Annotated in this window: 63 protein-coding genes and 4 tRNA genes (1 of these 67 only partly in view); 41 read left to right on the top strand and 26 right to left on the bottom strand. The window is 67.9% G+C overall.

The features are described from left to right. The 4 genes from P1K88_RS09070 to P1K88_RS09085 all read left to right on the top strand — a co-directional run. Window positions 1-424, top strand: the 3' portion of a protein-coding gene (locus tag P1K88_RS09070; protein ID WP_276409866.1) for a tRNA-dihydrouridine synthase. 323 nt of this gene lie to the left of the window's left edge; the window shows 424 of its 747 coding nt (coding positions 324-747); the start codon falls outside the window, past its left edge; its stop codon occupies window positions 422-424. Continuing rightward, the gene (locus tag P1K88_RS09075) at window positions 424-1,260 is read left to right on the top strand and encodes a triphosphoribosyl-dephospho-CoA synthase (RefSeq protein ID WP_276409867.1); all 837 of its coding nucleotides are present in this window, start codon (window positions 424-426) and stop codon (window positions 1,258-1,260) included. The genes P1K88_RS09070 and P1K88_RS09075 overlap by 1 nt, the downstream gene beginning before the upstream one ends. Then, a complete protein-coding gene (locus tag P1K88_RS09080) occupies window positions 1,257-1,859 on the top strand; it encodes a DUF447 domain-containing protein (RefSeq protein WP_276409868.1) in 603 nt (200 codons plus the stop codon). The genes P1K88_RS09075 and P1K88_RS09080 overlap by 4 nt, the downstream gene beginning before the upstream one ends. A 212-nt stretch (window positions 1,860-2,071) precedes the next feature. After that, complete coding sequence (locus P1K88_RS09085; RefSeq protein WP_276409869.1) at window positions 2,072-2,263, top strand: 30S ribosomal protein S17e; 192 nt, start codon at window positions 2,072-2,074, stop codon at window positions 2,261-2,263. Window positions 2,264-2,296: 33 nt separating this feature from the next. Here P1K88_RS09085 and P1K88_RS09090 read toward each other — a convergent pair whose 3' ends face one another. Together P1K88_RS09090 and P1K88_RS09095 are read right to left on the bottom strand one after the other, a co-directional pair. Further along, window positions 2,297-3,364: an Mrp/NBP35 family ATP-binding protein gene (locus tag P1K88_RS09090; RefSeq protein WP_276409870.1), complete on the bottom strand. Its 1,068-nt coding sequence runs from the start codon at window positions 3,362-3,364 to the stop codon at window positions 2,297-2,299. 63 nt (window positions 3,365-3,427) lie between these two features. Then, on the bottom strand, window positions 3,428-3,742 hold the full coding sequence (locus P1K88_RS09095; protein ID WP_276409871.1) for a hypothetical protein: 315 nt from the start codon (window positions 3,740-3,742) through the stop codon (window positions 3,428-3,430). 214 nt (window positions 3,743-3,956) lie between these two features. Between P1K88_RS09095 and P1K88_RS09100 the strand changes: the two genes are divergently transcribed. From P1K88_RS09100 to P1K88_RS09240, 29 genes are all read left to right on the top strand, one after another. After that, a tRNA-Ser gene (locus tag P1K88_RS09100) sits at window positions 3,957-4,041 on the top strand. Window positions 4,042-4,063: 22 nt separating this feature from the next. Continuing rightward, window positions 4,064-4,594, top strand: a complete 531-nt coding sequence (locus tag P1K88_RS09105; protein ID WP_276409872.1) for a 30S ribosomal protein S13 — start codon at window positions 4,064-4,066, stop codon at window positions 4,592-4,594. Beyond that, a complete protein-coding gene (locus tag P1K88_RS09110) occupies window positions 4,594-5,109 on the top strand; it encodes a 30S ribosomal protein S4 (protein WP_276409873.1) in 516 nt (171 codons plus the stop codon). Before P1K88_RS09105 ends, P1K88_RS09110 begins: the two co-directional genes overlap by 1 nt. After that, entirely contained in the window at window positions 5,106-5,495 is a 390-nt protein-coding gene (locus P1K88_RS09115) for a 30S ribosomal protein S11 (protein ID WP_276277066.1), read from the top strand. The genes P1K88_RS09110 and P1K88_RS09115 overlap by 4 nt, the downstream gene beginning before the upstream one ends. A 3-nt stretch (window positions 5,496-5,498) precedes the next feature. Beyond that, window positions 5,499-6,278, top strand: a complete 780-nt coding sequence (locus P1K88_RS09120; RefSeq protein ID WP_276409874.1) for a DNA-directed RNA polymerase subunit D — start codon at window positions 5,499-5,501, stop codon at window positions 6,276-6,278. Window positions 6,279-6,381: 103 nt separating this feature from the next. Next, window positions 6,382-6,466: transfer RNA gene (locus P1K88_RS09125), tRNA-Leu, on the top strand. Window positions 6,467-6,490: 24 nt separating this feature from the next. After that, entirely contained in the window at window positions 6,491-6,841 is a 351-nt protein-coding gene (locus tag P1K88_RS09130; protein ID WP_276277068.1) for a 50S ribosomal protein L18e, read from the top strand. Then, the gene (locus P1K88_RS09135; RefSeq protein WP_276409875.1) at window positions 6,838-7,275 is read left to right on the top strand and encodes a 50S ribosomal protein L13; all 438 of its coding nucleotides are present in this window, start codon (window positions 6,838-6,840) and stop codon (window positions 7,273-7,275) included. Before P1K88_RS09130 ends, P1K88_RS09135 begins: the two co-directional genes overlap by 4 nt. Next, window positions 7,269-7,667 carry a 30S ribosomal protein S9 gene (locus tag P1K88_RS09140; RefSeq protein ID WP_276277070.1) on the top strand — a complete coding sequence of 133 codons (399 nt, stop codon included), beginning with the start codon at window positions 7,269-7,271 and terminating at the stop codon, window positions 7,665-7,667. Before P1K88_RS09135 ends, P1K88_RS09140 begins: the two co-directional genes overlap by 7 nt. A gap of 12 nt (window positions 7,668-7,679) precedes the next feature. Next, window positions 7,680-7,880: a DNA-directed RNA polymerase subunit N gene (locus tag P1K88_RS09145; protein ID WP_276277071.1), complete on the top strand. Its 201-nt coding sequence runs from the start codon at window positions 7,680-7,682 to the stop codon at window positions 7,878-7,880. Then, a complete protein-coding gene (locus P1K88_RS09150) occupies window positions 7,877-8,056 on the top strand; it encodes a DNA-directed RNA polymerase subunit K (RefSeq protein WP_220618565.1) in 180 nt (59 codons plus the stop codon). Before P1K88_RS09145 ends, P1K88_RS09150 begins: the two co-directional genes overlap by 4 nt. After that, window positions 8,053-9,258 carry a phosphopyruvate hydratase gene (gene eno, locus P1K88_RS09155; RefSeq protein ID WP_276409876.1) on the top strand — a complete coding sequence of 402 codons (1,206 nt, stop codon included), beginning with the start codon at window positions 8,053-8,055 and terminating at the stop codon, window positions 9,256-9,258. The genes P1K88_RS09150 and eno overlap by 4 nt, the downstream gene beginning before the upstream one ends. Beyond that, on the top strand, window positions 9,255-10,055 hold the full coding sequence (gene rpsB, locus P1K88_RS09160; protein ID WP_276409877.1) for a 30S ribosomal protein S2: 801 nt from the start codon (window positions 9,255-9,257) through the stop codon (window positions 10,053-10,055). The genes eno and rpsB overlap by 4 nt, the downstream gene beginning before the upstream one ends. Window positions 10,056-10,155: 100 nt before the next feature. After that, window positions 10,156-10,536 carry a DUF5518 domain-containing protein gene (locus P1K88_RS09165; protein WP_276409878.1) on the top strand — a complete coding sequence of 127 codons (381 nt, stop codon included), beginning with the start codon at window positions 10,156-10,158 and terminating at the stop codon, window positions 10,534-10,536. A 53-nt stretch (window positions 10,537-10,589) separates the two neighbouring features. Beyond that, complete coding sequence (locus P1K88_RS09170; RefSeq protein ID WP_276409879.1) at window positions 10,590-10,970, top strand: DUF5518 domain-containing protein; 381 nt, start codon at window positions 10,590-10,592, stop codon at window positions 10,968-10,970. A 59-nt stretch (window positions 10,971-11,029) separates the two neighbouring features. Then, the gene (locus P1K88_RS09175; RefSeq protein WP_276409880.1) at window positions 11,030-12,367 is read left to right on the top strand and encodes a cytochrome P450; all 1,338 of its coding nucleotides are present in this window, start codon (window positions 11,030-11,032) and stop codon (window positions 12,365-12,367) included. Window positions 12,368-12,415: 48 nt separating this feature from the next. Further along, on the top strand, window positions 12,416-13,399 hold the full coding sequence (gene mvk / locus P1K88_RS09180; protein ID WP_276409881.1) for a mevalonate kinase: 984 nt from the start codon (window positions 12,416-12,418) through the stop codon (window positions 13,397-13,399). Continuing rightward, window positions 13,396-14,154, top strand: a complete 759-nt coding sequence (locus P1K88_RS09185) for an isopentenyl phosphate kinase (RefSeq protein ID WP_276409882.1) — start codon at window positions 13,396-13,398, stop codon at window positions 14,152-14,154. The genes mvk and P1K88_RS09185 overlap by 4 nt, the downstream gene beginning before the upstream one ends. Window positions 14,155-14,197: 43 nt before the next feature. Then, window positions 14,198-15,394, top strand: a complete 1,197-nt coding sequence (locus P1K88_RS09190) for a hypothetical protein (protein ID WP_276409883.1) — start codon at window positions 14,198-14,200, stop codon at window positions 15,392-15,394. Window positions 15,395-15,657: 263 nt separating this feature from the next. After that, on the top strand, window positions 15,658-17,004 hold the full coding sequence (locus P1K88_RS09195) for a ribonuclease J (protein ID WP_276409884.1): 1,347 nt from the start codon (window positions 15,658-15,660) through the stop codon (window positions 17,002-17,004). A gap of 4 nt (window positions 17,005-17,008) precedes the next feature. Beyond that, complete coding sequence (gene idsA3 / locus P1K88_RS09200) at window positions 17,009-18,049, top strand: geranylfarnesyl diphosphate synthase (protein WP_276409885.1); 1,041 nt, start codon at window positions 17,009-17,011, stop codon at window positions 18,047-18,049. A gap of 252 nt (window positions 18,050-18,301) precedes the next feature. Continuing rightward, window positions 18,302-20,035 carry a glutamate--tRNA ligase gene (locus tag P1K88_RS09205; RefSeq protein ID WP_276409886.1) on the top strand — a complete coding sequence of 578 codons (1,734 nt, stop codon included), beginning with the start codon at window positions 18,302-18,304 and terminating at the stop codon, window positions 20,033-20,035. Between the two features lie 73 nt (window positions 20,036-20,108). Next, a complete protein-coding gene (locus tag P1K88_RS09210) occupies window positions 20,109-20,990 on the top strand; it encodes an alpha/beta hydrolase (RefSeq protein ID WP_276409887.1) in 882 nt (293 codons plus the stop codon). A gap of 44 nt (window positions 20,991-21,034) precedes the next feature. Then, window positions 21,035-21,364 carry a 4Fe-4S dicluster domain-containing protein gene (locus P1K88_RS09215; protein WP_276409888.1) on the top strand — a complete coding sequence of 110 codons (330 nt, stop codon included), beginning with the start codon at window positions 21,035-21,037 and terminating at the stop codon, window positions 21,362-21,364. Window positions 21,365-21,568: 204 nt separating this feature from the next. Beyond that, window positions 21,569-22,423, top strand: coding sequence for an electron transfer flavoprotein subunit beta/FixA family protein (locus P1K88_RS09220; RefSeq protein WP_276409889.1), 855 nt, complete (start codon window positions 21,569-21,571; stop codon window positions 22,421-22,423). Window positions 22,424-22,425: 2 nt separating this feature from the next. Beyond that, window positions 22,426-24,084 (top strand): electron transfer flavoprotein subunit alpha/FixB family protein, encoded by a 1,659-nt coding sequence (locus P1K88_RS09225; RefSeq protein ID WP_276409890.1) that lies wholly within the window; start codon window positions 22,426-22,428, stop codon window positions 24,082-24,084. Continuing rightward, window positions 24,077-25,735: an FAD-dependent monooxygenase gene (locus P1K88_RS09230; RefSeq protein WP_276409891.1), complete on the top strand. Its 1,659-nt coding sequence runs from the start codon at window positions 24,077-24,079 to the stop codon at window positions 25,733-25,735. Before P1K88_RS09225 ends, P1K88_RS09230 begins: the two co-directional genes overlap by 8 nt. 12 nt (window positions 25,736-25,747) lie before the next feature. Further along, window positions 25,748-26,107 carry a DUF8055 family protein gene (locus P1K88_RS09235; protein ID WP_276409892.1) on the top strand — a complete coding sequence of 120 codons (360 nt, stop codon included), beginning with the start codon at window positions 25,748-25,750 and terminating at the stop codon, window positions 26,105-26,107. A gap of 80 nt (window positions 26,108-26,187) precedes the next feature. After that, window positions 26,188-26,919 carry a GNAT family N-acetyltransferase gene (locus tag P1K88_RS09240; RefSeq protein WP_276409893.1) on the top strand — a complete coding sequence of 244 codons (732 nt, stop codon included), beginning with the start codon at window positions 26,188-26,190 and terminating at the stop codon, window positions 26,917-26,919. Window position 26,920: 1 nt separating this feature from the next. On the opposite strand, the gene P1K88_RS09245 is transcribed toward P1K88_RS09240, so the two are convergent. The 3 genes from P1K88_RS09245 to tmcA are packed head-to-tail and all read right to left on the bottom strand — an operon-like array spanning window position 26,921 to window position 29,810. Beyond that, window positions 26,921-27,085, bottom strand: coding sequence for a DUF8014 family protein (locus P1K88_RS09245; RefSeq protein ID WP_276409894.1), 165 nt, complete (start codon window positions 27,083-27,085; stop codon window positions 26,921-26,923). Then, a complete protein-coding gene (locus P1K88_RS09250) occupies window positions 27,082-27,573 on the bottom strand; it encodes a DUF456 domain-containing protein (RefSeq protein ID WP_276409895.1) in 492 nt (163 codons plus the stop codon). The genes P1K88_RS09245 and P1K88_RS09250 overlap by 4 nt, the downstream gene beginning before the upstream one ends. After that, on the bottom strand, window positions 27,570-29,810 hold the full coding sequence (tmcA, locus tag P1K88_RS09255; RefSeq protein ID WP_276414136.1) for a tRNA(Met) cytidine acetyltransferase TmcA: 2,241 nt from the start codon (window positions 29,808-29,810) through the stop codon (window positions 27,570-27,572). The genes P1K88_RS09250 and tmcA overlap by 4 nt, the downstream gene beginning before the upstream one ends. Window positions 29,811-30,077: 267 nt before the next feature. Between tmcA and rpl7ae the strand changes: the two genes are divergently transcribed. The 5 genes from rpl7ae to P1K88_RS09280 are packed head-to-tail and all read left to right on the top strand — an operon-like array spanning window position 30,078 to window position 31,814. Beyond that, window positions 30,078-30,440, top strand: coding sequence for a 50S ribosomal protein L7Ae (gene rpl7ae, locus P1K88_RS09260; protein ID WP_276409896.1), 363 nt, complete (start codon window positions 30,078-30,080; stop codon window positions 30,438-30,440). 11 nt (window positions 30,441-30,451) lie between these two features. Further along, the gene (locus P1K88_RS09265; protein WP_276277095.1) at window positions 30,452-30,679 is read left to right on the top strand and encodes a 30S ribosomal protein S28e; all 228 of its coding nucleotides are present in this window, start codon (window positions 30,452-30,454) and stop codon (window positions 30,677-30,679) included. Window positions 30,680-30,682: 3 nt separating this feature from the next. After that, complete coding sequence (locus P1K88_RS09270; protein WP_276409897.1) at window positions 30,683-31,051, top strand: 50S ribosomal protein L24e; 369 nt, start codon at window positions 30,683-30,685, stop codon at window positions 31,049-31,051. Further along, window positions 31,051-31,515, top strand: coding sequence for a nucleoside-diphosphate kinase (gene ndk / locus P1K88_RS09275; protein WP_276277097.1), 465 nt, complete (start codon window positions 31,051-31,053; stop codon window positions 31,513-31,515). Before P1K88_RS09270 ends, ndk begins: the two co-directional genes overlap by 1 nt. A 59-nt stretch (window positions 31,516-31,574) precedes the next feature. Then, window positions 31,575-31,814, top strand: a complete 240-nt coding sequence (locus tag P1K88_RS09280; protein ID WP_276409898.1) for a glutaredoxin family protein — start codon at window positions 31,575-31,577, stop codon at window positions 31,812-31,814. On the opposite strand, the gene P1K88_RS09285 is transcribed toward P1K88_RS09280, so the two are convergent. From P1K88_RS09285 to P1K88_RS09380, 20 genes are all read right to left on the bottom strand, one after another. Further along, a complete protein-coding gene (locus tag P1K88_RS09285) occupies window positions 31,805-32,545 on the bottom strand; it encodes a DUF7978 family protein (RefSeq protein WP_276409899.1) in 741 nt (246 codons plus the stop codon). The two genes, P1K88_RS09280 and P1K88_RS09285, sit on opposite strands and share 10 nt — an antisense overlap. Before the next feature lie 86 nt (window positions 32,546-32,631). Further along, window positions 32,632-33,042 (bottom strand): peptide-methionine (R)-S-oxide reductase MsrB, encoded by a 411-nt coding sequence (gene msrB, locus P1K88_RS09290; protein WP_276409900.1) that lies wholly within the window; start codon window positions 33,040-33,042, stop codon window positions 32,632-32,634. Window positions 33,043-33,139: 97 nt separating this feature from the next. Continuing rightward, window positions 33,140-34,456: an ABC transporter ATP-binding protein gene (locus P1K88_RS09295; protein ID WP_276409901.1), complete on the bottom strand. Its 1,317-nt coding sequence runs from the start codon at window positions 34,454-34,456 to the stop codon at window positions 33,140-33,142. Beyond that, window positions 34,449-35,504 (bottom strand): ABC transporter ATP-binding protein, encoded by a 1,056-nt coding sequence (locus P1K88_RS09300; RefSeq protein WP_276409902.1) that lies wholly within the window; start codon window positions 35,502-35,504, stop codon window positions 34,449-34,451. Before P1K88_RS09300 ends, P1K88_RS09295 begins: the two co-directional genes overlap by 8 nt. Then, a complete protein-coding gene (locus P1K88_RS09305) occupies window positions 35,501-36,676 on the bottom strand; it encodes an ABC transporter permease (protein WP_276409903.1) in 1,176 nt (391 codons plus the stop codon). Before P1K88_RS09305 ends, P1K88_RS09300 begins: the two co-directional genes overlap by 4 nt. Next, window positions 36,676-37,644 (bottom strand): ABC transporter permease, encoded by a 969-nt coding sequence (locus P1K88_RS09310; protein ID WP_276409904.1) that lies wholly within the window; start codon window positions 37,642-37,644, stop codon window positions 36,676-36,678. Before P1K88_RS09310 ends, P1K88_RS09305 begins: the two co-directional genes overlap by 1 nt. Beyond that, window positions 37,641-39,533 carry an ABC transporter substrate-binding protein gene (locus tag P1K88_RS09315; RefSeq protein ID WP_276409905.1) on the bottom strand — a complete coding sequence of 631 codons (1,893 nt, stop codon included), beginning with the start codon at window positions 39,531-39,533 and terminating at the stop codon, window positions 37,641-37,643. Before P1K88_RS09315 ends, P1K88_RS09310 begins: the two co-directional genes overlap by 4 nt. Window positions 39,534-39,641: 108 nt before the next feature. Further along, on the bottom strand, window positions 39,642-40,742 hold the full coding sequence (locus P1K88_RS09320) for an AI-2E family transporter (protein ID WP_276409906.1): 1,101 nt from the start codon (window positions 40,740-40,742) through the stop codon (window positions 39,642-39,644). Window positions 40,743-40,888: 146 nt separating this feature from the next. Further along, a complete protein-coding gene (locus tag P1K88_RS09325; protein ID WP_276409907.1) occupies window positions 40,889-42,406 on the bottom strand; it encodes a methyl-accepting chemotaxis protein in 1,518 nt (505 codons plus the stop codon). Between the two features lie 51 nt (window positions 42,407-42,457). Next, complete coding sequence (locus tag P1K88_RS09330; protein WP_276409908.1) at window positions 42,458-42,928, bottom strand: bacteriohemerythrin; 471 nt, start codon at window positions 42,926-42,928, stop codon at window positions 42,458-42,460. Between the two features lie 625 nt (window positions 42,929-43,553). Beyond that, window positions 43,554-43,627: transfer RNA gene (locus P1K88_RS09335), tRNA-Thr, on the bottom strand. Window positions 43,628-43,659: 32 nt separating this feature from the next. After that, the gene (locus tag P1K88_RS09340) at window positions 43,660-44,127 is read right to left on the bottom strand and encodes a GNAT family N-acetyltransferase (protein WP_276409909.1); all 468 of its coding nucleotides are present in this window, start codon (window positions 44,125-44,127) and stop codon (window positions 43,660-43,662) included. 49 nt (window positions 44,128-44,176) lie between these two features. Beyond that, window positions 44,177-44,752 (bottom strand): CBS domain-containing protein, encoded by a 576-nt coding sequence (locus P1K88_RS09345; protein ID WP_276409910.1) that lies wholly within the window; start codon window positions 44,750-44,752, stop codon window positions 44,177-44,179. A 79-nt stretch (window positions 44,753-44,831) separates the two neighbouring features. Further along, a complete protein-coding gene (locus P1K88_RS09350) occupies window positions 44,832-45,593 on the bottom strand; it encodes a GTP cyclohydrolase III (protein WP_276277112.1) in 762 nt (253 codons plus the stop codon). Window positions 45,594-45,620: 27 nt separating this feature from the next. Then, window positions 45,621-45,974 (bottom strand): DUF7344 domain-containing protein, encoded by a 354-nt coding sequence (locus P1K88_RS09355; RefSeq protein WP_276409911.1) that lies wholly within the window; start codon window positions 45,972-45,974, stop codon window positions 45,621-45,623. Window positions 45,975-46,034: 60 nt separating this feature from the next. Next, on the bottom strand, window positions 46,035-46,547 hold the full coding sequence (locus P1K88_RS09360) for a hypothetical protein (protein ID WP_276409912.1): 513 nt from the start codon (window positions 46,545-46,547) through the stop codon (window positions 46,035-46,037). 100 nt (window positions 46,548-46,647) lie between these two features. Continuing rightward, entirely contained in the window at window positions 46,648-46,947 is a 300-nt protein-coding gene (locus P1K88_RS09365; RefSeq protein ID WP_276409913.1) for a DUF5785 family protein, read from the bottom strand. A 52-nt stretch (window positions 46,948-46,999) separates the two neighbouring features. Next, window positions 47,000-48,385: a PGF-pre-PGF domain-containing protein gene (locus P1K88_RS09370; RefSeq protein WP_276409914.1), complete on the bottom strand. Its 1,386-nt coding sequence runs from the start codon at window positions 48,383-48,385 to the stop codon at window positions 47,000-47,002. Window positions 48,386-48,756: 371 nt separating this feature from the next. Then, window positions 48,757-48,840, bottom strand: a tRNA-Ser gene (locus P1K88_RS09375). A 26-nt stretch (window positions 48,841-48,866) separates the two neighbouring features. Continuing rightward, window positions 48,867-49,619 carry a glycosyltransferase family protein gene (locus tag P1K88_RS09380; protein ID WP_276409915.1) on the bottom strand — a complete coding sequence of 251 codons (753 nt, stop codon included), beginning with the start codon at window positions 49,617-49,619 and terminating at the stop codon, window positions 48,867-48,869. Between the two features lie 80 nt (window positions 49,620-49,699). Between P1K88_RS09380 and P1K88_RS09385 the strand changes: the two genes are divergently transcribed. Both P1K88_RS09385 and dinB read left to right on the top strand, forming a co-directional pair. Further along, complete coding sequence (locus P1K88_RS09385; protein WP_276409916.1) at window positions 49,700-50,128, top strand: CBS domain-containing protein; 429 nt, start codon at window positions 49,700-49,702, stop codon at window positions 50,126-50,128. A gap of 264 nt (window positions 50,129-50,392) precedes the next feature. Continuing rightward, window positions 50,393-51,721 (top strand): DNA polymerase IV, encoded by a 1,329-nt coding sequence (gene dinB, locus P1K88_RS09390; protein WP_276409917.1) that lies wholly within the window; start codon window positions 50,393-50,395, stop codon window positions 51,719-51,721. Window positions 51,722-51,737: 16 nt separating this feature from the next. Here dinB and P1K88_RS09395 read toward each other — a convergent pair whose 3' ends face one another. Then, window positions 51,738-52,085, bottom strand: coding sequence for a hypothetical protein (locus tag P1K88_RS09395; RefSeq protein WP_276409918.1), 348 nt, complete (start codon window positions 52,083-52,085; stop codon window positions 51,738-51,740). Between the two features lie 147 nt (window positions 52,086-52,232). On the opposite strand from P1K88_RS09395, the gene P1K88_RS09400 reads away from it, so the two are divergent. Further along, the gene (locus tag P1K88_RS09400) at window positions 52,233-54,026 is read left to right on the top strand and encodes a helicase HerA domain-containing protein (RefSeq protein ID WP_276409919.1); all 1,794 of its coding nucleotides are present in this window, start codon (window positions 52,233-52,235) and stop codon (window positions 54,024-54,026) included. The last annotated feature ends 24 nt before the right edge of the window (window positions 54,027-54,050 follow it).

Below are 54,050 nucleotides of genomic sequence, written 5' to 3' on the forward strand. Positions count from 1 at the left end.
CGCCCACTGCCGACAGGACGAGATGTGTGCCGCCGGCGCCGGCGAGGCACTGTTGCGACGGCCAGACCGACTGGCCGACCACGTTCGTGCGGCCAGCGACACGGGGGCTGCCGTCTCGGTGAAGGTCCGGGCCGAAGTCGACGGCGTCGACCTCCCGGCCGTGGCCGCGGCCGTCGACGACGCGGGTGGCGCCGCCATCCACGTCGACGCGATGGACGCGGAACCGGTCGTGGCCGACGTGGCCGACGCCGCCTCGCTGTTCGTCGTCGCCAACAACGGCGTGCGCGGCCGACCCTCTGCCCGGGAGTACTTCGAGTACGGGGCCGACGCGGTCAGCGTCGGCCGGGCAAGCGACGACGTGGGGGTCCTCCGGGCGGTCAGGGCCGAGGCCGAGGAGTGGGTCGGCCGGGAGGTCACCCGGTGATGGCTCGGGACGTCGCCCAGAACGCCGAGCTGGCGCTCCTGCTCGAGGTCACCGGGACGCCCAAGCCGGGCAACGTCGACCGCGAGCGCGAGTACGACGACCTCCGGTTCGAGCACTTCATGGCCGGCGCCGTGGGCGCACGGCCGGGGCTCGAACGCGCGGCGGACGGCGAGCGGGTCGGGCACGCCTTCGAACGGGCCGTCGCCGGGATGGCCCAGCAGTCGGCCGGCAACACGCAGTTCGGCGCGCTGTTGCTGCTGGCGCCGCTGGTCGCCGCCGCGAGCGACGACGCACTCTCGCCGGCGGGTGCCGACGCCGTGGTCCGGGCGACGACGGTGGCCGACGCCGCGGACTTCTACCGGGCGTTCGAGCACGTCGACGTCGCGGTCGAGGACCCGCCCGAGGGGCTGGAACCGCTCGACGTCCGGCGCGGGAGCGACGCGGTTCCCGCGCTCGAAGCGCGCGACCTCACGCTGTTCGACGTGATGGAGCGCAGCGCCCCGGTCGACGGTGTCGCTGCCGAGTGGGTCGGGGAGTTCGAGCGTGTGTTCGACGCGGCCGCGTCGGTTCTCGACGGTGACGGGCCGGTCCCGGACCGCGCCGCTCGCGCGTTCCTGGAACTGCTGGCCGACGAACCCGACACGTTCGTGGTCAAGCGCCAGGACCGGGCGACGGCCGAGGAGGTCCAGCGACGCGCGCAGGCGGTCCTCGACGGCGAGGAGGACGCGACGGACCTGGCCGATGCGTTGGTCGCGCGCGACGTCAACCCGGGGACGACGGCCGATCTGATCGCCGGGGCGCTGTTCGTCGCGCTCGAACGGGGGCTGGTCGTGTGAGCGACGACGTGCCCGACGACGCGGCGCCGTGGCCGGCCGCCCTGGCCGGCGTCACCGAGACCGTCGTGACGACTCTGGGACCGAACGACCGCTGGAACGCCGCGGCGCTCGGCGTACACGAACCCGCCGACGACGGCGTAGCGACGGCGACGACGTGGGGCCGGACCCGGACCTGGCGGAACTTCTCGGAGCGCGGCGAGGGCTACGTGCAGTTCACCCGTGACCCGGTCGACTTCGTGGAGGCCGCTCTCTCCGTGCGCGAGGAGACTGAGCCGGTGCTCGACAGCGCGGACGCGTGGGCCAGAGTGACGGTCAGCGAGCGCGAGGACGGGACCGACGCGGGCACCCAGTGGGTGACGTGGGCGCTCCGGCCCGTCGAGTCCGCAGTGTGCCGTCGCGTCGTCCCGACGACCAACCGCGGGCACGCGGCCGTCGTCGAGGCGACGGTGGCGGCGTCGCGACTCGACGTCGCTGCCTACGACCGCGAGGCGCTGCTGGACCGGTTGCGCTACTTGGAGTCCGTGGTGGAGACGGCCGGGAGCGAGCGCGAACGGACCGCATTCGAGCGACTCGAGACCCTCGTGGACGCGGAGTGGTAGTGAACAGGCGACACGACCGGCAGGCGACGTGCTGTGTCGCGCGACCGCGGAACACGCCGCCTCGGGAGGTCAGGACATGGCCCGTGCTTGCCCCGGTTTCAGTCTTGAATCTTCGCCCGTGCGGGCGAGGAACCGTAACTGGTTCCAGACCGAGAACTGGCGTCGGAAGACGTTTCGAACCCTTTTTGAGTGCCACCAAGCAAGGAACGCGCATGGCAATCAAACCCGCCTACGTCAAGAAGACAGGGCGACTGCTGATGGAACGATACCCGGACGCCTTCGGCGCCGACTTCGAGCACAACAAGGACGTCGTCGAGGAGCTGACCAACATCGAGTCCAAGGGCGTCCGCAACCGCATCGCAGGCTACGTCACCAGCAAGCAGAACGCCGCCGTCGAAGCGTAACCCGTCTCTTCTCCGCTACTCGCGCCCCGGTAGTCACTGCTCCGTCTCGGCCGCGGCCTGGGCCGCCTCGGACTGGTTTCGCCGGTGGACGATGCCCTGCATGTTGGCGACGCGACCGGCGATGTCCCGGAAGGCGCCGCCGGTCTCGCTGTCCTCGTCGAGGACGATGGGCCGGCCGCCGTCGCCGCCCTCGCGCACGGACGGGTCCAGGGGCACCTCCCCGAGGAAGGGCATGTCGGTCTCCGCGGCGAACTCGCGGCCGCCGCCGCTCCCGAAGATGTCGTGGTCGCCCCCACAGTCCGGACAGACGAACGTCGACATGTTCTCGACGATGCCGAGCACCGGCGTCTCGTGGCGGCCGAACATGCGCAGTCCCTTGCGGGCGTCGTCCAGCGCCACCTCCTGTGGCGTCGTGACGATGACCGCCCCCGAGACGGGCACGCGCTGGAGCATCGTCAGCTGCGTGTCGCCGGTACCCGGGGGCAGGTCGACGATCATGTAATCTAAGTGGCCCCAGCGGACGTCGTTCCACAGCTGGGTGAGCACGTTGTCGACCATCGGCCCCCGGAAGATGACCGGGTCGTCTTTCCCGACGAGGAAGTCCATGCTCATCAGGCGGAGGCCGTGCTTCTCGACGGGGAGGATCTCCTCGTCCTCGGTTGCCTGCGGGGACTCGTCGGCGCCGAGCATCCGCGGGACGTTCGGCCCGTAGACGTCGGCGTCGAAGAGGCCCACGCGCGCGCCCAGCTGCGAGAGGCCGGCCGCGAGATTCACGGCGACGGTGGACTTCCCGACGCCGCCTTTCCCGGAGGCGACGGCGATGATGTTCTTGACCGTCGGGAGCGGGTCGCCCTCCTCCGGGACGCCCCGGTCGACGCTCGCCGAGAGGTCGACCGTCCGGTCGAGGTCCGACAGCGCCTCGCGGACCTCGCTGGCGATGGCAGTCTCCGTCGGGGAATAGGGCGCCCCCAGTGCGAGGTCGACCCGGACCTCGTCGTCGGTGACGTCGATGCTGTTTACCAGTCCCAGGGTGACCAGGTCGTCGCCGAGGTCCGGGTCGTCCACGGTACGGAGTCGCTCCCGGACGTCGTCTTCGTTCATGCATGCGGGTAGGCCACGGAGGAGCGATAAGGATTGTGACACCCGGAGCGGTGACTGGCGCCGTCAGGGGCGGCGGAACACGTACGTGGTTGTCCCGTTGGGCCCCAGCGCGTGGGTCACCCGGAGTTCGCCGTCCTCGTGGTCGAACTCGAGTCGGTCGGCGGGGCCGCGGAAGGCGTGCAGCGGCATCTCCGCTTCGACGCTGCCGTCGGCGGTCACGGTGACCCGCGTGCGCCCGCCGAAGGTCGCCTGGAGGTGACCCTCGCCGGTCGCCTCGACGGCCGATTCCCCGGCGAAGCGCTCCAGCTGGCGCCGGACGGCCACGCGGTCCGCCGGATCGACGACGGTCCCGCCGTCTGTGCGTGTACGTTCGTCCATACCGGACACGTTGTCACTGGAGCGGCAAGTCGGTTCTGGGCCCGTCGGACACCTGTCCCCGTGTGAGTGCGCTACAGGGTGTCTGTGGCCCTGTCACGTGTGGCGCTTGCTTCGTTGCGTTTAAATACAACCCCGGAATATGGACAGGTACACTCGTGTAGGGGGAGCGCCCCCGAGTCCGTGCGACGCGGGCGCGAGTTTCCAGACAGCGCGTGTCGTGGTAGCCAAGCCTGGCCCAAGGCGCAGGGTTGCTAACTCTGTGGCGTACAGCCTCCTGGGTTCGAATCCCAGCCACGACGCTCACCCAACGATTACCCACATATGAGTGCAGAAGACCCCACCCCGGACGAGGACGCGGATGCCGAAGAGGAGGACATCCGCTACTTCGTCCGCATCGGACAGACCGACCTCGACGGGACCAAGTCCGTCGAGCGAGCGCTGACAGAACTGAACGGCATCGGCCACCGCGCCGCTCGCGTCATCGCCCAGACGGCGGGCGTCGACCGGCGGGCGGTCTTCGGTAAACTCGACGACGACGTCATCGACGACGTGGTCGAGGCCGTCGAGAACTACGCCGACGAGGTCCCCGAGTGGATGACCAACCACCAGAAGGGCTACTTCTCCGGTGAGACCACCCACGAGACGGGCAACGACCTGCAGCTCACCCGTCGGCAGGACATCAACCGCATGAAGATGATCGACTCCTACCGCGGCGTCCGCCACAAGCGCGGCCAGAAGGTCCGCGGGCAGCGAACCAAGTCTACCGGCCGAACGGAGGGCACCATCGGTGTCAACGTCGAGGCCATCAAGGAAGAGCAGGCCGAGGAAGCCGCCGCGGAGGATGACGAATAATGGCGCTCGGGTCCAATACCAAGTTCTACGAGACGCCCAACCACCCGTTCCAGGGCGAGCGCATTGCCGACGAGAAGAACCTCAGCGGGCGCTACGGCCTGAAGAACAAGGAGGAGCTGTGGCGCGCACAGTCCGAACTGCGCGGCTACCGCCGTGAGGCCCGGAAGCTGCTGGGTCGCGCCGGCGAAAACGAGACAGAGGCCGAGGAGTTCCTCGCCCGCCTCCAGCGCTACGGCATCCTCAGCGAGACGGACGCGCTGGACGACGTCCTGTCGCTGGACGTCACCGACGTCCTCGAGCGCCGACTCCAGACGGTCGCCTACCGCAAGGGCTACGGCAACACGCCCGAGCAGGCCCGTCAGTTCATCGTCCACGGGCACATCGTGCTGGACGGCCAGCGTGTCACGCGCCCGTCGATGAAAGTCGAGGTCGCCGTCGAGGACACCATCGGCTTCGACGAGAACAGCTCGCTGTCGGACGAACTCCACCCCGCCCGAGCGGAGGCCCAAGAATGAGCGACGAGACAGACGACATCTGGGGCATCGCCCACGTCCACGCATCGTTCAACAACACCATCATCACCATCACCGACCAGACCGGCGCGGAGACGCTCGCGAAGAGCTCCGGCGGGACGGTCGTCAAGCAGAACCGCGACGAGGCATCGCCCTACGCGGCCATGCAGATGGCCGAGGTCGTCGCCGAGAAGGCGCTCGACCGCGGCATCGAGGGCGTCCACGTCCGCGTCCGGGGCCCCGGCGGGAACCAGCAGACCTCCCCCGGACCGGGTGCGCAGGCGACCATCCGAGCGCTGGCCCGTGCCGGCCTCGAGATCGGCCGCATCGAGGACGTCACGCCGACGCCCCACGACGGCACCCGCGCACCAAAGAACTCCGGGTTCTAACCAATGACACAGGACTACGAGGTCGAGTTCGTCGAACGCGGTGAGCGCGAGAGCCTCGTGCTCGTACGCGGCATCACGCCGGCGTTCGCCAACGGCATCCGCCGGGCGATGATCGCCGACGTGCCGACCTTCAGCATCGACACCGTCCGCGTCATCGAGAACACCAGCGTGATGTTCAACGAGCAGATCGGCCTCCGACTGGGGCTGGTCCCGCTGACCACCGACCTCGACGACTTCGAGATCGGTGACGAGGTGACGCTGTCGCTGTCTGTCGAGGGGCCCAACACGGCCTACTCCAGCGACCTCGTCTCCAGTGACGCGATGGTCGAACCCGCCGACGACAACATCCCGATCATCGACCTGAAGGAGGGCCAGCGCCTCGAAGTCGAGGCCGAAGCCGTCCTCGACACCGGTCGGGAACACGCGAAGCACCAGGGCGGCGTGGCCGTGGGCTACCGCCACCTGCAGCGCGTGTCCGTCGTCGGCGACAAGGGCGAGTTCGAGGACGACGACCCGAACATCCTTCGGGGCGTCATCGAGGAGCAGGCCGCCGAACACGCGGCCGTCGACGCCACGAACGGCGATCTCGTCCGGACCGCCGAGTTCGACAACGACCTCCGGAACCGCTATCCGGGCAAAGACCTCGAGGTGGAGGACGTCGAGAACGCCTTCGTGTTCCACGTCGAGACCGACGGATCGTTCACCACCGACGAACTGGTCCTGCGCGCGGTCGAGACGCTGCGTGACCGCGCGACGGAACTGAAAGACGCGATCCAGCTATAAGTACAGATGCCCCGTAACACACCCACGCCGCCGATGACCGCCCGCCCCCCGAGCGCGAGGACCGAAAGGGGTTTTACGGGGCACGAAAAACGCAGTAATGCACGCAGGGATAGCCAAGTCTGGCCAACGGCGCAGCGTTCAGGGCGCTGTCCCGTAGGGGTCCGCAGGTTCAAATCCTGCTCCCTGCACTTTTCCTACAAAGGAGGAACGCTATGAGCAAGACGAATCCGAGACTCAGTAGTCTCATCGCCGACCTGAAGTCGGCCGCCCGGTCGTCGGGCGGCGCCGTCTGGGGCGACGTCGCCGAGCGCCTAGAGAAGCCCCGGCGCACACACGCGGAAGTCAACCTGGGCCGCATCGAGCGGTACGCACAGGAAGACGAGACCGTCGTGGTGCCGGGCAAGGTGCTTGGCTCCGGCGTCCTGCAGAAGGACGTCACCGTCGCCGCCGTCGACTTCTCCGGAACCGCCGAGAAGAAGATCGACCAGGTCGGAGAGGCTGTATCACTGGAACAGGCAATCGAAAACAACCCCGAGGGCTCACACGTCCGGGTGATCCGATGAGCGTCGCAGAGTTCGACGCGGACGTCGTCGTCGACGCCCGCGACTGTATCATGGGTCGCGTCGCCTCGCAGGTGGCAGAGACGGCACTCGACGGCCAGACGGTGGCCGTCGTCAACGCGGAGCGGGCCGTCGTCACCGGCAGCGAGAACCAGATCAAAGCGAAGTACAAGAAGCGCGTCGACGTCGGCGACGACAACGCGTACTTCTACCCGAAGCGACCGGACGGCATCCTCAAGCGCTCGATCCGCGGCATGCTTCCCCACAAGAAGGCCCGCGGTCGCGAGGCCTTCGAGAACGTCCGCGTCTACGTCGGCAACCCGTACGACGAGGACGGGGACGTACTGGAGGGGACGTCGCTGGACCGACTGTCGAACATCAAGTTCGTCACGCTGGCAGAGATCAGCGAGACGCTCGGAGCGAACAAGACATGGTAACGAACACGTCAGGCAAGAAGAAGACGGCCGTCGCCCGCGCGACCATCCGCGAGGGCGAGGGGCGTGTGCGTATCGACTCCCAGCCGGTCGAACTGGTCGAACCGGAGCTGGCCCAGCTGAAGATGCTGGAGCCGTTCCGCATCGCCGAGGACGACCTGCGCGACGAGATCGACGTCGAGGTGACCGTCGAGGGCGGCGGCGTGATGGGGCAGGCCGACGCGGCCCGGACCGCCATCGCTCGCGGCCTCGTCGAGTTCACCAACGACGCCGAACTCCGCGACGCGTACATGGAGTTCGACCGTTCGCTGCTGGTCAACGACGTTCGACAGTCCGAACCCAAGAAGTGGGGCGGCCCCGGCGCACGGGCCCGCTACCAGAAATCGTACCGCTGAGGTGATGCAGGTATGATGGTACCGGTTCGGTGTTTCACCTGTGGTAACGTCGTCGCCGAGCACTGGGAGGAGTTCAAGGCGCGCACGCGAGAGGCCGAAGAGCCCGAGGATCCCGAGATGGTCCTCGACGAGCTCGGCGTCGAGCGGCACTGCTGTCGCCGGATGCTCGTCTCGCACAAGGACCTCGTCGACATCGTCGCACCCTACCAATGAACGCACAGGAAAGCCGATACGAGAAGGCCCGCAAACTCGGCGCACGAGCGCTGCAGCTGGCCCACGGTGCACCCGTGCTCATCGAGACGGAGCACACGCAGCCGATACTCATCGCTGCCGAAGAGTACGACGCTGGCGTGCTCCCGTTCACGGTCAGACGAGGTGACCACAAGTGACACGCATCACGGACGTCCGACTCCGCCGCATCCTCGACTCGCGTGGCAACGCGACCGTCGAGGCCGACGTCATCACCGAGAGTGGTGGCTTCGGGCGCGGCAAGGCACCGAGCGGCGCAAGCACCGGCGAGTACGAGGCCATCGAACTCCCGGCCAACGAGTCCATCGCGAAGGCCCGCGAAGAGGCCGTCCCGCGACTCGTCGGGGAGGTCCACGCCGGGAACCAGCGCGACGTCGACGCGGCCCTGCACGCCGCCGACGGCACGGACGACTTCTCGGGCATCGGCGCCAACAGCGCCGTCGCCATCTCCATGGCGGCCGCGAAGGCCGGTGCCGACGTGCTGGGCGCCCCCCTGTTCCAGCACCTCGGTGGCACCTTCCGTGGCAACGAGTTCCCGACGCCGCTGGGGAACATCATCGGCGGCGGCGAACACGCCGCGGACGCCACCAACATCCAGGAGTTCCTCGCGGCCCCCGTCGGCGCGCCGAGCGTCGAGGAGGCCGTCTTCGCCAACGCCGCGGTCCACCAGGAGGTCCACGACATCCTGATGGAACGCGACCTGCCTTCGGGCAAGGGCGACGAGGGCGCCTGGGCACCCTCGATCTCGGACGACGAAGCGTTCGAGATCATGGACGAAGCCGTCGAGACGGTGGCCGACGAGTTCGGCTTCGCCATCTCCTTCGGCCTCGACGTCGCCGGCGCGGAGCTGTACGACGACGAGGAGGGCGGCTACGTCTACGACGACCAGGTCCGCTCCACCGGGGAGCAGATCGAGTACATCGCCCAGAAGGTCCGGGAGTACGACCTCGTCTACGTCGAGGACCCCCTCGACGAGAACGACTACGAGGCTTTCGCCGACCTCACGGACGAGGTGGGCGACCAGACGCTCGTCTGTGGCGACGACCTCTTCGTGACGAACGTCGAGCGCCTCCAGCGCGGCATCGGCGTCGGTGCTGGCAACTCCATCCTCATCAAGCCCAACCAGATCGGGACGTTGACCGACGCGGTCGACGCTATCGAGCTGGCGACCGAGGACGGCTACGAGTCGGTCGTCTCCCACCGCAGCGGCGAGACCGAGGACACGACCATCGCACACCTCGCCGTCGCGACCGCGGCCCCGTTCATCAAGACGGGCGCGGTCGGCGGCGAACGCACAGCCAAACTGAACGAACTCATCCGTATCGAAGACAACGCAGTATGAGCGGCAACGAAAAAGAAGGGCTCGACGCGGCGGACTCCGACTACGACCCGTCCAGCGAGGACGAGGCAGCGGACGCCGACGCCGACCCCGAGACGGCCGACGAACAGGTCGCCGACGCCGAGGACAGTCCCTCGGCCGAGGCCGAAGAAACAACCGAGGACGACGCCGACGCGGGCCCACAGCTCGACGAGGACGTCATGCCCGGCGAGCAGGAGGAAGCGGACCTCCTCATCCCCGTCGAGGACTACCTTGGCGCCGGTGTCCACATCGGGACCCAGCAGAAGACCAAGGACATGGAGCGGTTCATCCACCGCGTCCGGACCGACGGGCTCTACGTGCTGGACGTCTCGATGACCGACGAGCGCATCCGCACGGCCGCGGACTTCCTGGCCAACTACGAGCCCGAGCAGATCCTCGTGGCTTCGTCGCGCCAGTACGGCCGGTTCCCGGCCGAGAAGTTCGCCGACGCCGTCGGTGCTCGTGCTCGAACGGGCCGGTTCATCCCCGGCACGCTGACGAACCCGGACTACGACGGCTACATCGAACCCGACGTCGTGGTCGTCACCGACCCGATCGGTGACTCCCAGGCCGTCAAGGAGGCCATCACGGTGGGCATCCCGGTCATCGCGATGTGTGACTCCAACAACACCACGTCGAACGTCGACCTGGTCGTCCCGACGAACAACAAGGGGCGCAAGGCGCTGTCGGTCGTCTACTGGCTGCTGGCCAACGAGACGCTCGACCGCCGCGGTGCCGAGCCGTCGTACGGACTCGACGACTTCGAGTCCGAGATCTGACGCCCGATTCTCACGATTCGTCCTCCGGTGTGCCTGTCCAGTGGCGACACCTGTCAGCCCGAGCAAAAGACATAGATGCCCCCCACGAGAACGCCAGTCCATGGCAGAAGGCGATTCCCTCCTCAACGCGGCCATCGGGGCCGTCGCGACAGCCCTCCTCAGTGGATTCGTCCCCTTCGCACCGGTCTTCGGTGGCGCACTCGCCGGCTACCTCGAGGGCGGCGAGCGAAACGACGGACTCAGAGTGGGCCTCGTCTCCGGGCTCATCGGCCTCGTGTTCGCGGCAATCCTGTTCGTCCTCTTTTTCGTGGTATTCGTCGTGTTCCTCGGCTTCGCCGGCGCGCCCCGCGGGTTCGGTGCGTTCGGCCTCCTCGTGTTCGTCGTCGGTGGCCTGTTCGGGGCCGTCTACATCGTCGGGCTGAGCGCGCTGGGCGGGTGGCTGGGCAACTACGTCAAGAACGACACCAGCCTCGGCAGCTGAGTCCGGCTTCGGGAGCAACTATTTTGCTCCTGCCGACGAGAGTGCGTCCAGAGATGCGAGAGCCGCTCGTCGACGCCGGGTGGGGGGCCCTGGTGACGCTGGCGCTGTCGGTCGTCCCGTTCTCGACGGCGCTGGGCGGGGCCGTCGCGGCCACCCGGCACGGTGGCGGGTACGGGACGGGCCTGGCACTCGGGACGCTGGCGGGCATCGTCGCGATGGTGCCCCTCCTCGTGCTGTTTGTCCCGGCGCTGTTCCTCGCCGGGCAGCTCGGGCTCGGCATCCCGCCCGGGGCGCCGGGCTACGAGCTCTTCCTCGCGCTGGTCGCCGCGTTCTTCCTGACGTACACCGTCGGCCTGAGCGCTCTTGGCGGGCTGGGCGGCGCGTGGGCCGCGACCCACACCGACTGGGACCTCGACCCGGCGCGCTGGCTGTGAGGGTGGGGCCAAACGAGTTGGCACATGATTCAAACGTATCCGGTCCTACTTCTCCCTCGATGACAACTCTGCCGCCCGGCCCGAAGGGCGAACCCCTGTTCGGGAGCAGTCGGACGTACGCGCGCGACCCGTTCCGGTTCATCTCGGCCCTGGAGCGGGCCTACGGGGACGTGACCCGCTTCGACATGGGGCCGATGGACACCTACATGATCTGCGACCCGACGGCCATCGAGCGCATCCTCGTCTCGGAGGCCGACCGGTTCCGCAAGCCGGACTTCCGGGGCGACGCGCTGGGGGACCTGCTGGGCGAGGGGCTGCTGTTGAGCGAGGGCGAGACGTGGGAACGGCAACGCCAGCTGGCGAACCCGGCGTTCTCGATGTCACGGCTCTCGGGGATGGCCGACCGCATCACCGGCCACGCGACGGACCGGCTGGAAGGGTGGGACCCGGGCGACGTCGTCGACGTCGAGCGGGAGATGACACGGACGACGCTCGACGTCATCCTCGATCTGATGATGGGCGTCGAGCTCTCCGAGGAGCGGGTCCGGACCATCGAGGAGCAGCTCGTGCCGCTGGGCCAGCGCTTCGAACCGGACCCCATCCGCTTTGCCGCCCCGCGGTGGATGCCCATGCCCGACGACGCGGCCTTCGATTCGGCCGTCGCGACGCTGGACTCGGTTCTGGACGACGTCATCGCCGTCCGTGAGGAGACCGTCGGTACCGACGCGGACGGCCCGATGGACTTCCTCTCGATTCTCATCCGCGCTCGCGACGACGGCGTCGAGTCCCCCGAGCAGCTGCGCGACGAGATGATGACGATGCTGCTGGCCGGCCACGACACGACGGCGCTGACGCTGACCTACACCTGGTTCCTGCTCTCGGAACACCCCGAGGCGGAACGGCGGGTCCACGAGGAACTCGACGCGGTGGTCGGCGACGCCGAACCGGGGATGGAACACGTCCGCGACCTCGAGTACTTAGAGTGGGTCATCCAGGAGGCGATGCGCCTGTACCCGCCCGTCTACACCATCTTCCGGGAACCCACGGAGGACGTGACGCTGTCGGGCTACCCCGCCGAAGCTGGTACGACGCTGATGCTCCCCCAGTGGGGCGTCCACCGCTCGGCGCGGTTCTACGACGACCCGGAGACGTTCGACCCCGAGCGCTGGCGGCCGGAGCGAGCCAAGCAGCGCCCACGGTTCGCGTACTTCCCGTTCGGCGGCGGCCCGCGTCACTGCATCGGCAAGCACCTGGCGATGCTCGAGGCACAGCTCATCGTCGCGGCCACGGCGCAGCGCTTCCGCCTGGAGTTCCTCGGTGAGACGCCGCTGGAACTGCTGCCCTCGCTGACGGCCCACCCACGCCAGGAGATGCAGATGCGTGTGGTGGAACGCTGACGTCGCCGGTCCGAAAACACCTAACACGCAGGGCGTTCACGGGCGGGTATGGTCACGTCGAGCGCTCCCGGGAAGGTGTACCTGTTCGGGGAGCACGCAGTCGTCTACGGTGAGCCGGCGGTCCCCTGTGCCATCGAGCGCCGGGCCCGCGTGACGGCCACCGAGCGAGCAGAGGGGTTGCGCATCCACGCCGAGGACCTCACACTCGACGGGTACACCGTCGAGTACACCGGCGCGGAGGGGGACCGACCGGACATCGACGTCTCGGACTCGCTGGTCGAGGCCGGCATCGGCTACATCCAGGCGGCCGTCGAGCAGGCCCGGGACGCGGCCGACCGGCCCGACGCCGGGTTCGAGATCGTCGTCGAGAGCGACATCCCGCTGGGTGCGGGACTTGGCTCCTCGGCGGCCGTCGTCGTCGCCGCCATCGACGCCGCCACGCGGGAACTGGGCGTCGAACTCGCCCCCGAGGAGATCGCCGAGCGCGCCTACCAGGTCGAGTACGAGGTCCAGGACGGTCAGGCCTCCCGGGCCGACACCTTCTGCTCGGCGATGGGCGGCGCCGTCCGGGTCGAGGGCGACGACTGCCGGCGCATCGAGGGCGTCGACGCGCTCCCCTTTGTCATCGGCTACGACGGCGGCGCCGGTGACACCGGGAAACTCGTCGCGGGCGTCCGCGAGCTGCGCGAGGAGTACGACTTCGCGGCCGACACGGTCGCGGCCATCGGCGACGTGGTCCGCGAGGGAGAGTCCGTCCTCGGGACGAGCGACTACGAGACGCTGGGCGAGCTGATGGACTTCAACCACGGCCTGCTCTCGGCGCTGGGGGTCTCCTCGCGCTCGCTGGACGCGATGGTGTGGGCCGCCCGCGACGCCGACGCGCTGGGCGCGAAGCTGACGGGCGCCGGCGGCGGCGGGTGTATCGTCGCCCTCGACGAGACCGACGAGACGCTGACGGCGCTGCGCTACACCCCCGGCTGTGCCCGGGCGTTCCGCGCCGAGCTGGCGACCGACGGAATCTGCAAGGAATGACCGTCGTCCTGAAGCTGGGCGGGAGCGTGGTGACCGAGAAGGACCGCCCCGAGACCGTCGACGACGGGGCGCTCGCGCACGCCGCCGATGCCGTCGCGGCCGCCGACCACGACATAGTCCTCGTCCACGGCGGCGGGAGCTTCGGCCACCACCACGCCGCCGAGTACGGCGTCAGCACGACCGAGGGGACCCGCGACCCAGAGGGCGTCCGAGCCATTCACGGCGCGATGAGGCGCCTCAACGACGCCGTCGTGAGCGCACTCGCCGAGCGAGACGTCCCGGCGGTCCCCGTTCACCCGTTCTCCGCCGGCGCTCGCGACGCCGCGGGCGACCTGACGTTGCCGACCGCCCAGGTCCGGACGCTGCTCGCAGAGGGCTTCGTCCCCGTCCTCCACGGCGATCTCGTGGCCCACGCGGGGCGAGGTGCGACGGTGCTCAGCGGCGACGAACTGGTCGTCGAACTGGCGCCGGCGGTCGACGCTGACCGCGTCGGGGTCTGTTCGACGGTCCCCGGGGTCCTGGACGAGGCGGGCGACGTCGTCGAGCACATCGCGGCCTTCGAGGACGTGGCGGCCGCTCTCGGCGGGAGCGACGCGACGGACGTCTCGGGTGGGATGGCTGCGAAGGTCAGGGCACTCCTCACACTTGACGCGCCGGCACAGGTCTTCGGCCCCGACTCGCTTGGGGCCTTCCTCGATGGCGAGTCGCCGGGGACGACCATCGAGGGCGGGCACCCAGGCGCCGGCGCGGAGTAAGGTCGGCGTAACCTATTTCAGCGGCGTTATCGATTGTGGACCCATGACCGCTGTTGGCCTCGCTGACCTCTACCGCTACGGTACTCGGTTTCTGGGCGCCCTCCTGGTCGTACTGCTCGCGAGTGCGCTCCTGGCCGGTGCCGGCGTCGCTCTCGTCGGCACCGGGCAGCTCGCCTCGCTCTCCGGCGGTGGCGGGAGTCGCGCGATAGCGGGCGTCGTGCTCATCGCGCTGGGCGCCCTGGTCGCCCTGTCTGGCCTCGTCGGCCTCGGACACAAGCTCATCGCAGACGCCGTCATGGTCGGGACGGCGGCCGCCGCTGTCCGGGACGGACCGGCCGCCGAAGACACGCCGGCCGCCGACGAGTCGTCGGCGGACGCGGCCGAGACGGCTGCGAGTGCTGCCGCAGCGGGCGCAGCGGCCCGCAGCGACAGCGAGGCCACGGCCGGGGAGACCGCGGCCGAGCCAGCCGACTCGGGTCCGGACTCGTCGCCCGACCACGCGACCGACCCGTCGAGTTCCCACACCCACGCGGACCCGTCGAGTTCGGCCCCCACCGCCGACCCGGTCAGTACGGACCAGTCGTCTCCCGACTCGCAGGCAGCGCCCGGAGACGACACACCCGCCCCTGGGGCGACCGACGATGGTCCCGCTCAGCCACCGGCGGCCGAAGCGGCGTCGGACGAGGCGCACGACGCCGACGAGGGTGCTGCCGGTCCCGCCGGCGACGACTCGTCGGCGGCCGACCAGTCGGTGGCGGACCTGAAGGCGGACGACTTCCAGCCGAAAGTGTCGACCGAGTCTGTCGACGCTGACGGCGACACCGACGGCTCTGTGTCACCCGAGGCGTCCGGGAGTGAGTCAGACACGCCCGTGGACGCGACTCCGGGGACCGACGAACCCGAGGAGTGGACGCCGCCGGACCCCGCCGAGTTCGAGGCGGCGGGCGCCGACGAGCCGACGTCGGCCCGGGACGACCCGGCGGCCGCCTCGGACCGGGATGCGGACGACGGGTCCGGCGCCGACGACCACGCCGAGTCGGTCTCGAGGCCCCGGACAGCCGAGGATCTGTTCGGGGACGGGAGTTCCGACGGGGACGCCGATGCGGCGGACGACGACGCTGAGGCCGGAGCCCTCGAGGACCAGTCCGACGACGACCAGACGCTCGCCGACGAGGGCGTGAGCGGCTTCCAGCCGGCGAGCGAGGAGGACCCTCTCTCGGATGCCCTCGACGACGAGTAGCGCGGCCGAACCCACACCGTTTTAAGAACCGACGTTGTATGCTCGGATAACCGAGCGCACGGCCGTTCGCGAACGCGGTTCGGCGGCCGGCAGACGGCGGGTGTCGTCGTCAGGACGAGAGTCCTTCCACTGCGTCGCCAGGGCTACGGGCGTACCCGGTCGGCCTTGGCGACGACGCGGAACCGAGACGCCGTTGCACAGCTGCTACCGTCGCTGCCTCCCCCGACCGCTCTCCGCGACCGGCTCTACTCGGACCTACAACTATGGAAGTCGAAATTGCGACAATCGGCGGTTACGAGGCTGTTGGCCGACAGATGACGGCTGTCCGTGCAGGTGACGACGTCGTCATCTTCGACATGGGCCTCAACCTCTCGAAGGTACTGATTCACGACAACGTCGAGACCGAGCGGATGCACTCGCTGGACCTCATCGACATGGGTGCCATCCCGGACGACCGCGTCATGTCCGACCTCGAGGGCGACGTGAAGGCCATCGTGCCGACGCACGGTCACCTCGACCACATCGGCGCCATCTCGAAGCTGGCCCACCGGTACGACGCGCCCATCGTGGCGACGCCCTTTACCATCGAGCTGGTCAAACAGCAGATCAAGGGCGAGGAGAAGTTCGGCGTCCAGAACGACCTCGTGAAGATGGAGGCCGGCGAGCGGATGGACATCGGCGACAAGAACGAACTCGAGTTCGTCAACGTGACCCACTCCATCATCGACGCCATCAACCCCGTCCTCCACACGCCGGAGGGCGCGGTCGTCTACGGCCTGGACAAGCGGATGGACCACACGCCGGTCATCGGCGACCCCATCGACATGGAGCGGTTCCGCGAGATCGGCCGCGAGGGCAACGGCGTCCTCTGTTACATCGAGGACTGTACGAACGCGGGCAAGAAGGGGCGGACGCCCTCCGAGGCCGTCGCTCGCCGACACCTGCGGGACGTGATGGAGAGCATCCAGGACTACGACGGCGGCATCGTCGCCACGACGTTCTCCTCGCACATCGCCCGCGTGAAGAGCCTCGTGGAGTTCGCCGACGACATCGGCCGCCAGCCGGTCTTGCTGGGCCGCTCGATGGAGAAGTACTCCGGCACCGCAGAGCGGCTGGACTTCGTCGACTTCCCGGAAGACCTCGGGATGTACGGCCACCGCAAGTCCGTCGACCGCACGTTCAAGCGGATCATGAACGAGGGCAAGGAGAACTTCCTGCCCATCGTCACCGGACACCAGGGCGAGCCACGGGCGATGCTCACCCGCATGGGCCGCGGCGAGACCCCCTACGAACTGGACGACGGCGACAAAGTGCTGTTCTCGGCCCGGGTCATCCCGGAGCCGACGAACGAGGGCCAGCGCTACCAGTCCGAGAAGCTGCTGGGCATGCAGGGCGCCCGTATCTACGACGACATCCACGTCTCGGGCCACCTCCGGCAGGAAGGGCACTACGAGATGCTCGACGCCCTCCAGCCCCAGCACGTCATCCCCGCCCACCAGAGCCTCGAAGGGTTCGCGCCCTACGTGGACTTAGCGGAGAACCAGGGCTACAAGGTGGGCCGTGACCTGCACATCACCCGCAACGGGAACATGATCCAGCTCACGGACTAACGCAATGTCCGAACGCCATCAGCAGGTCGAAGACGCCATCCTCGCCCGGCGCGAGCGGGTCAACGCGGCCCTCCCCGAGGACCTGCCGGTCCAGAAACCGGAGCACCTCTACGAGGCGACCCGGTACCTGCTGGACGCTGGCGGCAAGCGACTCCGTCCGACGGTCCTCCTGCTGGTCGCGGAGTCGCTGCTCGACGTCGACCCGCTGTCGGCGGACTACCGTGAGTTCCCGACGTTGGACGGCGGCCGCGCCGACGTGATGGCGGCCGCACTGGCCATCGAGGTCATCCAGACGTTCACGCTCATCCACGACGACATCATGGACGACGACGACCTCCGCCGCGGGGTCCCGGCCGTCCACAAGGAGTACGACCTCTCGACGGCCATCCTGGCCGGCGACACGCTCTACTCCAAGGCGTTCGAGTTCCTGCTGTCGACCGGGGCCGCGGACGACCGGACCGTCGCTGCCAACCGGCGACTGGCGACGACCTGCACCCGCATCTGCGAGGGGCAGTCGCTCGACATCGAGTTCGAGGACCGCTCGGCCGTGACGCCCGACGAGTACCTCGAGATGGTCGAGCTCAAGACGGCGGTGCTCTACGGCGCGTCGACGTCCGTCCCGGCGACGCTGCTCGGCGCCGACGAGGAGACCGTCGAGGCACTGTACAACCACGGCCTCGACGTCGGCCGGGCGTTCCAGATTCAGGACGACCTGCTCGACCTGACGACGCCATCGGAGAAGCTTGGCAAGCAGCGCGGGTCGGACCTGGTCGAGAACAAGCAGACGCTCGTGACACTCCACGCACGCCAGCAGGGCGTCGACGTGGAGAACCTGGTCGATTCGGACTCGGTCGATGAGGTCTCGGAGGCCGAGATCGACGCCGCGGTCGAACGCCTCCGCGAGGCCGGATCCATCGAGTACGCCCGCAACCGGGCCCAGGAGCTGGTCCAGAGCGGCAAGGAGAACCTCGAGGTCCTTCCGGACAACGAGGCCCGCGACCTGCTTTCCGGCATCGCGGACTACCTCGTCGAACGCGAGTACTGAGTTCCTGTCCTTTCTCGGCGTCTTCGGTGACCGCTAGCGGCCGCGCTGGCGTGGACCGACATATCTCTCGGCCGAACAGGACGCCGTGACACGACTCGTCCTCTAAGGCGGGAAAGGCGGCGTCGGGAAGACGACCGTCGCGGCGCCCACGGGCCTCCGATTCGCCGCCGCGGCGAGGAGACGCTGGCCGTGTCGGCGGCGACCCGGTCGAGACCCGACGCCGTTTTGACCGGGGCGGTGTCAGGTGCGTGTATGGACGACGCCCTACGGCAGCGCATCGAGGAGGCCGCCGAGACCAACGCCCTCCTCAACGCGGTCAAACACGACAGCGAGGCACAGGTCGGGGCCATCATGGGCCCGCTCATGGGCCAGAACCCCGACTTCCGTGAGTACGGCGACGAGATTCCGGGTGTCATCGCGCCGGTCGTCGACCGGGTCAACGAGATGGACGCCGCCGAGCGACGCGCCCGATTGGCGGAACTCGCCCCGGAGAAACTCGCGGAACTGGAGGCCGAGGACGAGGGCGAGGACCACCCGCTGCCCGACTTGCCGGGCGCAGAGGACGTCGAGACGGTCCGGATGCGCGTCGCGCCGAACCCCAACGGCCCGTGGCACATCGGCCACGCGCGGATGGCCGCCGTCGTGGGCACCTACAAGGAGCGCTACGACGGCGAGTTCGTCTGCCGGTTCGACGACACCGACCCCGAGACCAAGCGGCCCGACCTCGAGGCCTACGACCAGATCCTCCACGCCATCGACTACCTGGGCTTCGAACCCGACGACGTGGTCCGGGCGAGCGACCGGGTCGAGACGTACTACGAGTACGCCCGGGACCTCATCGACGCCGGGGGAGCCTACACCTGCTCGTGTCCACAGGGCGAGTTCTCGGACCTGAAGAACAGCGGCGAGGCCTGCCCGCACCGCGAGAAGGACGCAGCGACCGTCCGCGAGGAGTTCGACGCGATGGTCGACGGCGAGTACGACAGCGGCGAGATGGTCCTGCGGGTCCGGACCGACATCACCCACAAGAACCCCGCGCTGCGTGACTTCGTCGCGTTCCGGATGATCGACACGCCCCACCCCCGCGAGGAAGCCGCCGAGTACCGCTGCTGGCCGATGCTGGACTTCCAGAGCGGGCTGGACGACCACCTGCTTGGGGTCACCCACATCATCCGCGGCATCGACCTGCAGGACTCCGCGAAGCGCCAGCGGTTCGTCTACGACTACTTCGACTGGGAGTACCCCGAGGTCGTCCACTGGGGGCACGTCCAGGTCGACGAGTACGACGTCTCGCTGTCGACCTCGACGATCTCCGAACTCGTCGCCGACGGCGAACTCGACGGCTGGGACGATCCGCGCGCGCCGACGGTCGCCAGCCTCGAACGCCGGGGCATCCGCGGCCAGGCGCTGGTCGAGGCGATGGTCGGACTCGGCACCTCCACGTCGAACGTCGACCTCGCGATGTCCTCGGTGTACGCCAACAACCGCGACATGATCGACGACGAGACCGACCGCGCGTTCTTCGTCCGCGAGGACGACGACCACGGCGGCCTCGTCGAGCGGATGGTCGTCGGCGGTCCCGACGAGGGCCACCCGCCGGTCCATCCGGACCACGAGGACCGCGGCGAGCGCGACATCTCCGTCGCGAACGGCGTCGCCATCGAGGGCGACGACCTGCCACCCCACGGCGAGCGCGTCTGGCTGAAGGGCTACGGCTGTGTCCGCCACACCCGCGACACCTTCGAGTACGCCGGCGACGACATCAGCGCGGTTCGCGAGGAGGGCGTCGACGTGGTCCACTGGGCTCCGGCCGACGGCCCCGACCTCCGCTTGCGGACGATGGACGGCGACGTGACGGGCCGGGTCGAACCGGGCGTCCTCGAGTACGACCCGGACGACCTGCTCCAGTTCGAGCGCATCGGGTTCGCCCGCCTCGACGCCGTCGACCCCGACGGCGAGTCGGTCGCGTACTTCGCACACCCCTGACTGCGGGCAGGACGGCCGCCTCGCTGTGGCGGCGCCCGAACCCTTTTTTACGGGGACGGTCGGATTCACCGACGTGACTCACAGCGACGCCACGACGGTCACGGTCCAGCGCGACCTCCCCTTCCAGGAGGTCGACGGCGAGGTGCTCCACCTGGACCTCTACGAGGCGACGGCGGCGAGCGGTCCGAAACCGATGGCGGTCCTCGTCCGCGGCGGCGGGTTCGCCGTCGGCGACAAGGGCGAGTTCGCGCGCCACGCCATCGACCTGGCCGAAGACGGCTACCTCGTGGTCGAACCGCAGTACCGCCTCGCCCCGGAGTGGACGTTCCCGGCCCCGCTGGTGGACGTCAAGGCCGCCGTGGAGTGGTGCCGGGCGGAAGGCGAGGCCTACGGTGGTGACCCGACCCGCGTCGTCGCCGCCGGCCACTCCGCCGGAGCGAACCTCGTGGTCCTTGCGGCCGCGACACCCGACGACCCGGCCCTCGAACCCGACCTGTACCCCGGGACCTCGTCGGCGCTCTCGGCCGTCGCCGGCTACGCCGGGGTCTACGACTTCCGGGCCTTCGCCCGACTCGACGATGCCGAGACGGACGTAGACACGCACGCCCAGTACCTCGGTGGCACGCCCGGCGAGGTGCCGGAGGCCTACGAGCTGGCCTCGCCGGTGGCCCAGGCCGACGTCTCGATGCCCCCAACGCTGCTGATGCACGGGCGCGACGACGCGGTGATTCCCCCACAGCAGACGGAGCTCATGGCCGAGGCGCTGGGGCCGCTGACCTCGGTGAACCACGACGTCGTCCCAGGCGGCCACGGGTTCCCGTTCAACGGGGCGTTCTACGACGACGTCTACGAGCGAACCGCGACCTTCTTCGACCAGCACGCCGGTGCCGGACCCGCGACTGACACCGGCCACGGGGTGAGTGGGCCGCCGGACGGCGGGTCGACTCCCCGCTGACGGTCGAAACTTTAAGTATCCACGCCGAGTGGTCCCAGATACCAATGGCGATAGACCCAGAGTTCGAGGACAACCGCGAGGCCGTTGCACAGCACGACGGACACAACGTGTGGGGCCCCGTCGAGGAACCGGAGACGCTCGGCATCCACGGCACACACGTCGCCGTTGACTTCGACATCTGTATCGCCGACGGCGCCTGCCTGGAGGACTGTCCCGTCGACGTCTTCGAGTGGGTCGACACGCCGGACCACCCCGAGAGCGAGATCAAGGCCGACCCCGCCCACGAGGACCAGTGCATCGACTGCATGCTCTGTGTAGACGTCTGTCCGGTCGACGCCATCGACGTCGACCCCGGTCGGGCCGGTCGTATCTGATCGCGCACCGCACTCGCCGTCCCGCGTGGTAGAGGCGCGGTCCGCCGGACGCGTTCGCAATCTGGCCCGCCCAGCGACTGGTGTCCCATCGTAGAGTCGTCAGTCGCCCTCGATACCGGCAACCCTCTCGTGTCATCGGGTTTTGTAAACATAAGTTTATTACCGACCCGAATGTGACATACGGCCACGAGGGTCGTGAGAACTATGCACACTGTAGTCTTGACGAAAGGTGTCCCCGACTTCCGTGAAGGACAGGTCTCCTTCGACGAGGACGGGCATCTCGAACGCGGGAAGACACCGACGGTGATGAATCCGAACGACAAACACGCGCTCCGGGCGGCGTTCCAGACGAAGGTCAGGAACGGCGGGACGGTCTCCCTGATGAGTATGGGTCCACCGGGGTATCAGGAAGTCCTCCAGGAGGGGATGCGGGACGTCTACGCCGACGACCTCTATCTCCTCTCCGACCGGGAGATGGGGGCCGCAGACACCTGGGCGACGGCCATGACCGTCGCAACCGGCCTCGAGAAGCTCGAGAACCCGCCGGACCTCGTGTTCGCGGGATTCAAGACCGCGGACGGAGAGACCGGCCACACCGGCCCCCAGACCTGCTGGTGTCTCGACTGGCCGATCATCACCCACGTCATCTCGCTGGACATCGACGAGGACGAGCAGGTGGTGCGGGCAAAGCGCCTGGTCGACGGCGACATCTCGGAGATAGAGACCGTCGAGGCGCCGATGCCGTGTTTCATCGTCGCCGACCCCGAGTTCGAACCGACCTACCGGCGGGCCGAACACCGCCTGAAGCACAAGGACCTCCGCGAGGAGACACAGGAGCGGGCCGAGAACTACGAGGACCTGGTGACGGTGTGGGACCACGAGGACCTCAACCTCGACCCGGACTACATCGGGCTGGACGGCTCGCCGACCATCGTTGCCGGCGTCGACCCCATCCCGAAGGCACCCTCCGAGCGGGAGGCGACACACGTCGAGGCCGACGACGACGCGGCGATGGAAGCGGTACTCGACGAACTGACCCCCTACGCGGCAGGTGACTGACGATGGCCGACATAGACCCAACAGAACACGAGATAGCGGACCTCGGACCGAAGATCAAGGACGTCGACGACCCGGACGAGCTCCGGGAGATGCTCGAACTCGAGGAAGGCGGCGAGGACCGGACGCCGGTCAAGACGCTCATCGAGAGCCGCATCGAGAAACTCGAAGCCGAGGACGAGGTGGGAGACCCCGAGACGGTCGACCTCTCGGACCTGACCATCGCCGACATCGCGAACATGGTCCGGGACGTCGACGACGGCGACGTCCTCCGTGACATCCTCGAACGCGAGAAAGACGGCGAGAACCGCAAGGGCGCCATCAGCCAGATCGAGAGCCGCATCGAGTCTGTCGAGGGAACGGAGGAGGACGAGGACGCCGAGGAGGTCGAGTACGTCCCGCCCGAGGAGAAGTACCCCGAGCTCGACCACCCGACCAACGACAAGCAGTGGGTCGAGGGGACCGCCGGCGCGGAGTACCGCGACATGTGGGTCTACTGTGAGACCCAGGCCGGCGAGCTCGTCGACGTCTCGAAGGAGATGCTCGGGAAGGCCCGCCAGCTGATGGACGACTACAACGACGACTACGACGAGGACGAGCAGGTCGTCGCCGTCCTCATCGGGGCGGACGCGAGCGAGCACGTCGACGAAGTGGTGGCTCACGGCGCGGACCTGGTCCTCTACCACGAGGACGACCGTCTGGAGCGGTTCCGACACAAGCCCTACACGGAGATATTCTGTGACATGGCCCGTGCCGGCGGCGACCTCGCCCACGAGGACCGCCAGGAGGTCGACTGGAAGGACTACCACGAACCGCGCTACACGCTGTTCCCGGCGACGAACAACGGCCGGGACCTCTCGGCGCTGGTCCAGGGCGAACTCGACTCCGGACTGGCCTCGGACTGCTCGGGGCTGTACATCGAGAACGCGATGATATCCAACCCCGCGAAGGTCGGCAACGCGGGCGACAAGAAGGAGTTCGAGAAGGTCCTGCACATGAAGCGCCCGGACTTCTCCGGGTTCGAGTACTCGACTATCCTGTGTATCGACAAGCCCAACCGGGACTTCCACCCGCAGGGCGGGTCGGTCATCCCGGGAAGCTTCGACATCCAGGAACCCGACTTCGAGCGCGAGGCGGAGGTCGTCGACTACGAGATGGAGCTGGACGAGGACTGGTTCTTCGTCGACGTCACGGAGTTCGACCAGCTCTCGGGCGGCGTGGACCTCACCGGCAACGAGGTGGTCGTGGCCGTCGGCCGCGGCATCGGCGACGACCCGACGCAGGGCGTCGAACTCGCGCTCGACCTCGTCGACGCCTTCGAGGACGCCGACCTCGGGCTTTCGCGCGGAGTCATCACGTCCTCGTACCAGTTCGACGGCCACGTCGAGCAGTACATCACCGAGGAGCGCCAGATCGGCGAGTCCGGCCAGGAGGTCGAACCGGCCGTCTACATCGCCGCCGGCATCTCCGGGGCAATCCAGCACAAGGTCGGTTGTGACGAGTCCGACACCATCATCGCCGTCAACACCAACCCCGATGCCGACATCGCCGACTTCTCCGATTACGTCATCGAGGGCGACCTCTTCGAGGTGCTGCCGCGACTGACGGAGGCCGTCGAGTCGGGCGACCTCGCCGCGGCGCTCCAGGAGGTCAGCGATGACTGAGCACGAACACTACGAGGCCGTCGTCGTCGGCTGTGGCCCCGGCGGGGCCGCCGCCGCGGCGAACCTCGCGCGCAACGGGGTCGAGACGCTCGTGCTGGAACGGGGCGTCGACGCGGGTTCGAAGAACGTCTCGGGCGGGCTCATCTACGCCGAGGAGTCCGCACCCTACACCATCGACAGCCTGTTCCCCGAGTTCCGCGAGCAGGCCAGCGAGCGGCCGGTGACCGAAAACTACATCCACAACATCGCCGGCGACCGGGTGAAATCGTTCGACATCGGCGGCCTGCACCACCACGACACGGAGTGGGCAGACGCCGTCCTGCGCCGGAAGATGGACTCCTGGCTGGCCCAGCGGGTCCACGAACTCACCCGAGAGACGGGCGGGGGCCTGCTGACCGAGGTCCGAGTCACCGGTCTGCTGCGTGACGGCGGCGAGATAGTCGGCGTCGAGACGGCGGAACTCGAGCCCATCGAGGCCGACCTGATCGTCGCCGCCGACGGTGTCAACTCCGAACTGGCCCGCGACGCCGGCCTGATGGACTGGGAGGACCCCGAGGAGTGGTTCCAGGGCGTGAAAGCCACCGTGGAGATGGACCCCGAGACCATCAACGAGCGCTTCGACGTCGACGACGACGAGGGCGTGGCCCACCTGTTCTCGGGCGACCTGTTCGACGGCGTCCGCGGCGGCGGGTTCCTCTACACCAACGAGTCGTCGCTCTCTATCGGGACCGTCTTCCACCTAGATTCCATCGCCGACGAGCGGGCCGAACCCCACGAGCTGCTTAACAACCTGCTGACCCACCCCCTGCTGGCCCAGTGGCTGGGCGACGAGTACGAGGAACTCGAGTACAGCGCGAAGCTCGTGCCGGACTCGAAGAAGGTGGCCCACACGTCGCCCCACGAGGGCCGCCTCGTCCTCGTGGGGGACGCCGCCGGCCAGATGCAGGCCCAGGGCCCCATCATCAAGGGGATGAACCACGCCGTCACGGCCGGGGCGTTGGCCGCCGAGGCCTTCGCCGACGCGAAGTCCCGGGGGTCGCCCCACCAGGCCGGCGAGCTCTACGAGTCGAAACTGTACGACGAGGGCGTGATGGACAAACTGCGCCCCTCGAACTACAACATCTTCGGCAAGCTGGGCGAACTCGAGGCCGTCGACAACGTCTCGAACTCGCTCGTGAAGTCCACCCTCGGCCGGGTCGGCATCAAGCTGACGGGCGGCCTGCTCGAGCGGGCCTACTCCTCGCCGACGCTCGTCTCGATGATCCCCGACACGAAACTGCCCTACGTGACCCTGCCGACGGTCATCGCGGAGGAACTGGGCGACCGGGTGACCGACACCAACACGGTCGAACCGCCGGAGCTCGACGACCGCATCGGCGACCTGACCTACGACGTCGGTGACCCGCACATCGAGCTGCTGGACAACTCCTTTGCCGCGTCGGGTACGGCGGTGACGGCCTGTCCGGTCAGCGCGAAGGACTTCGGCGGCGGGTGTTACCGCGACGAGCGGGTCAAGACCAACGGCTCCGAGGAGCACCTCGTGAGCCTCGACACCCAGCCCTGCGTCGAGTGTGGTACCTGTGCCGTCGTCGCCGACACCCACTGGGAGCACCCGGCCGGCGGGAAGGGCGTCGACTACGAGCAGGGGTAGCGACGACCAGCGATGACCCAGCAGTACGTCGACCGCATCGCAAGCCTCGAACGCCGGGCCGAGGCGGTCCGCGCCTCGTTCGACCCTGACCCGCCGGACGACGAGCGGGCGATGGACCTCGTCAGGGACGGTTTCGGCCCGACCGTCTCGCTCTACTGCGAGGCACGCACCGGGGACTCGTGGGTCCGCTTCGACGACGACGCCTTCACCCGCCTCGAGGGGGTCATGAACGACTGGCTCGACCTGTACGCGGCGTGTTACGGCGTCGGGTTAGACGGCACCTACGGCATCCGCGAGGCCGCCGAACTCCTGGTCGACACACACAACGCCCGTGACACCGCCCAGGTGCTGACAGGTGTGCCCGACCGCTGACTCGTCGGGCGGTAACCGGCGCCTTCCACACGAGTCCTATATGATAAAACGTTAAGTACTGGCCTGTGGTAACAGTGCTCATGGAACTCACGGAACCGCTCCAGTTCGACCACGACGACCGGAAAGACATCTACGAGTACATCGAGTCACACGGCTCGGTCAAGCCGGAGGTCGCCCGGCAGGCGCTCCAGATGGACCCCCGGCCGTTCGGCCACCACGTCGCGCTCCTGAAACGCGACGGCGTGCTCGAGGAGCGAGCGGGCGAACTCCGGGTCGCCTACGAGGGTGCCGTCGAGGAGGAGTTCCGCGCCGACGACCTGGAGTTTACCATCCGGCAGGCACGCCAGGAGGACCTCACAGGTCTCGTCGGGGCGATCCGCGAGGCCATCGGTGGCGGGGGCTACGTCGACGCAGAGACCGTCGCGGACGTCGTCGACAGCGAGGGCGTGTTGCTCCGCCACAACGAACTCGAATCGCGCATCTTCTTCGTGGCCTGCGTCGACGACGACGTCGTCGGCTGGGTCCACCTCAAACACCCCGAGAGCAAGAAACTGCGACACACCGCCGAGCTCACGCTGGGCGTCCTGGAGCGCTATCGCGGCCACGGCATCGGGTCGCACCTGCTGGAGCGTGGTACCGCGTGGGCCGCCTCGAACGGCTACGAGAAGCTCTACAACTCGATTCCGGCGTCCAACGAGGACGCCATCGAGTTCCTCCAGGCCCACGGCTGGGAGGTCGAGGCCGTCCGGGAGAACCACTACAAGTTCGAAGACGAGTACGTCGACGAGACGATGATGGCCAAGGCGCTGTAGGTCAGCGAAACTCCGCGTCGAAGTCGTCCAGTGGTTCCGGGACGACGCCGTCCTTCTGCGCCCAGACGCGAGCGTGGGCCGTACAGACTGCTCTGTTTGCGTCCCACGGGATGTGGAGCTCGACCGTGGCCTCCCGCTCGCAGTCCGGCTCTGTACACTCGGTCATAGCAGTGCGACCACCACCATCGTGACGAGTATCGTCCCGGTCAAAAGCGCCTGGACGACGCCCGACGCGAGCATCCCGACCGTCGTCACCAGCGCCGCCTTCGCGCCCTTGCGGGCGTCCTGCTGGCGACGGAGCTCGACGAGGAAGACGGTGGCCGTGACGCCGAGGATCATGCCCAGCGGCCCCGTGAGAAAGAAGAGGACGAGGCCGACGAGGCCGGCGAGGACGGCCGTCAGGTTCGACGCGCCACCCACGCGGGCGGCGACGGCCCCGCCGGCGACGTCGACGACCCACGTGAGGACGGCGACGAGGAGCAGACCGGCCAGCAGCAGCGTGCCGGGCTCGCCCGTCGCGTACCAGTAGAGGGCGACGCCCAGCAGCGAGAGCAGCGCTCCCGGGACCTGCGGGACGAGACTGCCGACGACGGCCCCCACCAGCAGCGCGAACGCGACGAGGACCAGGACCAGCGAGAGACCGGACGATATCATGCGTGGCGGTCGACTTCCTCCTGTACCCAGTCGTCGCCGTAGAGGCGCGTCAATCTTTCGACGGCTCTCCCCAGCGCCCGCATGCACTCACGGCGCGAGACGAAAGAGCGGTCGTCGGTCACCGTCGACCAGGCGTCCGCTTGCAGGACCTTCCCGACGAGCAGGCGCTCCTGGTCGGCCGTCAGCGCGTCGGGGTCGGCCGGGTCGACGAGGTGCCGGAGCGTCAGCGCCCGGAACGGCGCCGGGTCGGTGTCGAGTATCGACGCCCCGCCGGGGACGCCCGCGACGAGTCGCCACTCCAGGTCCGAGAGCGGGACGTCGGGCGTCGCCGCGATGGCCCCGAGGGCCGTCCGGACCACGTCCGGGTCGCAGTCGTCCAGCGCGTCGGTGAGCACGGACGGGACGCGGTCACAGAACCACTCGGCGTGACGGGTCGCCAGTGCCTCGCCCGCCGCCGACGTCGGCTGGAGCATCACCGCCGAGTACTCGCCGCTCGTGTCGTTGCGCGTCGTCGAGAGGTGGACCGTGTGGTAGCCGTTCGCGTGCCAGAATCGCACCAGCTCGGGTGTCGCGCCGTAGCCGACGCCCAGCCAGTCCACGTCGTCGGCGAACTCCGCGCGTACCGCCCCGAGCAGGTGCGATCCGAGGCCACGCGAGCGCACCGCCGCGTGCGTCGCGATGCGGAGGACGCGCTGGCCGACGGGGACGCCCGCCGCCTCGTCGCGCAGCTGGGTGGTCAGCACGTCGGGGACCATGTTCCCGCGGATGCGCCCGCCGCCGTACATCGTCTCGCGAGTCTCGGCCGAGAGGTCGCCCTCGCGGGCCAGGAGCGCGACGCTGACGACGTGGTCCTCGTGGGTGAGCGCCCGGACGGTGAGGTTGGGGGCGTCCAGCATCCGGGCGAGATCCGCCGGTTCCGTACGGTAGTGAGCCAGCACCAGCAGGCCAAAGACCTCCCGGAGCAGGTGTTCGTCGGCCAGCAGGTCCGCGGTCGAGAGGCGGCGGTAGGTCACCGTCTCCGGCGTCGCACCCTCGACGAGCGGGTCGACCGGCGGCCGGGCGTCCAGCAGCAGCGCCCGGAAGGCCCACACCTCCACGGGGTCGGCCGCGCCGTAGCGAATCGGCGCCGTCATCGTCACGTCCGTCACTTCGTGGTCGCTCTCCGCGAGTCGGTCACGGAAGCGGACCGAGAACCCTCTGCCCGCTCCCTCGTAGCCGTGGACCGTCGTCGTGAACGCGACGGCCGGCGCGGCCAGCAGCGCTTCCAGGCGGCGGACCGGGAGCGCGGCCGCCTCGTCGACGACGACCACGTCCGGGTCGCCCGGCAGCGCGACGGCCTCGGCCGGCGGCGCGAACCGAATCCGGCCTGACTCGTCTGCGACGGTCAGCGTCCGCGGGTCCTCGTCTCTGTCCCTGGTCACGGCGACGCCGAGCGTCTCGAAGAGCGACGCCGCCCGACCGAACACCTCCCCGGCGCTCCGGTAGGTCGGCGCGGTCACGAGCACGTCCCGCCCCTCCAGGGCGAGGTTCGCCGCTGCGAGGCCCGCTGCACTCGATTTCCCCCGGCCGCGGTCGGCCTCGACGACGAGGGCCTGCCCACGCTCTCGAAGGTGCTCGAAGGCGTGGACGGCGTCGACCTGGTCGGCTGTCCGACAGGCCGCGTAGGTCTCGCCGCGGAAGGTGGCGTCGGCCGGTGGCCCGGGCGGACCAGCGTCCACGCGCGGCGGCGGGTCGGTGAGGCCGCGTTTCACGACGCGGTCGGCGTCGACGTCGACCAGCGCGATTCCGCGGTGGGCCCGGAGCGTCCCGACCAGTCGCCGGCGGAAGTGACCGGTGACGTCACCGACGGTGAACGGGGGCACCGCGATCGTCTCGTCGAAGGCGTCGCGCTCGTCCGGCCAGTCCCCGAGCGGCGGCGTCAGCAGGACGAGCAGGCCGCCGCCGTCGACGGCGCCGACGGCACGCCCGAGCGCGTTCGGCCGCAGTTCGTCGTGGGCGTCCAGTACGACGGCCGTCTGTGTCCGCCCGAGCAGTTCGACCGAGCGGGCCTGCCGGTGGTGCTCACAGCCGAGCCAGTCGGCCGGGCCGAGCGCCGTCGTCTCCTCGCGGGGGACCGCCGCCGCGTCCAGTGCCGCCCTGGCCCGCTCACGGGCCTCCTCACGGTCACCCGACAGCACCAGGAGTCGACGCTCGTTCGACCGGCGTGCTTCGGCACGGAGCGACCGGGCGAGTTCCATGGCGGTGGTCACAGGCCCGGCAGTATGTCGTTGACGGTCGGTCTGCTCCCGCTGCCACGCCCCGACTGCGACCGTGTGCCGGGCTGGCACGGGATTTCGCCTTCGAAAGCGCTTTTAGGGCTGGTGGCACAGAAACGGGTACAGCCTGCGCCGGGTTGATGATGCTCCCAGCCTTCTCAGGAAACCGCGCACCAGCGTGGTGCGCCGCGGCTCCGGCCGCGTCACGGCGGGGGAGCGTGAGCCCGCGCGCAGGAGGTGACCACACAAATGCCAGTATACGTAGATTTCGACGTTCCGGCCGACCTCGAGGACGACGCCCTCGAGGCGCTGGAAGTCGCACGAGATACAGGAAGTGTCAAGAAAGGAACCAACGAGACGACCAAGTCCATCGAGCGTGGCTCGGCGGAACTCGTCCTCGTCGCCGAGGACGTCCAGCCCGAGGAGATCGTCATGCACATCCCGGAGCTCGCCGACGAGAAGGGCGTCCCCTTCATCTTCGTCGAGCAGCAAGACGACCTGGGCCACGCCGCCGGTCTCGAGGTCGGCTCGGCCGCGGCCGCCATCGTCGACGCCGGCGAGGCCGAGGCCGACGTCGAGGACATCGCGGACAAGGTCGAGGAGCTCCGCTGAGGTGACCACGGATGAGCGCTGAGGAATCCGAAGGCAGCGGCGCCACGCCCGCAGAGGTCATCGAAGTCGTGGGCCGGACGGGGATGCACGGCGAGGCCATGCAGGTCAAGTGCCGCATCCGCGAGGGCGAGAACCAGGGTCGCATCATCACCCGCAACGTGCTCGGCCCGGTCCGCGAGGGCGACGTCCTCCAGCTGCGCGAGACGGCGCGCGAGGCCGACTCCATCGGAGGTCAGTAACCGATGCCCCGAACACGCGAGTGTGACTACTGCGGTGCTGACATCGAGCCCGGTACGGGCACGATGTTCGTCAGCAACGACGGATCGACCACGCACTTCTGTTCCTCGAAGTGCGAGAACAACGCCGACCTCGGTCGCGAGCCCCGGACGCTCGAGTGGACCGAATCCGGTCGCGGCCCCGAGGGGACGGCCGGCGAGGACGACGAGGCAGACGAGGAAGCCGAGACGGCAGCCGCCGAGGACGAGGCCGACGCCGCTGCAGAGGACGAGGCCGACGAGGAAGACGCCGCGCCCGACCTCGAAGCGGCCGAAGAGGACCTCGACGACGACGCCGACGAGGACGACGAGGAAGCAGAGGAGGCTGAAGCGTAATGGCCGACACCGAGCGCACCTTCGTGATGGTCAAGCCCGACGGGGTCCAGCGCGGCCTCATCGGGGACATCGTCTCCCGGTTCGAGGACCGTGGCCTGAAGCTGGTCGGCGGCAAGTTCATGCAGATCGACCGGGAGCTGGCCGAGGACCACTACGGCGAACACGAGGACAAGCCGTTCTTCGACGACCTGGTCGAGTTCATCACGTCGGGTCCGGTCTTCGCGATGGTCCTGGAGGGGCAGGACGCGGTCAGTCAGGTCCGCACCATGATGGGCGAGACCGACCCCGCCGAATCGGCACCGGGCACCATCCGCGGTGACTACGGGCTGGACCTCGGTCGGAACGTCATCCACGGCTCCGACGACGAGGATCCCGGCGCGAACGAGCGCGAGATCTCGCTGTTCTTCGACGAGGACGAGCTCGTCGACTGGGACCGCATCGACGAGACCTGGCTCTACGAGTAAGCCCGGCCCGGTCTTCGCCGAGCGCAACCACCTTGAGGGACCCGCCCCTACCGGCGGGTATGAGTCGCACACTCTACCAGCTCGACGGGTGCCCGTACTGCGAGAAGGTCGCCGACCGGCTGGACGAGCTCGACGTCGAGTACGAGACGGAGTGGGTCGAGGCGCTCCACTCGAAGCGCAACGAGGTCAAACGCGTCTCCGGCCAGCGGGGCGTGCCGGTCCTCGTCGACGAGGACCACGGCGTCACGATGGCCGAGTCGGAACGAATCCTCGAGTTCGCCGAACAGACCTACGCCTGATCGTCGTCGCCCGGTCCCGCGGTACCCGACTCGCCGCCGGCGTCGCCGTCGCCCGGTGGCCCGACCACGTCGTCAGTCGAGGACCGGCGGGAGGCGGCCGTCGCTGCACCCAGGGTGACGAGCACCATCGGGAACAGGAAGAAGGCCACGAGCGTCACCGACAGCAGCGGGCGCTGTGTGGCCGTGCCGACCGTCTCTTCCTGGACCTCGAGAGCCCACCTCTGGACCAGGACGAACGTACCCACGACTCCACACAGGACGTAGCCGACGGTAACACCCGTTCCGACGAGCGCGCTCTCTTCGAGGATACTCTCGGCGGGCGTCCCCGGTCGGTACGTCTCGAACAGCGCGCCGGCGGCGAAAAGCGCCACGACGGGCACGAGGAAGAACACGACCGGCGGGACCGAGGCCCCGGTCGCGAAGTAGAGGTCGTTCCCGAACGGCGACCCACCTATCTGGATGGTCGCGCGGGTCACCGTCGGCACGTGGTGGGCGTTGAACAGGACGTGCCCGTACTGGATGGCGACGTCGCCAGCGGCGTTGATGGGCGCCGCGCCCCGGTCGACCGACGACGGGCCGACGACGAAGATAGCCGCGATCACGAGGTACTCGACGAGGAGGGTGGCGACGGCCGCAAGCCCCGCCGGGAGCCACGGGAAGGCCCGGACCGATGGCGCGAGCAGGTGGTCGTCGGTCGATGCGTCGGCTGGCTCGGCGTGGTCTGTGGTCACAGCGCAACTCTATCCCTGTGACCGTCACACACCACCGAAAGCGTTGCGGTGGATTCGGCGGCCTCCTGTCGGCCCCCCTGGTGGTCTCACTCGTCGTCGGGCACGAACTCCAGCGCGGCGCCGTTGATGCAGTACCGTTTGCCCGTCGGGTCGGGGCCGTCGTCGAAGACGTGTCCCAGGTGGCCCTCGCAGGTCGCACAGACGACCTCCGTGCGGCGCATCCCGTGGCTGGTGTCGCGTCGCGTCTCGACGGTGCCCGTCTCGAGCACGTCCCAGAAGCTCGGCCACCCGGTGCCCGACTCGAACTTCTCCCCGCTGTCGAACAGCTCGGCGCCACACCCCGCGCAGGTGAACACGCCGCCGTCCTTGACATCGAGCAGGTCGCTGCTGAACCGCGGTTCGGTACCCGCCTCGCGGAGGATGCGGTACTCCTCGTCGGTCAGCAGTTCGCGCCACTCGGCGTCGTTCTCCGGGAGTTCTCCCTCGGATTCACTCATAGGACAGTATTGGTGCTGGGTGGACATAAGCGCCCGGCGAGTAGTGGCTTCTTTCCGGGGACCCCGGTCCCGGAATCGACCGACCGACACGCCTGACTCACCGCTCGGGCGCGGACGTATCGGCCGGGCGGGTACTGTCCCCGTCGGACTCGACGAGGTGGCACGCCGCCCGGTGGTCGTCGTCGACCCACGTCTCCGGCGGTGCCTCGCGGGCACACACCGTCGGGAACGCCTCGAGGAGGCGCTCGTGGGCCCGGTCGTCCGCCCCGTCGACGACGAGTTCGAGCGCGTCGCGCAGAACCGCGTCGGCCTCCGGGTCAGCGAGGCTGGCCGGAATGTCGAACTCCTCGCGGACGGCGTCGCGGACCTGGCCGTCGGTGACCGCCTCGACGGGGACTCCAGCCGACGCGGCGACGAACTCGCGGACGCCAGCCTGGTCGATCCCCACCGACGCGAGGCGCTGACGGAAGTCGAGGACGGCCCGCCAGGCGGACTGCTCGAGGTCGTACCCCTCGGGCGGGATGACCTTCGGACAGCGGGTGTGGAACCGGCACCCGCTCGGAGGCGCACTCGCGGAGGGGACGTCCCCGGAGAGGCGGACGCGCTGGCCGCGCTCGCGCGGGTCGATGGTCGGTATCGAGGCGACGAGCACCTCCGTGTATGGGTGTCGCGGCGACGTGAACAGTTGCTCGGTGGGCGCCTGCTCGACGATCTCGCCTACGTACATCACGGCCGTCCGGTCACAGACCTCCCGGACGACGCTCATGTCGTGGCTGATGAGCAACAGACCCAGGCCGAACTCGGCCTGGAGGTCCTCGATGAGGGTCAGAATCTCGGACTTGACCGAGACGTCCAGCGCGCTGGTCGGTTCGTCGGCGATGAGCACGTCCGGATTGAGCACGAGCGCGCGGGCCAGCGCGATGCGTTGTTTCTGCCCGCCCGAGAACTCGTGGGGGTACCGGTCGACGTCGTCGGCAGACAGGCCCACCCGCTCCAGCAGGTCCTGTGTGACCTCCCGGCGGAGCGCGCGGTCGGCGACGCCGTGGACGACGAGCGGTTCGGCGACGGACTCGCCGATGGTCATCCGCGGGTCGAAGCTGGCGCTCGGATCCTGGAATATCATCTGGACGTTGCGTCGGTAGGCCTTGAGGTCGCTCCCGGTCACGTCGGTGACGTCTTCCCCCTCGAAGCGGATGGCCCCACCCGTCGGTTCCTCCAGCCTGACCATCGTCCGGGCCGCCGTCGACTTTCCGCACCCGGATTCGCCGACGAGGCCGACCGTCTCGCCGCGTTGGACCGTCAGGTCGATGCCGTCGACGGCCCTGACCGCGCCGACCTGCCGCCTGAGCACGCCTTCGGTGATCGGGAAGTGTTTCTCCAGGCCCTCGATTTCGAACAGCGGCGGGTCACGCATCGTGCGCGCCCTCCTCGTGGCCGTTGCGGAGCACCTCGGGGTCGCCGTCGGGCCCGTAGTACACGCAGGAGGCGTCCTGCCCGTCGCCGACGTCGTACAGCGGGGGCTGGCCCCCGGCGTGACAGTCCTCGCGGGCGAAGTCACACCGACCGGCGAACCGACAGCCAGGCGCCGGGTCGCGCAGGTCCGGGAGCGCCCCCTCGATAGCCCGGAGGTCCCGCCCCCGGCCGGGGAGACAGTCGAACATCGCCATGGTGTAGGGGTGGGCCGGCGCGTCGAAGACGTCGTAGACGCCCCCGCGTTCCATCACCCGGCCGGCGTACATCACGACCACGCGGTCGGCCAGCTCGGCGACCACGCCCAGGTCGTGGGTGATGAGCAGGATGGACATGCCGAACTCCGCCTGAATCTCCTCTAAGAGGTCCAGCAGCTGTGCCTGGATGGTGACGTCGAGCGCGGTGGTCGGTTCGTCGGCGACGAGCAGGTCCGGGCTCGAGGCCAGCGCCATCGCGACGACCACGCGCTGGCGCATCCCGCCCGAGAACTCGTGTGGGTACTCGTCGTACCGGCTCGTCGCGTCGGGGATGCCCACCCGGTCCAAGAGCGTTATCGCCCGCTCGCGGGCCGCCCTGTCCCCGACGTCCTCGTGGGTCTGGATGGCCTCCCGGATCTGCCAGCCGACGGTGAAACAGTGGTTCAGGGCGTCCTGTGGGTTCTGGAAGACGTGGGCGATGCGGTCACCGCGAACGTTCCGGAGCTCTCGCTCCGAGAGGTCCAGCAGGTTCCGCCCCTCGAGCTCGACCCTGCCATCGAGGATGCGCCCCGGCGGCGTCGGAATCAGCTTCGTGATCGTCTCGGCGGTGACCGTCTTCCCGCTGCCGCTCTCGCCGACGATACAGACCGTCTCGCCGCGCCCGACGTCGAAGGAGACGTCGTCGACGGCCCGGAGCGTTCCCCGCTCGGTCTCGAACTCGACGGTGAGGTGCCGGACCGACAGCAGCGGGTCGTCTGTCCCCCGGTCGGCCCTCCGCTCTCGCTGTCCGCTCATCGGTCCACCTCCGAGCGCGGATCCAGCGCGTCGCGGAACGCGTCGCCCACGAAGTTGAAGGCGAGAATGGTCAAAAAGAGGAAGACGCCGGGGAGGGTCGAGACCCACCAGGCCGTCCGGAGGTCCGAGCGCCCGGCGGCGATGGTCTGGCCCCAGGAGGGAATCGTCGGGTCGCCCAGCGAGAGGAAGGCCAGGCCGGCCTCGAAGAGGATGAGGCCGGGAATCAGCAGTGTCAGGTTCGTGATGACCGTCCCGGAGACGTTCGGGAGGATGTGCCGGCGGATGACGTGTTTGGTGTCGGCCCCGGCCGCCCGCGCGACGGCGACGTACTCGTCCTCCGAGCGCTGGAGCGCCGCGCTGCGGACCAGGCGGGCGGTCCCGCCCCAGCTGAACAGGCCGAAGACGAGGATGAACATCAGGAGGCTCCCGCCGAAGAGAAAGATGAGCAGCAGGTACAGCAGGAAGGAGGGGAAGACCTGCTGGATGTCGACGTAGCGCATCAGCACCTCGTCGACGAGGCCGCCGACGTAGGCGGCCACGGTGCCGACCGTCGCGCCGATGCTGATGATGAGAAAGGAGGTGATGAGGCCGATGCGTATCGAGACGCGCATCCCGAGCACCACGAGCGCGAGGATGTCTTTGCCGTTGCCCGTCGTCCCCAGCGGGAACTGCCAGCTGCCCCGACACCGACCGCCGACTGTCTCGCCGACACACTGCAGCGGGATGGAACTGTCGACGGCGAACCCGACCGGCGGCTGGAAGCTCTGTGTCAGTTCGACGGACGGTTTCGTGACGACGAGGGGGCCGACGAGCCCCAGGACGACGACGACGGCCAGATATCCGAGGCTGACCACCGCCGCCCGGTTCTTGCGGAACTGCCGCCAGTAGTGGGCGGTCATCCGCCGGTGGGTCGCCAGCGGGACGACGAAGTAGAAGCCAAACAGCGCCAGCGAGAGCAGGAACAGCCAGTCCAGCTGGGTGAGATCCCAGCCGTTCCGGAGGACGGGGTTGGGCGAGAACAGCGGTGCCCCGCGGGTGTAGTCGTACGCGAAGGCCACGCCGAGTGCCGCGAGCGTCGCCAGGAAGCCCGCGGTCTGGCGACTCATCACGACCCCCCGGTCTGCCTCCCAGTCGATGTCCTCGAACCGCCGTCTGGGGGTGTCCGAACCCATCACCGATCACCGTAGTCGATTCGGGGGTCCAAGACCGTGTAGGCGATGTCCTGCAGCAGGTTCCCGACGATGGCGACGAACACGCCGATGAGCGTCGTCGCGAGCACCAGCGGCGTGTCCTGTGTCTGGATGGCCCTGAAACTCAGCTGGCCGAGCCCCGGGATGCCGAAGACGACCTCCACGAGGTAGGAACTCGCGATGAACAGGCCAAGCAGGTCCGCGACCAGGATGGTCGAGAGCGGGACTGCCGCGGGTCGCAGGACGTGCAAGAGCAGGATGCGGCGGTCCGAGACGCCCTTGGCCTTGGCCGTCTTCGTGAACGTGGCCTCGACGTACTCCAGGGCCTCCGCGCGGGTGTAGCGGGTCAGGCTGGCTATCGACCCCGTGGTGAGGACGAACACGGGGAGGACCAGCTGCCTGACGTTCTCGAGGCTGAAGACGGGCGCGTCCGGGTTGAAGACGATGGGCACCAGGTCGAGGTGGACCCCGAAGAGGACCAGCAGGATGATGCCGAACCAGAAGTTCGGGATGGCGTACCCGAAGAAGGCGGCGAACGTCGCGGCGTAGTCGAACCGGGAGTGCTGGTGGGTCGCCGAGTACAGGCCGATGCCGAGACCGAACGCCACGGTCAGTATCGTCCACGGGACGGAGTACATCACCGTGTAGGGGAGCGCCTCCATGATGGCCTCGGTCACCGGCTGGCCCCGCGAGGTGCTGTAGCCCCAGTTCCCCGTCGCCATGTTCGTCATGTAACTGCTGTACTGTTCCCAGAGTGGCCGGTCGAGGCCGCGCTGGGCCTCGACGGCCTCTTTCGCGGCCTCGGCGTCCCCGCCGCCCGCGGCCGCCTGGAACTGGATTGACGCCAGCGCCTGCTGCTGTGTCACGAACAGCAGCGCCCAGGTGATAGAGAGGATGATGAACGTTGCGACGACCGCCCACAGCAGGCGTCTCGCGACGTACCACCTCATCTGTCGAAGTAGTACGTCTGTGAGTTCCACCCGCTGGCGAAGGTCTCGGACGGGCCGACGAGCTCGTCCTGGGCGCCCGTGATGTCCGACTCCATGATGAGGAAGCCGAAGGGCTGTTCGCGGGCGAGTCTCCGGAACACCTCGCCGTAGAGTTCACGGCGCGCCTCCTCGTCGACGGTCCGGGAGGCCTCCGCGTACAGTTCGGGGATGTTCGACTCGGGGACGTAGCCGAAGTAGTTGACGCTGCCCTGCTCCTGGAAGAAGACGGCGCTGGAACTGGGCGTCCGCGGGTAGGTGTTGAACCCGAGCACGATGGACATGTCCCACGGTTCCTGGCCGACCGAGACGTCCCGGGGGCCGCCGTTGAAGAGTCCGGCGCTCCAGGGCACCTCCTCGCCCTCCGGCGGACTGTTCGCGGCGTAGTTCTGCTGGAAGGTGTTGCCCGGGACCGTCTGTATCTCGACGCCGACGCCGAGGTTCCGTTCGACCTCCTGTTTGATGAGCTCGGCGAGGGTCTGGTTGGTCTCGCTCGCGGAGCTGGCAAACAGGGAGAGCGACACGTCCTCCCCGTCGGGGCCGACCAGCGTGTCGCCGTCGTAGCGGTAGTCGGTATCCTCGATACCCCGACGCATCCGCTGCCTGGCGACCTCGCTGCCGTACAGGTCGCCGGTCCCGAAGGTGTACTGGTCCATCCCCTCCGAGACGTACCACTTCGAGAACTGCGGTTGCATGGTGTAGGCCGGTTCCGCGTACCCACGATAGAGGTTCTCCGCGAGCGTCTGCTTGTTGATGGCCATCGCGAACGCCTGCCTGACCGGAATCTCGCGGAACAGCTCCCAGCCGTTGGCCCGCATGTTGTACTTGATGGCCTGGACGAACGGCTGTGGCTGGACGTAGACGTCGACGCTCCCTAACTCCTGGAATTCCGTGGCGTTCTTCGGCGGGATGCCGACCGACGTGACCTCCCCTTCGCGCAATGCGTTGAGCCGGGAGGACTCCTCCGGGATGACCTGTATCCGGTAGGACTCGAAGTACGGGACGTTCGACCACTCCTCCCCCAGCCCCTCGACGTCGCGGAGATAGTAGTCCTCGTTGCGCGTGGTGCGGAACTGCGACTCCCGGTTCCACTCCTCGAAGGTGTAGGGCCCGAGGTTCCCCGTATACTGGAGGTTCAGTAACTCCTCGTCCTGCTGGAGGCCAACCGCGTCCTTCTCGGGGACGTACTTCTCGAGGAGTCCCTTCGGCAGGCAGTTCTGGCCCCACAGAATCGGTTTCAGCGGGAACGTCGGGTCCACCTCCGGCAGCCGAATCTCGAAGGTGAGCTCGTCCACCTGCTCGACAGGTATCGGCTCGCCCTGGCGGAACCAGTCGGTGGCGCTGGTGTAGCCCGCCCAGTTGTCCTCGCCCTGGAACACGTTGCGGATCATGTACACCCAGTCCTCGGCGGTCATCTGCCCGTAGCCGCCGCCCCACTGGAGGTTGTCACGGAGCGTAATCCGGTAGGTCTGCCCGTCCTCCGTCGAGGGTTCGGCCCACAGCGGGAACACGTTCTGGTCGTCGTCGACGGCCCACGCCCCGTCGAGCGTCAGATCCACGTACGCACCCGAGGTTGTGTCGTTCGTGTAGAGCCAGTTCAGGCCGTTGGCGTCCGACCCCGCGACGCCGACGAACTCGCCGGAGGGCTGACGCGCCCCCGACCCGTCGGTCGAACCGCCGTTGCCAGACTGCTCGGTCTGGGTCGGCCGGGCGTCGCCACCACTATCGCTCTCGCCACCGCCGAAGAGTCCACAGCCGGCGACGGACGCCGTCGCGCCGACCCCGAGCGTTTTTAAGAGGTCACGCCGATTCGGTCGGTAGAGCGACGACGGTTCCGAATCCCTGCTTGACATTATCTAGCGGAAAAGAACCGTACGATTATTAATTGTCGGTCTGTGTCGCCACCTGCGCGGCCGCGTCGGCCCCGTGACCCGCCTCCTCCAGCAGATCCCGCGTCGGCGTCACCGGAAGTCGTCGAGGCGCAACTGGTCCGGCGCAACGCCGCCGGGTTCGTCGGCCCCCAGGAGCCGCGGGAGGGCCGTCGTCGCGAACGTGAGGCCCACGACGAGCAGTATCGGCGCGAAGAAGAGCCCGTAAAAGCCCAGCACGACCGGGCCGAGGGTGTACGCGAGCATCAACAACCCGACGTGCGTGTTCTCGCCGCTGAGCAGCGGTCGCAAGAGCAGGTCCGGGACCGTGTCGACCACGACCACGGCGACGGCGAGGAAGACGAGCACGAACACCAAAAGCGACGAGTCGCCGCCAAGCACGACGGGGAGCGCGGTGATGCCAGTAAGCGGGAGGTAGACGACTTTCATGCCCACGACGGGGACCAGACTCGCGATGCCGGTCAGGGCCCCCGCCAGGGCCGGGTACGGGACCTCGACGGACGCCGGGGCCAGCGCGTTGTACCCGGAGAACGCGGCGATGGCGATGAGCGAGATGGCGACGACGTTCAACAGGTTCCCAAAGAGGACCGCCTCGAGTTCCGCGTCGACGGCCTCCAGGTACTCCCGAATCACGGCGTCGTCGTCGAAGCGCAACAGCCACTCGCGGATGCGCCCGCCGTCCACCAGGAGGTAGTAGGTGACGATGACGCTGATGAAGAGGTTCAGGAAGAAGTTCGAGACCAACGACGTCACCAGCGCCGCGTGGTCGCCGACGAACTTGATGACCGGTGAGAACTGGCCGGACTGGTAGGCTCCGTAGAGCCCCTCGATGGTCAGGTCCGGCATCGTCCCCACGTCGTCAAGCCAGGCGACGTGCGTCGCGGCCACGGTCAGGAGGTCGTACTGTTCGACGAACTGGCGGGATTCGATGACGAGCAACACGCCGGCGTAGGTCACGAGCACCAACAGCGGGAGCACGAGCGACGCCATGACGATCACCGCGCGGACGCGTGCCGGCAGTCGGAGCCGCCGCAGTGACTTGTAGAACCGCCGGGTCGAGTAATAGAGGAACACCGAAACCGTCAGCGCCGCGATGAACTGGTAGGCGAGCACCCCGATGACCAGTGTGACGAGGACGCCAAAGAGGGCGACAACGAACCGTTTCTCGTCCATATCATCTCCTGCAGGGGGGTAGAGATAAAGTTGCGGGCGACGCGTGAGATGGTCGGAACCACGAACGGACAGTGCGCTGACAGGTCGGGCCGCGAACGCGCCGACGAGCACTGCCCGGGCGAGGCTTCGATGGCCGTCACCGGTCGTTACTCTGCGAACGACTCCGAGAGCTGTTTCAGGTCCGACGTGATCTGGAAGACCTTTGCCGACTGCTGTTCGCTGGATTTCGCGATCTCGTGTATCTCCTCGTCAATTTCGGCTACTCGTTCGGCGGTCTCGTCGACCTTCGTGGCCACCTCCTCTGCGGACCGGGCTTGTTGGTCCGTTGCTTGGGACACCTCTGCCGTCCCATGTGCGGCATCCTCAACGACCTCGGCAATCTCGTCGAGTTGATTCATCACCTGTTCAGCGTTCTCGACGCCGTCGTCTATCGTCGCGATAGTCGCCTCGGCATTCCTGACCGTCTGGTCGATCGTATCCTGGATATCGGCTATCGTCGCGTCAATCTGTTGTGCCTGTTCCTGTGACTCCTCGGCCAGCGACTTCACCTCGTCGGCGACGACGGCGAACCCACTACCGGCTTCCCCCGCTCGGGCGGCCTCGATGGAGGCGTTCAACGCCAGCATATTCGTCTGGTCGGCAATGTCGTTGATGACCTCTGCCACGCCGCTAATCTGTTCCGTCCGCTCCTGTAGTTCGATGATACTCTCCTTGATCTTCTCGCCTTCTTCCTCGATTGACTCCAGATCCTCGACCGCTTCCTCGGCTGACTCTTGTCCCTCCGATGCGGCCGTCGAGGCACGTTCACTGACCGACTCCACGCGGTCGGCAGTCGCGGCGATCTCCTCGATAGTCGCACTCAAGTTCGACATCTCTTCTTGGATCTGCGAGACGTTCTCCGCCTCCAGCTCGGTCAAATCCGCGATTTCGTTGCTTCCAGAGGTCACCTCTCCAGCCAATTTCTTGAGTTCCTCGACACCATCGCGTGTGTCTTCGGCGATCTCCCGGCGGCGTTCCAGCTCATCCTCGTACACCGCTTCTCGATTACGAACGAACGACTCGACAATCGCCTGTCGGTCCAGCGTGAGCAACTTCGCCGCCGACGCCAGCGTTTCGTTATTGGTCTGGATCTCGTCTCGCACCGCTTCGACGGTCGATTCTGCGACACCCGCTTCACTGAGAATCTCGCTCACCGCTTCCTCGGTTCGGTCGGATGTCGCCTCCGCGAGAATCTCGAAGTTGGTGTGTTGCTGCCCGAGATAGAACGGGACCGGTATCTCGGATTCATCGAGGAACGTGCCGAGACCGGCCCGTGTCATGAAATAGGACTCGTCGTAGTCTCCGTAGACGAGCGAATCGAGATACGCACGCTGAATCTCCGCAAAGTCATCACTCTCAATCGAGGACTCGTCGACCGCAGTAGGGACGGTCTCATCTGCGCTCTCACTCGGACGGATCTCTTCGTCGAGGGCGTCGATCGCGGGAAGGAACGAAGCAAGCGCCCGAAGCCGCCTCACATCGCCGTCATCGAATCCGACAGCCTCTTTCAACCGCTGTATCTCGCCAGGAGAGAAATCGAGTTCTTCGACTGTCTCTCCCCCCTCGAAGTGTTCGCGCAAAGCATCCTCCCCCGTTATCTCGTCTTCTTCCAGATTCGAGCTCATAAAAAATGATGGTGGGTTCTGTGTTCCTTCTGTTTGCTTGTCGCGACCGAATTACTGGAAGGTCGATTCGTCGATGTCGTGGGAGCCGAAGTCGTAGGTGTCGACCTCAGAGTCGTAGTACTCGCCGTAACTCTGGTCCTGTTCGCCGCCTGCGATATGGGAGTCCAGCCAGTCGCGGGCGAACTCGAGGACTTCCATCGTGATGTACTCGCCGTTCTCGTGCTTTTCACGCAGCTCGGTGACTTTCGCTGCGAACTCCTCGTGCATCTCCTGGTGGCCAAAGAAGCACTCGGAGCAGTCGTCTGCGAACCCACAGCCCTCCATGAACTCTTCCTCGTCACTGAAGTGGTACTCCGTGTATCGCTCCAGCTCCCGCAGGACGTCGCCGAGTTCTTCCTCTGCTCGGCCCTCCTCCATCGCTTCGTGAAGCTCGTTCAGCACCTCGAAGAGCCGCTTGTGCTGCTTGTCGTATCGTTCGACCCCGGTACTGTAGCGTCGGTCGTCCCACTCGATCAGGGGCATATTTGGAACGTCATGACTGTTTTAGTAAAACACCTGCCCGGGTTCCCAGTCGATGAGAAAATTTGGCATTCTAACAAGTCTTCGGACGGTGGTAAAAAAGGAAGCCGGCTCAACGTCGACGGGCCAATCGAATCCTCAATGCGGAAGCCAGACCACCGTCTCTCGTCCCCACGAACGATGGTGTGCGCCGTATCTGCCGGGAGACTCTGCCTTACCCGGCCACCCAGTATCGGTACAGCCAGACCGCCGACTGTCCCAGCACGCTTCCCCGCTGGTGATGGACCAGGGCGAGCATCCGTGCCGATCGCGCTCACTCTGGTTGCAAGAGGGGGACACGGTCCTCGTGAATGATAGGCAGCGACCATTGCTGTCGTCGATAGGCACGAGCGGCAACCATCCCCGTCGACGTGGAAACGGCGCGGCGAAGACACGCCTCACACTGTCATCGAACTCGAGGGAACGGGACCGAGTACCACCTGCTTTGCCCGGGCGGGGTCGGACACGGACCGATACGCTACAAAGAACCTGACTGGGATGAGGATAAATCGACCCGGATCGGTCTCTGTCGGTCTTGGTGAAATCCGCAGAAACAGGGTCGTTTCGGGCTTTGGGGAGAACGACTGAGAGCCAGGGGTGGGATTTGAACCCACGAACTCTCGATTACAAGTCGAGTGCTTGGACCACCCAAGCTCCCCTGGCGCGTTCGCGTACGGTGATTGCGGGGGGACCGTTTAGAGAGTATCGTTTTCTACCGACTTCTCCAGTTCGACGCGGTGGTCGGTGTAGCCGTGCCGTTGGTAGAACCGGCGCGCGCCCTCGTTGCTGGCCATCATCTCGAGCGTGACCGTGTCGACGTCGTCGTCGGCCAGTCGGCCCTCGGCGGCCGACAGCAGCGCCGACCCGATGCCTCGTCCGCGGTTGCCCGGCCGGACGTAGATGTTCTCGATCGAACCCTGCGTGACGTCCTGACGGTAGCGCCCCTGGCGGACGGTGAACATCACGAACCCGACGATATCCTCGTCGACGGTCGCCACCAGCACGGACTCGTCGAAGATCCGGCCGGCGATGGACTCGCGGATAGTCCTCCGGTTGGCCGCTGCCAGCAGGTGGGACCCGTGGGCTCGCTGGTCGCTCGCGAGTTCGACCCACATGTCGACGACGGTCTCGCTCTCGCCCGTCGTGGCGGTCCGGATTTCCACACGCTGAGTGCGTGTCGAACGCGGAAAACGATTTGGTCGGCTGGGGACCTCAGACGTCACGACAGTCGGCACAGAGCAACTGGCCGTTGAACGACGAGAGGTTCTGGGTCAGCGTCCCACAGGCCGAACAGATGCCCTGGTCGTCGAAGTTGTCCTCGGCGATAGAGTCGGTCCCGTCGGTGGTCGCTGCCCGGCCCGTCGTCGCCATCTGTTCGGTCGTCTCGACGAGTTCGGTCGTCTCGCCCTCCAGCATCGACGTCGAGAGGATGTCGCTCGCGGTCAGCGTGCCCAGCGGTTCCCCCTCCTCGACCACGAGCAACCAGGACGCTGCGAGCGTGACCATCTTGTCCCGCGCCTCGGGGAGCTGTGCGTCCGGTCCGATGGCCGGCAGAGACTCGTTCATCACCTCGCCGACTGTCGCCGAGTCCGTCGCCGCCTCGCCCACGACGTGTGCGAGGATGTCGTCGCGGGTGACCCAGCCGACGGGGTCGTTCCCCCGCAGGACCAACACCGCCTCGTCGTCGCTCTGTACCAACAACTCGGTCGTCTCGAGAAGGTCGTCGGACTCGCTCGCACCGAGGAATTCCCGATCCATCACCTCCCGGACGGTCACGGAACCGTTCATGCGAGGGTGTACCACATGGCGAGTCTAAAAGATACCCCCAGTACGCTTATCACGCGCCCATCCCTAGTAGGGCAGACGTTCAGTCCTCTATGGTGACCGGCTCGCCCGTCGCCCGACAGTGTTCCAGGGCGTGTTTGGCGTCCATGCCGGCATCGGCGGCCGTCCGGCCATCGCCGACCCCGACCTTGAGCTCGACGTCGACCGTCTCCCGGACGTGCTCGATCGCGTCCTCGTAGTCGCGCCGGCCGAGCGAGGGGCAGACGGCGATGACGTTGTCGCCGCCGACGAAGAAAGACAGCGAGTCGTGGCTCTCGCGCATGTACTTCATCAGCGCGGCGTAGCCCTGTTCGATGCGGATGAACGTGTCGAACTCGTTGAGCTGGTCGGTGTACTTCTCGGTGGCGTCGTCGACGTCGAAGTGCGCCAGCTGGACGTCCGTCCCGGTCCGGAACTCCTCGTCGATGGTCTGGCCGCGCAGGACCTCCCGGCGGCCCTTGTCCTGTGCACTCCCGGCCGCCTGGAGCTGTTCCGTCGCCGTGCCGAGCGCCGAGGCGGGCGTCGTCCCCGTCGCGACGGAGAGGCTCATCGAGACGGGGTAGCGGTTCCCCACGGACTCCTGGATGAGGGCGTGGTCGTCCATGTCGAGACCGTTCGTCACCGCTATCATATTGTCGAACCTGGAGAAGAAGATGTAGCCGTCCCGGTTGCCAAACAGCTGCGCGAGGTCGGCATAGAGGCGCGACTGCATCGTCTGGAGGTCGACTTCGCGCCGCGGTTCCGGCGTCACCGTCCACGGGCCGTAATTGTCGATCTGAATGTGCGTAACCTGCGTATTCGTCACTGTCGGTAGCCGCTTGTCCTCGCTCGGCTATTGGTCTGTCGGAATCGGTCTCTGGCCGTCGGGGAGCACTTCCGGGCAGCGCAACTCGACCGTGCCGACCATCGAGTCGTAGGCCACGACGCCAGTGGCGGTCAGCTTCGGGAGGTGGTCCCGGTACAGCTCCGCCCGGACCGCGTCGACCTCGTCGTCCGGTATCGCCGACTCGCGCACGTTCCGCTTTGCCGCGAGCACCGCCCTGGCGAGGTCGCCGACGACCACCGGCCCGTCGAACCGGTCGAGCATCTCCAGCGCCCGCCGTCGCCGCTCGTCCCCGAGCAGGTCAGCGACGACGTCCGGCGGTAGCGGTCCGTCCCGTTCCGTCTCGGAGTCGTGTGTCGCCATAGAAACAGCTACAACGTACCGGAATAAGTATGTGGTGAGGTCACATGACCCACGAGAGTATCACCCGGTCAGCTGTTCCAGACGGTCCGTCGTCATCGCGTAACAGGTGCGCGTCTCGCCGTCGAGCATCGCCGCGGAGGCGCGGAAGTGAATCGCCCGTCCGGGCTGGATGAGCGCTTCCTCGGGGCCATCGATAGCGGTCGCGTGCCCCCGGATGAGCCGCGCGGGAATCTCCCACTCCAAGTCGCCGTCGTGCGTCCGCACCAGTGGCGTGGTGGTCACCTCCCGGTAGTGCTCGCGCTCGATGGGCCCGTTCGCCATCACGAGGACGTTCGCGTCCTCCCGGAGGTGCCAGTAGAGGCGCTGGTCGTCGGCCAGGTCGCGCTCGAAGAGCGCGTCGGGGAGTTTCGGCGGCTCGGGCATCGACTCCGTGAGCGTCGCTTCGACGTCCTCGGAGGTCACGGCGGCCGGGTCCATCTCGGCGACCGTCTCGGAATCGATGGCGTCGGCAGCCGGCGACGGGTGTGCCCACTCCCCGCTCTCCTCGGCGGCGTCGGCGGGCGGTTCGTCCATGGGGGTACCTGTGGCCAACTGGGAAATAAATCCACCTGCCACAACCCGGGGCACGGGTCGCGGGGTGCACGTCGAGAGGCTTCGCCCAGAGAGACGCTTTTCAGGCGTGTTCGAGCCGGTAGGGCCACCAGTCCGCCTCGCGGAGCGCCCGGCCGACGGCCTTGTGGAAGTCCGGGAAGTCCTCGAAGGACCCCTGGTCTACGTACTCGAAGATGTCTTCGACGCTGACGACCGTCTCGTAGTCGATGCGGACCGGGTGGTCGCCGTACTCCTCGACGAACGCCGCTGCCTCGAGCGGGAAGTCCTCGTCCTCGTCGATTTTCTTCGCAAGCACTGCGTGGCCGTACTTGCGTCGTCCTTCGCTACCCTCGTCCCCGTCGGGGTCGTGCGGCCAGTCCATACCGGACGGTAGGACACCGGCACAAAAAGGATTTCTCTCCCGCGGTCCGGGTTCAAAGCTCGAAGTCCGAGCCGCCTGGCCCGTCACCGCTTCCACGTCGCAGCACGGCGAGCGCACCGAAGAACACGAGCAGTGCGACCGCCACGCCGCCCGCGACGAGCGCCGTGTCGATGCCGAACACGGTCGCGGGCAGACCGGCCGGGAGGCCATCGCCGTCGGCGTCGCCGTCGCCGTCACCGTCGCCCCCTGGTTGCGAGGCCGTCCCGGTCTCGGTCCCCGGCTGTTCTGTCGGCTCGTCGCCGACCTGTGCCTCCGTGATGACGACGCTCCCGACGCTTCGATCGTTCAGCGCGACACGGTACTCGCCGGCGCTCGTGACGTCGGTCGCGAGCGTGAGGGTCCGCTGCTGGCCCGCCGGAATTCTCGTGACGGAGGCGTTGGCCGACTCGCCGTTGACGGTAATCGTCGCCTCGTAGTCGCCGGCGACGCTGCCGCTGTTCGTCACGGCGGTCTCCACGACGATCCGGCGTCCGTCCGCCGTCTGGACGGTCCTGAGGTTCGTCTCCCCGACGTCGAAGACCGGCTGGATGGTCCCGAGTGCCAGCGCGTCGAAGCTCGTCGCCCGGGCCTCGTAGACCACGGCGTCGGTCCGCTCGTCGACGACCGACGTCTCGAGCTCGGTCCAGGTCGACCCATTCTGTGCGTACAGGGCGAGCGCGTCCGTCTCGATACCGGCGTCACGGAGTGCCGTCCGATTCACCTCGATCCGCATCCGCACCGCGTCGACGCCGCCGCTCGACCCGACGGTCACGACGCCCAGCACCGAGGTCCCCTCGTCGTCCGGCAGCGTCACCGACGACGCCGACGGGCTTGTGTATTCTGTCACCCGCTGGGTGAACCGGTCCTCGCTGGCCTCGACGGTCCAGCGCTCGATGGCGAACGAACGGTTCTCGGCCGCCGGCATGTCGATGTCGTAGGGGTCGGTCGTCGGGATGCCACCGGTCCGTATCTCGACCGTCCGGCTCCCGTTGGTCTCGCTCGTTACTCGCGACGTCGCCCGTCTGGCGGTCACCTCCCCCAGTTTGCGGTCGTTGGCCTTGATGACGTACTTCCCGGGCTGGTCGAACTGGATTGCCTTCGTGATGCGTATCTCCGAGTCGGACTCGACGACCACCCGCTCGCTCGTGACCGTCGTGCCGTTGCGCCTGATGTTCACCGTGAGCCCCCCGCCGTCGCCACCGGTGTTTTTGACTCTGACCGTGACGTTGAGGTCGTCACCGACCAGCGTCTCCTTGGCCTCGAGACTCCCGCCGGGGATGAACAGGCGAGGCTCGGCCGCCGCCGGCCCGGCGACGGCGCCGGTGACCATCGCTACGACCAGGGCGAGTGCGAGGAGGCGCGTCCCAACGCCTGCAGGGGACCAATCGTGTCGCTTCATCAGCTATTTCTGTCCCGTACCAGGCGTATAAAACTGCGTGGTTGTCTCAACCGGTGTTTGAGAGCGCCGCGACTCTGGGGGTCACATTCAGGTGGACCGTGTACTGCTCACTGTCGGTCGCTGGAACACGGTGGGACCGGGATTTGAACCGAGCCGAGACGGTCCTGCTCGCGTCGCTGCGCGGGCTGCGACTCGTCGGCTTCAAACCCCAGATTACGTATTTGCCACTCGCGAGATGCTTGTGGCAAAATACGGTGGGGCTGGGATTTGAACCGGAGGGAGACGGTCGCACTCACACCGTTCGTGCGCTGCGACTCCCAGGGCTCAAATCCAGGTGCACCGCTCACTACTCACTGTCGTTCGCAGCAAAACGGTGGGGCTGGGATTTGAACCCAGGAATCCGTGAGGATACCTGCTTTCAAGGCAGGCGCAATAGGCCGCTCTGCCACCCCACCGCAGTCGGTGCTACTGGACGATTCCTCTAAGGCCTGTCGGTCTCCCGGACGAGTTCGGGGCCCACGCCCTCCTCGCGGACCTCGAGCCCGTACTGCTGGACGAGTGTGGTGGTCCGTGGCGGGACGACGCGACCGGCCTGCCGCCGGGCCCGAAGAATCGGCACCGCGGTCCGGAGGTCAGTGCGCGTCCCGGCGACGGGGTTCGTCGGCAGGAAGTCGACGTCGAGGCCGGCGTCGCGCGCTCGACCGGTCAGCGTCTGGACGCTCGGCGTCGCGTAGGCGTCCTCGAAGTCCACCGGGTCGCCGAACCCGGCGAAGTACACCCGGCCGTCGATCGTCGGACCGAGGACGACGTCGCTGGAGCGCAGTTTCATCGCGGCGCTGTCTATCTGCTGGCGGGCGAGCAGGGCGGCGGTCGGTTCGACGGCCGCGGCGGTGGCGACCGACTCCCGTTCGAGCAGGTGGGTCACGGTGTTCCCGACGCGACCCGCGAACGTCGACCCGACCTGGACCTCGTAGCGGGCGTCGGCCGGCGACTCGAGCTCGGTCTCCAGCGTCTCTCGAATCGCGGCCTCGGGGTCGTCGACATCAGGCACCTGGTCGGCCGGCCGGTAGTTGACCAGCAGATCGGCGCCGCTGGACTCGACGGCCCGACAGACGTCGGCAAGCATGGCCGCGTAGAGGTCCGCGGCCTCGCGTTCAGACAGCAGTCCCCCAGTGAGGTCCTCGAGGACGGCGCCCTCGGCAGGCGGGTCAGCGAGGACTGCGACAGTGGTCATACCCGTCACTGGGACCCTCTCTCGTTTGTCGTTTGCGTTCGGCCCCCACTCTTTTTCGTCGTCTCCGCCGTTGTCCAGCCATGCAGGTTCGTGACCTCATGTCGACCGACGTCGTGACGGTCCCGGTCGGTGCCACGCTCGCAGACGCCGTCCGCCGGTTGCTCGAGGAGGAGGTAGGCTCCGTGATCGTCGTCGACGGCGAGGGGGACCCCGTCGGTATCGTCACTGAATCGGACGCGCTGGGACTCGCGCTGGAGACCGACGACCCGCTCTCCTCGCTCTCCGTGGAGGCCGTCGGTCATCGGCCGGTCGTGACGACGACCCCGTCCACGGCCGTCTCGACCGTTGCACGGACGATGACCGACGAGGGCGTCAAGAAAGTGCCCGTCGTCGACGGCATCGACCTCGTGGGTATGGTCACGCTCTCGGACGTCGTCTGGCACCTCACGGAACTGCGGACCGAGCTCTCCAACGCCGCCTCGCTCCGGGCGGAGTGGGACCCGACCTGACACGGCACGACCGGGCAGAGGGGTCGCCCACGGCGAAACGTTGAAGTCGAATCGTGAGATATGTCACCGCGGAGCAGTCGACGCTCCGGGCGGGAAGGACCGCTGACGCACTCCGGAATCGCCATCGACGGACGACCAGGCGTCGGGGCGGCGCGGCCGCCCCCGGCCGTCGAACGACGCGATCGGTTCTGTGAGCACAACCGATTCAGGACCGACAAGTCCGGCCGACGCAGGGGTTTTCACGCCCCGCGTAAACGTAGACGTATGGACGCCGCGCGACTTCCGGGCACGGGCGGCCCCGACCAGGTGGTCGCGCACGTCGACGTGGACTGTTTCTACGCCGCGTGCGAGCGCCGCCGGGAACCCGCACTCGAGGGCGAACCCGTCGTCGTCGGGATGGGCTACGAGGCCGACGAGGCCCACGGCGCGGTGGCGACCGCGAGCTACGAGGCCCGCGAGTACGGCGTCGAGTCGGCCATGCCTATCTCACAGGCGCTCTCGGCCCTGCCCCGGAAGGTGGACGCCGCGGGCGATCCGGACCTGGACGTCGATGAGGCGGGCTTTTACCGCCCCGTGGACATGGAGGTCTACGAGTCGGTGGCCGACGAGGTCCGCGAGATAATCCACGACGAGGCGGCCGTCGTCCGCGAGGTGAGCATCGACGAGGCGTACCTCGACGTGACCGACACTGTCGGCTGGGACGGGGTGGACGCGTGGGCCAGCGACCTGAAGGCACGGATCCACGACGAGGTTGGCGTCGTCGCCAGCGTCGGCGTCGCGCCGACGATGAGCGCCGCGAAGGTCGCCAGCGACCGGGAGAAACCCGACGGCCTGGTCGTCGTCCGCCCGGGCGAGGTACGCGGGTTCTTCGCCGACCTCCCCGTCGAGGAGGTCCACGGCGTCGGCCCGGTGACCGCGCGCGAACTGGGCGAACTCGGCGTCGAGACGGCGGGCGACCTCGCGACGGCCGACCCCGAGGTGCTCGAACGGCGCTTCGGCGAGCGTGGGCGCGAGATCCGCCGGTTCGCCCGCGGCGAGGACGAACGCCAGGTCACGCCACGCGGGAACCCCAAGAGTCTCTCGCGGGAGTCTGCGTTCACCGACGCGACAGCGGACGCCGAGACGGTTCGCCGCCGTGTCCGGACGCTCGCGGAGGCCGTCGCCGACCGCGCCTCGCGGAAGGCGGCACAGTACCAGACCATCGGCATCAAGGTCGTCGTCCCGCCCTACGACGTCAACACGCGGGCTCGGTCGCTCCCCGGGCCCGTCGACGACCCGGAGCTCGTCGAGTCGGTGGCGCTGGACCTGCTTTCGGAGTTCGAGGACACCGCCGTCAGGAAGGTGGGCGTCCGCGTCTCGAACCTCGATTTCGCTGCCGGCGAACAGGCCAGTCTCGACGGGTTCGACGGCGACGGGACGGGGAGCGACCGATCTGTCGGTGACCCCGAACGGAAGCCCGACCAGCCTTCGCTCGACGCGTTCTCCGACGGGGGCGAATCCGCGGAGACCGGTGCCGACCACCAGGCGTCGGACTCCGACGCGTTCCCGGGACGCCGCCCCGACGGACAGACGACGCTCTGGGAGTTCGTCTGACACCCCGACGCGGTCGTCAGGCGACGCCGTTCTCGAGGTTCTCCAGCAGTTTGCCCACCAGCAGGCCGGCCCGGGGCGATATTTCGTCCTCGGCCTGGACCGTCGTCGGATGGGCGGCCAGCGTCTGGACGAACTGTTCGCCGTGGGTCATGGCGTTGAGCATGTCGACGACGTCGACGACCAGACCCTCGTCGCTCGTATCCATCCGGGGGTAGCGCTCCTTCTCGGCGTCCGTGTAGCGGATCGTCCAGGCCGGGCCGCCGACAGCGTCGACGACGTCCTCGAGGGGTGCCACCTCGATGGGGCCCTCGCTGCTGCCGACGTAGACGACGCCGTCCTCGACACTGGTCTCGTATCGGGCCATGCCCACGTATCACCCTCTGTACGTGCTAGCGCGTGCCAGGCCAATAGCCGTTGCCCTCCCAGCGACGGCCCCAGGTCGTGTAACTCGTGTGACCAGCGTCTGACTGAAGGTTATGAGGCGAGGGCCGCGTAGCTCCGTCAGAAACGTATGGGAGAGACCGAAACGATAACCGTCGCGGACACGAGCGCCGGCCCGGGCGGGTCCGACGACCCTGGACAATCCGTCGACATCCCCGTGGTCGAACTCCTCACCGGCCGCGGGTTCATCACGGGCAAGAGCGGGTCGGGCAAGTCCAACACGGCAAGCGTCGTCGCAGAGAAGCTGCTCGACAACGGATTTGGCCTGCTCGTCGTCGACATCGACGGCGAGTACTACGGCCTCAAGGAGGAATACGAGATACTCCACGTCGGGGGCGACGAGGAGTGTGACATCCAGGTCACCGAGGAACACGCCGGGAAGATAGCATCGCTCGCGCTCGAACAGAACGTCCCCATCATCCTCGATGTCTCCTCGTACCTCGACGAGGACGAGGCAGAGAGCCTGCTGACCGAGGTGTCCAAGCAGCTGTTCGCCAAGGCGAAAAAGCAGAAACAGCCGTTCCTGATGCTCGTCGAGGAGTGCCACGAGTGGATTCCCGAGAAGGGCGGTATGGGCGAGGTGGGCAAGATGCTCATCAAGATCGGCAAACGGGGCCGCAAGCACGGTCTCGGCATCGTCGGCATCAGCCAGCGCCCGGCCGACGTCAAGAAAGACTACATCACGCAGTGTGACTGGCTGGTCTGGCACCGTCTGACCTGGAACAACGACACGAAGGTCGTCGGGCGCATCCTCGACAGCCAGTACGAGAACGCCGTCGAGGACTTGAACGACGGCGAGGCGTTCATGATGTCCGACTGGTCCGAGCGGGTGCGCCGGGTCCAGTTCCACCGCAAGCAGACCTTCGACGCGGGGGCGACGCCGGGCCTGGACGACTTCGAGCGCCCCGAACTGAAATCGGTCAGCGAGGACCTCGTCTCGGAACTGGAGACCATCAGCGAGGAGAAACAGGCTACCGAGAGCCGCATCAAGGAGCTGCGCGAGGAGCTGGACAAGAAGAACTCCCGCATCGCGGAACTGGAGACCGAACTCCAGGACGCCCGCGACCTCTCGCGGATGGCAGAGCAGTTCACCAGCGCGCTCATCGACCACGTCGACGACTACAACCCCGGCAAGACCGAGCGAGAGCGGATGCGCGAGCGCCGTGGTCGGTTTGCGGCCTCAGCAGACGAGGCCCCCGACAGCGAGGATGCGGGTTCCGAGACCGCGAGCGACCAGGACCCGCCGGCCGCGGACCGGACGTCCGGCGGCGGGTTCGGCGACGCCTTCAGTGCCTTCGAGGACGACGGCCCCGCGATGAACGGCGGTGCCGACGCCGTCTCGGCCAACGCCTCGGGGCCGACGGCGGACGGGCAGGGTGGCACCGCGTCGGCCGAGGAGAGCGGTGCCGACGCCGACGCCGCCTTCGCCGCCGCGATGGCGAACGCCGCTGACGCGCAGACGGTCTCCACCAACGGGCACGCCGACCCGTCGGACACCGAGGCCGACGCGACAGCGACGGGTGACGAATCTGCGTCGGACGAACCGGCCGTCGTCGCCGACATCGTCGCGGACGTCGCCGAGATGGAGACCAAGACCCGGCGGATGCTCTCGTACTACCGCGAGCAGGGGCCGGGGACCCCGCTGAACGCACACTTCTCCTCCGGTGGCTCGGGCGACCGGACGGCGGCCTACGCCCGGAACCGGACGCTCCGCCTGCGCGGGCTCATCGAGCACGTCGGGCGCGGGGCCTACGACTACCGCCTGCGCGAACTCGTCGCCGAGGAGAGCGAGGCGGACCCCGACGACATGCGTATCGAGGAGTACGCCTCGCGCATCGAGCGCGAGGTCTTCGAGGACGACTGAGCCCGCGAGACGCAGTCTCTCCCG

The organism is Haloarcula halobia, assembly GCF_029338255.1.
Lineage (GTDB): Archaea > Halobacteriota > Halobacteria > Halobacteriales > Haloarculaceae > Haloarcula > Haloarcula halobia.

Coding starts and splice junctions, on each gene's coding strand:
- P1K88_RS09075 (WP_276409867.1), top strand. CDS start 424: ATGGCTCGGGACGTCGCCCAGAACGCCGAGCTGGCGCTCCTGCTCGAG.
- P1K88_RS09085 (WP_276409869.1), top strand. CDS start 2,072: ATGGCAATCAAACCCGCCTACGTCAAGAAGACAGGGCGACTGCTGATG.
- P1K88_RS09090 (WP_276409870.1), bottom strand. CDS start 3,364: ATGAACGAAGACGACGTCCGGGAGCGACTCCGTACCGTGGACGACCCG.
- P1K88_RS09095 (WP_276409871.1), bottom strand. CDS start 3,742: ATGGACGAACGTACACGCACAGACGGCGGGACCGTCGTCGATCCGGCG.
- P1K88_RS09105 (WP_276409872.1), top strand. CDS start 4,064: ATGAGTGCAGAAGACCCCACCCCGGACGAGGACGCGGATGCCGAAGAG.
- P1K88_RS09110 (WP_276409873.1), top strand. CDS start 4,594: ATGGCGCTCGGGTCCAATACCAAGTTCTACGAGACGCCCAACCACCCG.
- P1K88_RS09115 (WP_276277066.1), top strand. CDS start 5,106: ATGAGCGACGAGACAGACGACATCTGGGGCATCGCCCACGTCCACGCA.
- P1K88_RS09120 (WP_276409874.1), top strand. CDS start 5,499: ATGACACAGGACTACGAGGTCGAGTTCGTCGAACGCGGTGAGCGCGAG.
- P1K88_RS09130 (WP_276277068.1), top strand. CDS start 6,491: ATGAGCAAGACGAATCCGAGACTCAGTAGTCTCATCGCCGACCTGAAG.
- P1K88_RS09135 (WP_276409875.1), top strand. CDS start 6,838: ATGAGCGTCGCAGAGTTCGACGCGGACGTCGTCGTCGACGCCCGCGAC.
- P1K88_RS09140 (WP_276277070.1), top strand. CDS start 7,269: ATGGTAACGAACACGTCAGGCAAGAAGAAGACGGCCGTCGCCCGCGCG.
- P1K88_RS09145 (WP_276277071.1), top strand. CDS start 7,680: ATGATGGTACCGGTTCGGTGTTTCACCTGTGGTAACGTCGTCGCCGAG.
- P1K88_RS09150 (WP_220618565.1), top strand. CDS start 7,877: ATGAACGCACAGGAAAGCCGATACGAGAAGGCCCGCAAACTCGGCGCA.
- rpsB (WP_276409877.1), top strand. CDS start 9,255: ATGAGCGGCAACGAAAAAGAAGGGCTCGACGCGGCGGACTCCGACTAC.
- P1K88_RS09165 (WP_276409878.1), top strand. CDS start 10,156: ATGGCAGAAGGCGATTCCCTCCTCAACGCGGCCATCGGGGCCGTCGCG.
- P1K88_RS09170 (WP_276409879.1), top strand. CDS start 10,590: ATGCGAGAGCCGCTCGTCGACGCCGGGTGGGGGGCCCTGGTGACGCTG.
- P1K88_RS09175 (WP_276409880.1), top strand. CDS start 11,030: ATGACAACTCTGCCGCCCGGCCCGAAGGGCGAACCCCTGTTCGGGAGC.
- mvk (WP_276409881.1), top strand. CDS start 12,416: ATGGTCACGTCGAGCGCTCCCGGGAAGGTGTACCTGTTCGGGGAGCAC.
- P1K88_RS09185 (WP_276409882.1), top strand. CDS start 13,396: ATGACCGTCGTCCTGAAGCTGGGCGGGAGCGTGGTGACCGAGAAGGAC.
- P1K88_RS09190 (WP_276409883.1), top strand. CDS start 14,198: ATGACCGCTGTTGGCCTCGCTGACCTCTACCGCTACGGTACTCGGTTT.
- P1K88_RS09195 (WP_276409884.1), top strand. CDS start 15,658: ATGGAAGTCGAAATTGCGACAATCGGCGGTTACGAGGCTGTTGGCCGA.
- idsA3 (WP_276409885.1), top strand. CDS start 17,009: ATGTCCGAACGCCATCAGCAGGTCGAAGACGCCATCCTCGCCCGGCGC.
- P1K88_RS09205 (WP_276409886.1), top strand. CDS start 18,302: ATGGACGACGCCCTACGGCAGCGCATCGAGGAGGCCGCCGAGACCAAC.
- P1K88_RS09215 (WP_276409888.1), top strand. CDS start 21,035: ATGGCGATAGACCCAGAGTTCGAGGACAACCGCGAGGCCGTTGCACAG.
- P1K88_RS09220 (WP_276409889.1), top strand. CDS start 21,569: ATGCACACTGTAGTCTTGACGAAAGGTGTCCCCGACTTCCGTGAAGGA.
- P1K88_RS09225 (WP_276409890.1), top strand. CDS start 22,426: ATGGCCGACATAGACCCAACAGAACACGAGATAGCGGACCTCGGACCG.
- P1K88_RS09230 (WP_276409891.1), top strand. CDS start 24,077: ATGACTGAGCACGAACACTACGAGGCCGTCGTCGTCGGCTGTGGCCCC.
- P1K88_RS09235 (WP_276409892.1), top strand. CDS start 25,748: ATGACCCAGCAGTACGTCGACCGCATCGCAAGCCTCGAACGCCGGGCC.
- P1K88_RS09240 (WP_276409893.1), top strand. CDS start 26,188: ATGGAACTCACGGAACCGCTCCAGTTCGACCACGACGACCGGAAAGAC.
- P1K88_RS09245 (WP_276409894.1), bottom strand. CDS start 27,085: ATGACCGAGTGTACAGAGCCGGACTGCGAGCGGGAGGCCACGGTCGAG.
- P1K88_RS09250 (WP_276409895.1), bottom strand. CDS start 27,573: ATGATATCGTCCGGTCTCTCGCTGGTCCTGGTCCTCGTCGCGTTCGCG.
- tmcA (WP_276414136.1), bottom strand. CDS start 29,810: ATGGAACTCGCCCGGTCGCTCCGTGCCGAAGCACGCCGGTCGAACGAG.
- rpl7ae (WP_276409896.1), top strand. CDS start 30,078: ATGCCAGTATACGTAGATTTCGACGTTCCGGCCGACCTCGAGGACGAC.
- P1K88_RS09265 (WP_276277095.1), top strand. CDS start 30,452: ATGAGCGCTGAGGAATCCGAAGGCAGCGGCGCCACGCCCGCAGAGGTC.
- P1K88_RS09270 (WP_276409897.1), top strand. CDS start 30,683: ATGCCCCGAACACGCGAGTGTGACTACTGCGGTGCTGACATCGAGCCC.
- ndk (WP_276277097.1), top strand. CDS start 31,051: ATGGCCGACACCGAGCGCACCTTCGTGATGGTCAAGCCCGACGGGGTC.
- P1K88_RS09280 (WP_276409898.1), top strand. CDS start 31,575: ATGAGTCGCACACTCTACCAGCTCGACGGGTGCCCGTACTGCGAGAAG.
- msrB (WP_276409900.1), bottom strand. CDS start 33,042: ATGAGTGAATCCGAGGGAGAACTCCCGGAGAACGACGCCGAGTGGCGC.
- P1K88_RS09295 (WP_276409901.1), bottom strand. CDS start 34,456: ATGCGTGACCCGCCGCTGTTCGAAATCGAGGGCCTGGAGAAACACTTC.
- P1K88_RS09300 (WP_276409902.1), bottom strand. CDS start 35,504: ATGAGCGGACAGCGAGAGCGGAGGGCCGACCGGGGGACAGACGACCCG.
- P1K88_RS09305 (WP_276409903.1), bottom strand. CDS start 36,676: ATGGGTTCGGACACCCCCAGACGGCGGTTCGAGGACATCGACTGGGAG.
- P1K88_RS09310 (WP_276409904.1), bottom strand. CDS start 37,644: ATGAGGTGGTACGTCGCGAGACGCCTGCTGTGGGCGGTCGTCGCAACG.
- P1K88_RS09315 (WP_276409905.1), bottom strand. CDS start 39,533: ATGTCAAGCAGGGATTCGGAACCGTCGTCGCTCTACCGACCGAATCGG.
- P1K88_RS09320 (WP_276409906.1), bottom strand. CDS start 40,742: ATGGACGAGAAACGGTTCGTTGTCGCCCTCTTTGGCGTCCTCGTCACA.
- P1K88_RS09325 (WP_276409907.1), bottom strand. CDS start 42,406: ATGAGCTCGAATCTGGAAGAAGACGAGATAACGGGGGAGGATGCTTTG.
- P1K88_RS09330 (WP_276409908.1), bottom strand. CDS start 42,928: ATGCCCCTGATCGAGTGGGACGACCGACGCTACAGTACCGGGGTCGAA.
- P1K88_RS09345 (WP_276409910.1), bottom strand. CDS start 44,752: ATGAACGGTTCCGTGACCGTCCGGGAGGTGATGGATCGGGAATTCCTC.
- P1K88_RS09355 (WP_276409911.1), bottom strand. CDS start 45,974: ATGGCGACACACGACTCCGAGACGGAACGGGACGGACCGCTACCGCCG.
- P1K88_RS09360 (WP_276409912.1), bottom strand. CDS start 46,547: ATGGACGAACCGCCCGCCGACGCCGCCGAGGAGAGCGGGGAGTGGGCA.
- P1K88_RS09365 (WP_276409913.1), bottom strand. CDS start 46,947: ATGGACTGGCCGCACGACCCCGACGGGGACGAGGGTAGCGAAGGACGA.
- P1K88_RS09370 (WP_276409914.1), bottom strand. CDS start 48,385: ATGAAGCGACACGATTGGTCCCCTGCAGGCGTTGGGACGCGCCTCCTC.
- P1K88_RS09380 (WP_276409915.1), bottom strand. CDS start 49,619: ATGACCACTGTCGCAGTCCTCGCTGACCCGCCTGCCGAGGGCGCCGTC.
- P1K88_RS09385 (WP_276409916.1), top strand. CDS start 49,700: ATGCAGGTTCGTGACCTCATGTCGACCGACGTCGTGACGGTCCCGGTC.
- dinB (WP_276409917.1), top strand. CDS start 50,393: ATGGACGCCGCGCGACTTCCGGGCACGGGCGGCCCCGACCAGGTGGTC.
- P1K88_RS09395 (WP_276409918.1), bottom strand. CDS start 52,085: ATGGCCCGATACGAGACCAGTGTCGAGGACGGCGTCGTCTACGTCGGC.
- P1K88_RS09400 (WP_276409919.1), top strand. CDS start 52,233: ATGGGAGAGACCGAAACGATAACCGTCGCGGACACGAGCGCCGGCCCG.